Here is a 55,847-nt window from a genome sequence, read left to right as displayed (position 1 = left end):
GTGTCTGGCACGACTCGCGCTCGGTCGAGCCAGGCGACCTCTTTGTCGCGCTGCGGGGCGAGCGGCATGATGGTCACGATTTCATCCCCGATGCCGTGCGGCGGGGTGCCGCCGCTGTGCTTGTCGAGGCGCGGCGGGCGAATGAGTTTGCAAGTCTCGGTGTGCCGCTGATCGTCGTGGACGATTCCTTGGCTGCATTGCTCCGGCTAGCGAGCTACTGGCGTCGACTCTTTGCTGTCCCAGTGGTCGCGGTCACGGGGAGCGTCGGTAAGACGAGTACGAAAGAAGCCATCGCCTCAGTCCTCGCCCAGCGTTTTCAAGTAGTACGCAGCCGAGGGAGTTTTAACACCGATGTGGGGGTGGCCCTCGATCTTCTGGACATGAATCCCGATACCGATGTCGTCGTGCTCGAGTTTGGCGAAGCGTATCGGTTGGGCGAAGTGCGCGAACTGTGTGCCCTGGCAGAGCCGCGGATCGGTGTCGTGACCAATGTATCGCACGCACATTTGGCACGCATGGGAACGCTGGAGCGCATCGCGCAAAGTATCGCCGAACTCCCGGAATCATTGCCGGAGGATGGTGTTGCTTTCCTCAATGGGGACGATTTCCGCGTCCGGCTGATGGCTGAGCGGACGCGAGCGCGGGTCCTCTGGTACGGGCTCTCCCCAGATTGCCATGTGCGGGCGGAGGATATTGAAAGCCGTGGGCTCGAGGGAATCTTGTTCGATCTCGTCGCCTACGGAGAACGGAACCGGGTGCGCTTGCCGCTGCTCGGGCAACATAGCGTGCATCACGCCCTGGCTGCCATCGCCGTCGGCTACGAGTTTGGCTTGACGCTCGACGAGATGCTCTCCGGTTTCCGTGAGCCACGAGTGCAGGTACGGCTTCTAACCGTGCCGGGTGTCAACGGCGCGACGTTGCTGGATGACACCTACAACGCGAGTCCAGCGTCCTGCATGGCGGCGCTCTCGCTGTTGCAGGAAATTCCGGCCCAGCGCCGCATCGCAGTCTTTGGGGACATGTATGAGCTTGGTTGGTACGAGGAAGAAGGGCATCGGATGGTCGGGCGGCGGGCGGCCGCGGTTGTCGATCGTCTCTACACGCTGGGACCACGCGCGCGCTGGATCGCTGAGGAAGCGATTGCCTCAGGGCTTGCACCAGAACGGGTCTACGCAACGGAGGATCGTCGGGAGCTTGTCGCGGTGTTGCGTGAGACGTTACGGCCGGGGGATTTTGTGCTGGTCAAAGGAGCACGTGGGATGCGAATGGAAGACATTGTCGAGGCACTGCGAGTACCAAGCGAGGAGCGTGAACGGTGACGGAGCTCCTCGAGCTGATGCGTTCGCGGAGTGTGTTGCCGCGAGATCCGGGGGAAAACCTTGCGCTCTCGCTCGCACTCTCTGGTGTCGCCTTCGCCGTGACGGTCGTTGTCGGGAAACCGTATATTGCGTGGTTGCGACGACACAACATCGGCAAGCAGATCCGCATGGAGGGACCGGAGGGGCACCGGACAAAACTCGGGACGCCAACAATGGGTGGCTTCCTGGTCACCGTCCCAGTCGTCGTTCTGACGGTAATCTTCAACCTCGCTGGGCGACTCTCCATGCTCTTGCCCCTGGGGGTACTGATTGGGACGGCGATCCTCGGTGCGATTGACGACCGGTTGAGTCTGGTGACGACGCAACGGGGTGGAGTGACGGCGCGCTTTAAGATGGCGTGGCTCCTGCTGTTCTCACTGCTCGCTGCGCTCGTCCTCCACTTCCCACTCGGTTTGCGCAGCATCTACGTGCCGTTTTTCGGCAAGTTCGATATCGGACTGTGGTACATCCCCATCGCCGTCCTTGCGATCGCTGGAACGGCCAATGCCGTGAACTTGACGGATGGGCTGGATACCCTTGCGGGTGGGACGGCCGCAGTGGCGTTCACGGCCTACGGGATCATCGCGTTCCTCCAGGGTCAGATTCAGGTGGTGACCTTCTGCTTTACGATGGTCGGAGCGATTCTTGGGTTTCTCTGGTACAACGCCCATCCGGCGCAGGTCTTTATGGGAGACACCGGGTCACTCGCGCTCGGTGCGGCGCTGGCCACGGCTGCCTTCATGACTGGGCAATGGTTGCTCTTGCCACTGATTGGAATCGTCTTCGTGGCCGAAGCGGTATCGGTCATGCTGCAGGTTGCCTACTTCAAGCTGACCGGTGGCAAGCGTCTCTTCCGGATGGCTCCGTTACACCACCACTTCGAACTCCTTGGCTGGTCGGAGACGCAAATCACGATGCGCTTTTGGCTGGTGAGTATGATGGCAGGCTTGCTGGGAATCGCCCTGGCACTCGTCTAGGCTTGGGGTCGGGAGCACAGGCATGACCGGTGAGCAGCGGCTCGATCTCCGTGGCAAGCGCGTCCTGGTGATGGGACTTGGGACGCGTTCTGGCGGTCTGGGCGTCACACGCTGGCTCGTCGAGCAGGGCGCGCAGGTGACAGTGACAGACCTGCGCTCTGCCGAAGAGCTCCAACCCAGCCTTGAGGCTTTACGCGATCTCCCGGTGCGCTTTGTCCTCGGTGAGCATCGTCGTGAGGACTTCGAAGAGGCCGAGATTGTGGTGCGAAATCCCGCTGTTCCTCGAGAGTCCCCCTGGCTTGCGCTCGCGCGCGCTGCTGGCGCACGGATCGAGATGGAGATGACCCTCTTCTTCCGCGTTTGCCCTGCACCGATCATTGGCGTGACCGGTACCAAGGGGAAGACGACCACTGCGACACTCTGCGCGACGATCTTGCGTCAGTGGAAGCCCGAGACCGTTCTAGCCGGTAATCTCGGGCGCTCGGCATTCGAAGTGCTTCCAGCAATCGGCCGGGATACGCCGGTGGTCCTCGAGTTGTCCAGTTGGCAACTGGAAGGACTCGATGAGCAGAGAATGAGCCCGCACATTGCAGTGCTGACGACCATTTCGCCTGACCATCTCGACCGCTATCCGTCATTTGAGGCCTATGTGGATGCGAAGCGCGCCATTGCCCGCCACCAGCGTCCCGGCGACTGGTTCGTTGTCAATCGTGACGACCCAGTGGTCTGGTCGTGCCGGGATACTGGCGTAGGCCGCGTGATCGCCTTTGGACAGGATGATGGAGTAAGCGAGGGGGCTTTCCGAAGGGGTGATCGTCTGGTCTGGCGGTTTGCTGGCCATGAGGAGGAACTCCTGCATCGTCGGGAGATACCCCTGGCCGGTGACCATGCCGTTTCTGATGCTTTGGCCGCGATGGCCGCAGCACTTCTCCGCGGTGCAACGCTCGAGCATGCCAGAGCGGGATTACGGGGGGCCCAGCCAGTACCGCACCGGCTTGAGCTTGTGGCCCATATCGATGGTGTCGAGTTCGTGAACGACACTGCAGCCACGGCACCGGTCGCGGTGCTCGCTGCACTTGAAACGTTCCGCGGGCGGCCGATCGTCCTCATTGGGGGTGGTGCAGCCAAGGGGGTCTCCCTGAGAGAGCTCGCTCAGGCTGTCGCAGGACGCGTACGGGCGGTCGTACTCCTTGATGGGACAGCCACCCCCGAGTACCACGCCGCGCTCGAGCAGGTAGGCGTGCGTGTCTTTGGCCCGTACCGGTCGATGGAGGAGGCGGTTCACCAGGCGGCGTGTTTGGCTGAGCCAGGTGGGATTGTGTTGCTCTCGCCTGGCTGTGCAAGTTTTGGGCTCTTCCGGGACGAGTTCCATCGCGGCGAGGCGTTCCGCGCTGCGGTCAGGCACTTGGCTAGCCGCCGAGGAGCGGAGCGATGAGGCGTCTGGTCCGTGCGTTTGCTCGACTCCTGACTCCTCCGGGGGAGCGGCGTGTCCTCCACGAACCAGACCTCGCACTGTTACTTACGATTCTTGCGCTCAATACATTCGGGTTGGTCATGGTGTTCAGCGCCAGTGTCGGGAGTGACAGCAGCTACGCGGTGCGCCACGCCGTCTGGTTAGGATTGGGATCGCTCGCGGCCGTGGTGACCACAGCCTTTGACTACCGGATCTGGCGGCGTCTGGCGGTACCAGCCCTGGTGGCCACGATTGCCCTCTTGACAATTGTTCTGCTCCCCGGGATCGGTGAGACGCGACTGGGAGCCCAGCGGTGGATCGATCTCGGCCCGCTCTCCTTCCAGCCATCGGAGCTGGCAAAGTTGGCGCTTGTCCTGTACCTTGCAAGCTGGCTTGCTGGGAAAGGTGATCGCATTCGCCAATTTGGCCATGGTGTGGTGCCGTTTGTCGTGCTGCTCGGAGCGCTCGTCGGCCTTACGATGCTCCAGCCGGATCTCGGTACATCAATGGTGCTTGTCCTGATCGGGTTCGCGATGTTCTTCACTGCTGGCGCAGCGCTCTCGCATTTTGCCGTGCTGGGTGCAAGCGGATTGGCCGCTGCCCTGGTCATGGCACTTGGTGCCTCGTACCGACGCGAGCGTATTCAAGTCTTATTGAGCTCCGACCAAGAACTCTTCGACCCGAACGGGCTCTTGCGCACGCTTGGCTGGCAAATCGCACAGGCACGCTTGGCCTTTGGTGGGGGCGGATGGTTCGGAGTCGGCCTTGGTGCAGGGCGGCAAAAGTTCCAGTGGCTCCCCCACGCACACAATGACGCGATTTTTGCGGTCATCGGCGAGGAGCTCGGTGCTGTCGGCTGTGCCGTGATGCTTCTCCTCTTCCTTGTCTTCGCGTGGCGTGGACTGAGTATCGCCCGGCGTGCTCCCGATCGCTTCGGTGGTTTCCTTGCGGTCGGGATTACCAGCTGGATCGTCGGCCAAGCGTTGATCAACGTCGGCGGAATTACCTCGACGCTTCCGTTTACTGGCATCCCCTTGCCGTTCATTAGTTATGGCGGATCGGCGCTAGTCACTTCGCTGGCAGCGACGGGTATCTTGCTGAGTATCTCGCGGGCAACAGTGCCCCGTGGTGCTGAGCCAGTGGTCTCAAGGTCGGTACCGGAACACCGGGCACGGCATCTGGCACTTGCGCCGATGCTGCGCAGCTTCGGCCGGAATGCTCGACGTCGAGCCGCTCCGCGAGGAGGACGCACGCGATGAGGTGGCCGCGTCACCTCGACTGGCTGACCGCTGGGGCTCGGGTGCACTTTCTTGGTATCGGAGGCAGCGGCATGAGCGGACTCGCCGAGCTCTTGGCCGCGGAAGGCTACCGTGTCTCCGGATGTGATGCAGTTTCGAGCCCGGTCTTGGAACACCTCGCTCAGCGCGGTATCGCGGTCACCATTGGGCATAACCCCGAGCACGCGGAAGACACGGACCTTCTGGTTGTAACGAGCGCAGTCCGGGTCGCTCACCCGGAAGTCACTGCCTTCGCGATCCGGCATCGACCGATCGTCAAACGGGCAGCGCTGCTGGGTTGGCTCACCGCTGACTACCTGACGATCGCAGTCGCAGGAACGCACGGCAAAAGTACGACCAGTGGGATGATTGCGCTCGCGCTCGAGGTCGCGGGACTCAGGCCGGGATTCGCGATCGGGGCAACGGTTCGTGATCTCGGGGGTACGAGTGCTCAGCCGAGTCGAGGACAGTTCTTCGTCGTTGAAGCAGACGAGTACGATTACAGCTTCCTTGCCTTCGAGCCATACATCGCTGTTGTGCTGAACGTCGATCACGACCACCCTGATCTCTTCCCGAGTCACGGTAGTGTTGTGCGTGCCTTCCGACGTTTCCTGGAGCGACTGCGTCCGGATGGGGTGGCGGTGCTTTCAGCAGACGACCCGGTGACGAGGGTATTCGCCAGTGAACTCTCGGCTGCTGGCCGGCGGGTTTTCACGTTTGGCACGGCTGCTGATGCGCAGTACCGCGTGCTGCCGGACGGATCACTGCGGAGTCCGGATGGGACCAACCAACCGCTCGCTCTCGCGGTGCCAGGCTGGCACAATCGGATCAATGCTGCAGCCGCCGTCGCCGCAGGGGCCGCGGCTGGTGTGCCGGTGCTGGTGGTGCTCCAGGCGCTTCGCTGCTTCAGCGGAGTCGGCCGGCGCTTCGAGGAATGCGGTGTGGTTGAGGGGGTACCGGTGATCCTTGATTACGCCCATCACCCGCGAGAGGTAGCGGCAACGATCGCCGCAGCACGGGAACGGTACCCTGAGGCGCGACTCTGGGTCGTCTTTCAACCGCACACCTATAGTCGGACACAACTCTTCCTTGACCAGTTCGCGCACGCGCTCGAACAAGCCGATATCGTCGTGGTGACCGACGTCTACCCCGCGCGCGAGCTCCCACTTCCTGGTGTGAACGGGGTTGCACTGGCACAGCGGATCCAGCGTGTCCCGGCAATTGCGGTGCCTAATCCGGATGCTGCAGCGGCGACGGTGCGTGCGGCGATGCAGGATGGCGATGTCGTGCTTGTGCTCGGCGCGGGAGACATTTGGAAGGCCGCGGTCGCGTTGCGGGAGGGTGAGCGCGATGCCAGCGCGCGTTGAGCGGGCGACCGTGGTGACGGTTGAGGGCCGACCGTTGCGTGTGCTCGAATCTGAGCCGCTGGGGCGATACACCACGTTCCGGATCGGCGGTCCAGCGGACTTCCTCGTGCGAGCGAGTGATCGGGAGACGCTCGAGCTAGCGCTCGCTTGGGGGGAGCGTGAAGGGTTACCGGTTACGGTGATCGGTGGCGGGAGCAATCTCCTCGTGTGCGACGGCGGGATCCGAGGGCTTGTCGTCGCCTTCCGGACGGGGGGTGGAGAGCAGCAGGATGTATTGCCGTTTGAGTGCGAGGACGGAGCGATTCTCATGGCATTCCCCGCCACGGCTCCCCTCTCCTGGATTGGGCACCGGACCAGCGAGCTCGGCCTTGCCGGGATGGAATGGGCAGCAGGCCTGCCAGGCGTTCTCGGTGGAGCCGTTGTGAACAATGCCGGTGCGCACGGTGGAGATGTTGGGAGCGCCCTGGTGGATGTTGAACTCTATGATCTGCGCAGACGCACCCTTGTCCGCTGGACGCGGGAGCAGCTCGCTCCACAGTATCGGCTGACAAGCCTCAAGGCGCTCCCGCAACCGCGAGGGTACGTCGTGCTCCAGGCCCGATTGCGCCTGCAACCAGGCGATCCGGCCAAACTCCGGGCTATTGCGGAGGCAAATGCCCGCTGGCGCCGGGAACATCAACCGACCGGGCCGTGTGCTGGGTCCGTTTTCAAGAATCCTCCCGGTACCTTCGCCGGGTATCTCATCGAGCAGGCAGGACTGAAAGGATTCCAGGTCGGGCGAATGCGTGTCTCAGAGCGGCACGCGAACTTCTTCCTGAACCTTGGTGGGGCAACGGCCGAGGAGGCGTTAACGCTTCTCGAAGAGGTGCGGCGGCGCGTGGCGGAGCGGTTTGGCATCGTGCTGGAGCCGGAGATCGAAGTCATCGGGGAGCCCAAAGGATGACGGGGAAAATCCGGGTCGCAGTCGTCTTCGGCGGGCAATCGGGTGAGCACGACGTCTCGCTTCGTTCGGCCCAAGCAATCTTGCGGCACATCGATCGTGAGCGGTTCGCTGCCATCCCGATCGGCATAACACGGGACGGCCACTGGCTCATTGGTGGAGATCCACTGAAAGAATTGGCTGCCCGGAGTCGGCTCCCACTGGAACCAGAGCTGACCGAAGCGGCAGCGGATCTCAAGCAGGGGGCTCCACAGCGGCTTCTGATTCCCGAGCCGATTTTGGCGGGAAGCGTCGATGTGGTCTTTCCCGTGTTGCACGGGCCGTATGGCGAAGATGGGACGATTCAGGGGTTGCTGGAGCTTGCCGGAGTGCCGTACGTTGGTTGTGGTGTCCTTGCCTCGGCGGTCGCCATGGATAAGCCGACCGCCAAGCGACTGTTCGCGAGTGTTGGCCTCGATCAGGCGCGCTGGCTTGCTTTCACACACCACGAGTGGCACTGTCGGCAAGATGACCTGATCGGCCAGATCGAGCGTGAACTCGGCTATCCCTGCTTCGTCAAGCCGGCGAACCTTGGTTCTAGCGTCGGGGTGAGCAAAGCGCGTGGGCGTGCGGAGTTGGTGAAGGCGGTGGAACTCGCTGCGCGGTACGACCGACGCATTGTGGTTGAGGAGGCGATCGATGCTCGAGAACTCGAGGTGAGCGTTCTGGGAAACGACGAGCCGGTTGCATCCATCGTTGGAGAGATTGTGCCGAGTCGGGAATTCTACGACTACGAAGCGAAGTACATCGACTCGAACTCACAGCTACTAATTCCGGCACCGATCAGCGAAGAGCAGGCCGAGACGGTGCGCCGCATGGCGATCGAAGCGTTTCGGGTCATCGACGGCGCAGGTATGGCACGGGTCGACTTCTTTCTCGAGCGGTCAACTGGTCGGATCCTCGTCAACGAGGTGAACACCATCCCCGGATTCACCGCGATCTCGATGTATCCCAAGCTTTGGGAGGCCTCTGGGTTGTGCTTTCGCGATCTGATCACGCGTCTGATCGAACTCGCGCTGGAGCGCCACCAGGAGCAACGGCGACGGCGATCGAGGTGACGAAAACTCCTCCAGCTTCAGGGCGGCGCCGCCGTGTGCGGCGTGCGCTCGTCGGCGGCGTCCTGACAGGGAGACTTCTTGCACTGCTGCTCTTGGTCGGCGGTTTAGTGCTGCTTGTTGGGTTCCTCGAGGGCGAACAGTATCGCGTGCGCACCGTGATCGTGCAGGGAAATCGGCTCGCCTTCGCCGACGCGGTGGTGCGGGAGAGCGGTGTCCTGGGGCAGTCGGTCTTTCGTATCGATACCCAGGAGGTCGCGGAGCGGTTGGTCATGCACCCAGCGATTGCTGCGGCCACAGTTCGCTCTATCTACCCGGACACTGTGGTGATTGAAGTAGTGGAAAGGCAACCGACGAGCGTCTGGATGACCGAGCAAGGGAACTGGCTGATTGACAGTGAAGGGCGGGTTATCGGAAACGGAGAGGCCACTGATTTACCACACGTGCGCGTGAGCGGTGGTCTCACACTGCAGCCAGGCGGGCGCGTTCCGGGCACGGTGGCTCGGGCAGTGCCCGAGCTGGTCAAGCGGTACGCTGATCGGCTGGCGGGACTCGAGTATCGACCGGCCGAGGGACTCATCCTCGTCTTCGCTGGTGGAGAGCGAATCATTCTTGGCGATGCCGAGCGGCTGGCCGACCAGCTTGCCGTCCTCAATGCCTTGGAGGCACAGGGAACGTCCTGGCTCCATCTTGATCTTCGAGACCCGGATCGTCCGGTGCTCTGGCGGGTGGGGTCGTGAAGCATAAGGGTGGGTATGCTACACTCGACTCTCGACGACGGGTACAGCGAGCGAGCCTCCTGCTGCCCGCTGCGGCGGGCGGGGGGCGGGTGCATTCGACCCACGCTGCGAGAGCGAACCGGACGGAGGGGCAACGCGGGACTGCAGGAGGGTGAGGGCGATGACAATGTTCGACAACCATGAGGACGAGTTGATTCACTCCTTCGCACGCATCAAGGTGATCGGCGTTGGTGGCGGCGGTGGTAATGCGGTCAACCGGATGATCGAGGCTGGTGTCCAAGGAGTCGAATTCATCGCGGTCAACACTGACGCACAGGCGTTGCTCAAGTCGCTCGCTCCGGTCACGGTTCGGATTGGTGACAAGTTGACCAAGGGGCTGGGCGCTGGAGGGCGTCCGGAAATTGGCGAGCGTGCTGCTGAAGAAAGCGCCGATATGCTCGCCGAACTTGTCCGCGGGGCGGATATGGTCTTTATCGCCGCGGGGATGGGAGGTGGCACTGGGACCGGCGCGTCTCCGGTGATCGCACGTTTGGCGCGCGAAGCAGGCGCCCTGACCGTTGGCGTTGTAACACGGCCTTTTGACTTTGAGGGAGCAAAACGGCGCCGCATCGCGGACGAGGGAATCGCCGTGCTTAAGGAGCATGTCGATGCGTTGATCACGATTCCCAACCAGCGACTTGTTGCAATGGTCGATCCCAAAACGCCGTTTTCTGAGGCGTTCCGGATCGCAGACGACGTCTTGCGGCAGGGGATTCAAGGGATCTCCGACCTAATCACCCGGCCAGGGTTGATCAACTTGGACTTTGCCGATGTGAAGACGATCCTGCGGGATGCTGGCTCGGCTCTGATGGCGATCGGCCGCGGGACCGGCGAGAATCGCTGCGTCGATGCAGCCCGTGCTGCTGTCGAAAGTCCCTTGCTCGAAATGAGTATCGAGGGTGCAACGCGCGTCCTCTACAACATCGCTGGTGGACCTGACCTGTCGATGGCCGAGGTCAACGAGGCAGCCGAACTCATTCGCTCGATGGTCGACGAAGAGGCCGAGATTATCTTTGGAACAACCGAGCCCGACGAGGCGATGGGGCGGGACGTAACCATCACACTCATCGCAGCTGGGTTCACCGGTGCCGGTGCCCAGCGGCGACCGCGCGCACCAGAACGGCGTTTCCGCCCGGAACCGACGACGCGCACGAGCGCTCCGCCGCGGACGCCGATCTTGCCAGACGATGAGTGGGCGGAGCCGTCCATCCTCCGCTTCCTGCGTGAGCGCTGAAGGTGAAGGCCGAGCGACCGTGAAGTGCCCGTATTGTGGAGCTCGCGATGCGCGAGTCATCGACTCGCGTGAACTCAATGGTGGCGAGAGTATTCGGCGGCGTCGCGAATGTGTTGCTTGCGGTCGACGTTTCACGACATATGAACGCGTGGAGCCGCTCTGGTTGATGGTGGTCAAGCGGGACGGACGCCGTGAGCCGTTCGATGTGGCGAAGCTCCGAGAGGGACTGCGCCTGGCACTGAAGAAGCGACCGGTCTCGCCGGACGAGATCGATCGTATTGTGGCGACCGTTGAGCGGGAGCTGCACAGCCTCGGCACGAGCGAGGTGCCGAGCACCCTGATCGGCGAGATCGTGCTCCGGGAGCTCAAGCAACTCGACGAGGTCGCATACATCCGCTTCGCGTCGGTCTACCGTCGGTTCGCCGATCTAGAAGACCTTCGCCGGGAGATGGAAGCGCTTGGATGGCGTCCCCAGCCGGTCACGGTCAACGAGCAGACGAGCTGAGTATTGAGCTCTTCACAGCGGATGATCAGCCGCTGGTTCGCCTGCGGTATACCAACGAAGCGGGAGGCGGATTTCGCTGGATTCCGGATCGCTTCGTCGTCCGCCTGCGTCCGCAGTCAGACGTGATTGCCGAAGACAGGCTGGAACTTCGTCTCCCGCCTGGTTGGCGGGTGCTACCCCTCACTGAACCGACTGCCTGGTTGGTGTTCCCTGCTGGCCTGCCGGAATTTCCGGTTCACCTCCAGCTTGTCACCCGAGGCCAGGATCGAAGGTGCCCGCTCCTCACTCGGGATCTTCCTGTCGACTTTTGTGGCCGGAACCGCTTTGATCCGCATCGAGATCGCCTGCCCTGGGCAAACCGCATCGATGACCTCGGTGAGGTGGAGCCAGACCCAGTCCATTTTCGGAAGACCTTCCGATTTGCACTCGGCTCGCAGAGGTTCTTCCGAGGACTGTACCGGGAAGTCGTCGGACTGCGACGGTTGCCGGACGGGCGAATACAGGGCGGACTCTGTACCGGTCTCTCCAGGACCGCGCTCGCCCGGGCGCTGGGTTGGCTCGGTAGGGAGGTCTCGCTGCGTGAGGTCGTTCTTGTCCTGCATGGCCGCCAACTGAGTGATCGTGCTCTCTTGGCTGGACTCCCCTGGTTTTTGCTCCCGAGTCCGCGGAGAGCGTACCACGCGTTTGTCCGCGACCTTCTGACGTATGGTTGGAGTGATCGCTGCTTTGATCTCAATGTCCCGCGTCCCTGGCGTCGGGACGTCCTCCAAGCACTCCTCGGTCAAGGGCACACCGTCGTTCCTTATGCCTTCTGCCAGCGTGATGCTGAGCGTGCGCAGGTTTGGGTGTATGACCCGAACCTACCTGATCGGGCCGCGGAGACCGTCGTCACCATCGACTTGGTTCGTGACTGCTACGAGTATCCGCCGCTGGCCGTCGATGGGCGCCGGACAACAATCGTTGCCGTTCCGCTCGCTCCGTACGTGCATGGCCGAACGGCAATCCTGGCAAGTATCGCAAGCCCGTTTCTCCAGGCGCCACGACGGCTGCTGGGTGTGGTGGTAGTTTCAGTATTTGGCCTTGCGCTCTTCGCTTTTCGGCACTGGAACAGAAAACGATAGAGCGACCGGAGGAGACCGGCCGCTCGCGCTCAGGCAGAAGGCATGCTGCTCACAGATGCTTTTCAATCTGCTGCAGCAGGCGCTGCTTGGGCATCGCGCCGATGATCCGCTCGACCGGCTTGCCGTCCTTATAGAGAATCAGCGTGGGAATGCTGCTGATACCCAGCTGCATTGCCACCTGCATGTTCTCGTCGACGTTCACCTTGGCAACCTTGAGCTTCCCCGCCTTCTCTTCAGCAATCTCCTCGAGAATGGGGGCGATCATGCGGCAGGGGCCGCACCACGGTGCCCAGAAGTCGACGAGGACAGGAACCGGCGACTGGACGACTTCGCGATCGAATGTCGCATCACTCACGGTTACAGGCTTGGCCATCCTCTCGCTCCCTCTCGCTCCGTTCCCCCACGTCACGTGGGCTCTCGCACCACTATACGAGAGCGACAAGCGGCGCGGCAACTGATCAAGGGCTCCGCAGTGGAGCCGGGATCCCTCGTTATACTCTCCGATCGAGGGGGGATGGTGGCGGCGCGCGTGTTGACGGTTCTGCTGGACGGTGCATTCGTGACGCAGCCGCACACGGGGAGCGGGCAATACACCCTGGCGCTCTGGCGCGAGTTCACCGCCGGTGAATTCGGCGAGGTGCACCTGGCCATGCCTGTTTCGCCGCCGGTCTTTCTCGCGGCACCAGAACACGTCGTCGTGCGTCAGCCCAACTTGCTCGTACGCGGGAAGCTGGCCAAGCTCTGGTGGGAACAGGTCGGGCTTCCACGCTTGGCGGCCGAGCTCCGTCCCACACTCGTGCACATACCATACTTTGCCGCGCCGCTCCGCATCAGCACACCATTCGTCGTCACGGTGCACGACGTGATTCCGCTCGTGTTGCCGGAGTATCGTGCGTCGCTTGCATTCCGACTGTACACCGAGCTTGTGCGACGGACCGTGCGGCGGGCAGTGCTCGTCCTTACAGACTCACAGTGGTCGCGAGATGATATCGTGCGCGTGTTGCGGTATCCGGCAGAACAGATTCGTGTGATCCCACTGGGCGTCGAGTCGCGCTTTCGACCTCCGGAAGAGATGGACGCGGTGCGGGCGTTGGCGCAGCGCTGGGGCATAAGCGGTCCGGTCGTCCTGAATCTTGGGGGCTTCGACGTACGGAAAAACTTGCCATTGCTCGTTCGCGCTTTCGCGCGGGCACTCCCGGAGCTTCCCGGGGGAACGATGCTCGTTATTCCCGGCCGCGCACATAGCGAGAACCCGCGACTGTACCCACCGCTTGAGCCGCTCATTCGTCGGCTCGGTCTCCAGCAGCGCGTCCTTCTGCCTGGCCCGGTCACTGAAGATGAAAAAGTTCTCTGGTACCAGCTCGCGACGGTCTACGCGTACCCTTCGCGCTATGAGGGATTTGGTCTCTCACCCCTGGAGGCGATGGCTTGTGGGACGCCGGTGATTGCCGCTCGGTGTACGAGCCTTCCAGAAGTTGTTGGGGATGCGGGGATCCTCGTCGAGCTGGACGAGGAGGCCTTTGCTGCAGCGCTCGTCCGCCTGCTGAATGATTCGGCCCTCCAAGAAGAACTGTGGGCGCGTGGACTCGCACGAGCGAGGATGTTCACCTGGCGGCGGACAGCACGTGAAACAGTTGCGGCGTACCATGAGGCGGTGAACATCGCTGCTGTCGGCAGCGCGGCGATAGGTTGAGGTCCGATGCGCATCCTTATCGTCTCCAAGGCGCTCGTGAACGGTGTCTACCAGCGGAAGCTCGAGGAACTCGCGCGCTTGCCGGACGTGGAGCTCCTGGCTGTGGTGCCGCCCTTCTGGCACGAGAATCGTGTCGGTGTCCTGCAACTCGAGCGGCGCTATGTGGAGGGATATCAGCTTGTTGTGGAGCCCATGTGGTTCAACGGCCATCACCACGTGCACTTCTATCCGGGGCTTGGGAAGCACATCGCACGTTTCCGACCTGATATCCTCCACATCGACGAGGAGCCGTATAACCTGGTGACTGCCCACGCTGCGTTGCTCGGGCGCCGCTATCGGGCTCGTATTCTCTTTTTCACCTGGCAGAACCTTTACCGACGCTATCCGCCACCATTCTCGTGGTTCGAACAGCTTAACTATCGGCTGGCTTCTGCGGCGGTTGCGGGGAACCACGAGGCGGCCGATGTCCTAAGACGGAAAGGCTTTCGCGGACCGTTAGCGGTCATCCCACAGTTCGGGGTCGATCCGGAGCTGTTCCGCCCAATGACAGTGGCACGGGCAGCCGTTCCCACGATCGGTTTCGTCGGACGGCTCGTGCCAGAGAAGGGGGCGGATTTGCTCATCCGCGCGCTGGCACAGCTGCCTGGACGCGTTCAGCTTGAGATTGTTGGAGACGGGATCGAGCGTACACGTCTCGAGTTGCTTGCCACGGAGCTGGGGGTTCGCGACCGCGTTCTGTTCCGCGGTGGCGTGCCACCGGCGCTCATGCCGGAAGCGCTGAACCGGTTCGACGTCCTTGTCGTCCCTTCACGGACGCGCCGCAACTGGAAGGAGCAGTTCGGGCGCGTCATTATCGAAGCGATGAGTTGCGGCGTGCCGGTGGTTGGTTCGTCGTCGGGCGAGATCCCGCATGTGATCGGCGATCCGTCACTGGTTTTCCCGGAGGACGACGTCGATGCGCTGGTACGTCTGCTGAGAAACCTGCTCGCCGATCCGGAGCGCCGACGCCAGTTGGGCGAGGCCGGTCGGCGACGGGTGCTGGCGCACTATACCCAACGCCGGATCGCCGAACAGTACTACGCGGTCTACCAAGCGATGCTGGCGGCTCGGCGCTTCGAGTCGCAGGTGACCGAGGAGGGCTGAGTGGCGATGGGGCGCAAGGAACCACGCGAACCACGACTTGCAGCGCGCCTGCTCGAACCCGGTCCTGTGGTGCTTGTGACGACTCAATACCGAGCGCACCCGAACGTCATGACTGCTGCCTGGGTTATGCCGCTCAGTCTCGAGCCGACGCGCATTGGGCTGGCCGTTCACCCGAGCCGCTTGACGCACGAACTTCTGTCGAAGGGCGAGTACTTCGCGCTGAATATCCTGACCCTTGAACATCTGCTCGCGATCCACCTCTGTGGGACTCTTTCTGGTCGCGACGTGGATAAGTTCACGCGAGCCCAGCTCCATCCGGTGGATGCGCTGGAAGTTGATGTGCCAGTACTTGAGGAAGCGGTTGCGCACATTGAGTGCGGTGTCATCGCGCGACTGAGCCTCGGCGATCATGACCTGTTCGTTGGGGAGGTGATCGCCGCCGCCGCGGACACCGAGCTTTTTGGCGAGCGGTGGCTCCAGCTCGAAGAAGAGCCGCTCGTACACCATGTTGGTGCCGAGTGGTACGCAGCACTGGCACGAGTTTCTCGTGCTCGCCTTCCCGGCGAGGAGGAAGAAGAGGCTCAGGAAGAGAGTGAGCGATAGTTCTCCGGTCCAGGTACCCGGAGGCCGCTCCCACTTCGCCGCACGAGTTCCGCGATCGCCCGCTGGAGTTTTGGTGTCAGCACGTCGACCGACTCGCTCAGGTAGGCGTGGAGGCGCCCAGCGTCGAGCGCGTGGGCGGCGGCGCGTTCACTCGCGATCTCTGCTGCCCGGGTCCGAAGCTCCTCTGAGAGGCGGCGGAGTAGTACAGCGAATTGGCTGCGCGTCTCTGCAGGAAGTTCCGAGGGGACAACGAGGAGGTGACTGACGAATGCATGCCCGGTCAGGATGAACCAGATGCGACCGAGGTCGTGGTGCCGTTCATCGAGAGGCACAAGTGCGGCCTCATCTTCCGTGACCCGGAGTTCGGAAAGAGCGCTTGCCGCTTCCGCATGCCGCCAATCTCGAACGCGCAAACCGAAGAACGGCTCGATTGTCGCTCGTGCGAGCGCTTCGCTTGCGGGGCGACAGTCATCGAGCGAGACGATCGCATCAGTGATGCGATCGGGGCGATCGGGGGTAACGAGTCCCACTGCACTGTTGTATTGGGAGGCGACGACCAAATCCGTCGCAATTGACCAGGCTGGGACAAGTTCCAGCGCCTCAAGCGTATCGAGCAAGGCGAACCCTGGCTCGGTGCGGACGGTCGTGGCGCGAAGGCGAGCTGCTTGACGTACATCCCAACCAGTGGGAGCAATCACCGATCCAAGAAGGTCGGCGAGTACCCTGCCGATCAGGCTCTGGTCGAGCCAGAAGACGGAACGGCTCATGGTCGAAAACCCTCCATTAACTGACGTCAGCGACGCTGCGCGTCCAGCGCGCACGCACAAGCTCGGCGAGTGCGGCATGCTCAGGGGCAGCCAGGGTCGGATCATCCTGGAGGAGCTCTTCAGCCGCACGGCGCGCGGCTTGGAGTGTTGGCATGTCGGCAAGTGTGGCGAAACGCAGGTTAGGGAGGCCGCTCTGGCGGGTACCAAGGAACTCGCCTGGCCCGCGGAGTTGGAGGTCGATCTCGGCGAGGCGGAAGCCGTCAGTCGTTGTTGCCACGGCCTCGAGGCGTTGCCGGGCTGCCTCAGTGTCGGTGTCCGACACGAGGAGGCAGTAGGAAGGAGCAGTTCCCCGGCCGACCCGACCGCGGAACTGGTGGAGTTGGGCCAGCCCAAAGCGTTCCGCGCCTTCGATGAGGATGACGGTCGCATTCGGGACGTCAATTCCCACTTCAACGACGGCCGTGGAGACAAGAATGTCCAACTCACCGTCGCGAAAACGCGTCATCACTTCGTCCTTCTCCCGTGAACTCATTCGTCCGTGCAAAAGACCAAGGCGGAGGTCAGGGAAGACGTCCCGTTGGAGCCGCTCGTATTCGGCCGTCGCCGCGCGCGCTTCGATCGTCTCTGACTCCTCGACAAGCGGGCAGATGACGAACGCCTGGTGACCCTGCTCAATCTCGCGTCGGACGAACTTGTAGGCCTCTGCACGCTTCCGTCCGGGGACGACATAGGTTTTGACCGGCTGGCGGCCGGGTGGAAGTTCGTCGATGATCGAGAGGTCAAGATCGCCGTGGAGCACGAGGGCCAAGCTGCGGGGGATTGGGGTCGCGGTCATCACGAGGACATGCGGGTTCTTCCCCTTGCTCCGCAGCGTATGACGCTGCAGAACACCAAAACGGTGTTGTTCATCGATCACCGCGAAGGTGAGGTGGTGAAATTGAACGCGTTCTTCCAAAAGGGCGTGTGTGCCGACCACGATGCCAATTGCACCGCTGGCGAGGCCGGCGAGAATCGGCCCGCGGTCGCGCTCTGGCGTGCTGCCGGTGAGAAGCGCGACCAGTGGCCGATCGGCGCCGCTGAGTCCGCTGTACAAGCGTGTGAGTGTCCGGAAGTGCTGTTCAGCGAGGATTTCCGTTGGGGCGAGGATGGCCGATTGGAAACCGGCGCGGTGGACGAGTAAGGCTGCGGCTGCAGCGACAACCGTCTTACCGGAACCAACGTCCCCCTGGAGAAGGCGGCTCATCGGGTGCGGCTGAGCCAGATCGGCAAGGATCTCCTCCAACGCTCGCCGCTGCGCGCTTGTGAGCTGGAACGGCAAGGAGGCGAGGAAGCGCTCCAGGAGTTCCCGATCAATCGGAACAGGGGTGCCAGGTTGCGCGTGCCAGCTGAGCCGGCGCTGCACGAGGCCAAGCTGTAGGACAAGGAACTCGTCGAATGCCAGTCGCCGGCGTGCCCGCTCGGCCGCAGCGAGCGACTCCGGATAATGCAGTTGAGCCAGCGCCCAGGTCAGCGAGGGGAGTTCGTAGCGCTGGCGGAGCGCTGTGGGCAGGGGATCGTTCAGGCGTGGCAATGCGAGTTCGAGCGCCGTGCGTGTGAGTTGGCGAAGCTGACGCTGATACAGTCCGTGGGTCAGCGGATAGATCGGCACAATCCGACCAGTGTTGAGAAGGTCCGCTTCGGCCGGCTCCCACTCTGGGTTCCGGAAACGAACGTACGGACCGCTTCCTTCCAACTTGCCGCTCACTGCGATCCGCTGTCCCACCGCAAGCTGCCTCGCCACGTATGGGTTGAACCAGATGACAGGGATCTTCCCGGTGTCGTCGCGCAGCTCGACGGCGACGTAACGCCGTCCGTTGGTCGTTTCACGGACCTCCACCTGCGCGACCTCACCGATCACCGTACAAGTGACCTCCTCGCCGACGCGGACGAGTCGGCCGAGGCGTCCAATTGGGACAACCTGGGTATAGTCGGCGTAGCGGCGCGGCACAAGATAAAGCAGGTCACGCACAGTTGAGATGCCGAGCGTCTCCAACTGCCGTGCCCGTTGTGCGCCGACGCCAGGAAGTGCTGTGACCGATTCATCCGGATCGACCGATTTCACGAGCTGTGCCTTCGCAGACGCAGTACGCTCCTCGGCAGCCTTGGATGCGCGCACCCTGTGTGGCCGTTCAGAGATCCGCTCCGTACCATCGAGAAGGGGCATGATTCGAGCCAGAAGTTCTGCGCGCTCCATGGGGGATTTGGTGCTGTAGCCGCGCACCAGTTTTGCGAGTTGCTGGAAGTGCGAGCGGAGCTCTGGATGCTGCGTCAGCCAGACGCCGAGATTCCGCTCAAAGAGACGCTCGATTCCGCCAACTGCTGCACTGTCTTGGTAGCCCTTGCGTCGCTCGAGATCGAAAACGCGACGCAAGAATGCGATGGGATGGTGGCCGGCTTCGCTGGATGTCATGGATGCGGGCCGATCCTCCGTCAAAGCATCACCGATCCTCAAGTCAACCGAGCGGGTGCAACAGCGTCAAGACCAACCATCTTCGCTGTGAATTTCCCGTTCACTCGCGTCGTAGTCCTGTGCCTTCAGGGTATCTTCATCTCCTCACCAGAGGAGGCAGAGTCAAGCCCGACCGCAGGATCGAGCCGGCCACGCCAACCGGGTCGTGAGCTCAGCGGACGTGTTCCCACGTATCTCGTTGAGAAGAGCTGTGCCGCACGCGTTGCGCGGTACGCGTGCCCAGTGCTAGGCTTACCCTTCAGGTGAGTGTGGCTTGCTGCGCGACGAAACCGAGTGAAAACGGAGCGACAACAATGGCAATGTGCGAACTCTGTGGCAAGAAACCGATGTTCGGGCACAACGTGAGCCACTCAAACAAGAAGACCAACCGCAAGTTTAAGCCAAACGTGCAGCGTGTAACAATCGTCCTGAATGGTGTCCCGAAGCGTATGCGCATCTGTACCCGTTGTCTCCGCACACTCTATAAAGAGGCGCGGACGAGCTGACGCAGCGAGAAAACGCTGTCAGTCAACCGGGCTGGCTTGTCAGCTGGCCCGGTCCTTTTCTGGTAGTTCGATCGTCAAGTAGCGTGCCAGGCCGGCGAGATCCGGCTCGATGGCTATGTGTGCCGTTGGGAAGACAAGGCGGGCAGTCTTCATCGCTCGTTCGGCTTGGTCTGGATCAATCTCCACGATGCACGCACCTCCGGGTCGTAAGAGCGTTGCCGCTTGTGGCAAGAGACGCGCATAGAGGCCAAAGCCGTCGTCCGGCGCGAATAAGGCTTCTGGGGGCTCAAAAGCGATTCCTGGGTGCCACTGCTCCCAGCGGAGATACGGGAGGTTGGCAACGACGAGGTCAAGCGGCCCCCGACACCAGCTGAGGAGATCCCCACAGACAAGATGCACATCCGTCGCTGCAAGCCGATCCCGATTTGTGCGGGCTACCCGCAACGCGGCCAGCGAGCGGTCACTTCCAACCAGGTGGGCAGAGGTCTCAGTTCGGAGCGTCACCGCAAGCGCGATGACAATCGCTCCACAACCGGTGCCCACGTCGACGCAGCGTGGCCGATCACGACGCAGACGGAGGCGCTCCGCTGCCCAGGTGACCAGGTATTCGGTTTCGGGGCGGGGAATGAGCGTCGCTGGAGTGACGAGGAAGTCAAGGCCATAAAACTCGCGATGGCCAGTGAGGTAGGCGACCGGTTCCCCTCGTGCTCGTCGTTCGACGAGTTCCCAGAAGCGATCGAGCGGGGTGGCAAGGGGCAGCGGAAGTCGGCGATACAGCTCGGTGCGATCGATACCGAGGACGTGACAAAGCAGGACTTCCGCATCGAGACGCGGTGAGTCCGAATGGCTGGCTCGGAGACGTTCGGTCGCAGCGCGAATGATGTCACGATAGGTTGGCACGACGCCATTCGCTCAGCTAATGCCGGCGGCACGCAACCGTTCAGCGGTTTCGAGCGCCTGGAGTTCCTGGACAAAGACAGCGATTTCGCCGTCAAGCACAGCGGCGAGGTTATTCACGGTCAACTTCAGCCGATGGTCGGTTACGCGGTCCTGAGGGAAGTTGTAGGTGCGGATCTTTTCCGCGCGTTCTCCCGTACCGACCTGGGCGCGACGAATACCAGTACGCTCTTCTTCTTGCTTGCGACGCTGGAGCTCGTAGAGCCGGGCACGCAGAACTGCCATCGCCTTGAGCCGATTCTTCAGCTGTGAGCGCTCATCCTGACAACTCACGACAATACCGGTTGGCAGGTGCGTGATGCGCACAGCCGAGTCCGTCGTGTTGACGCTCTGCCCGCCATGTCCGCTGGAGCGGAAGACTTCGATCCGGAGATCATTCTCGTCGATCTGTACCTCGACCTCGTCGGCCTCGGGAAGGACGGCAACAGTGGCGGTCGAGGTGTGGATCCGCCCGGATGATTCAGTGACCGGTACACGCTGGACACGATGAACGCCGCTCTCGTGCTTGAAGTGGCTGTATGCACCCCGCCCGCGTACCTCGAAGATGACCTCTTTGAAGCCGCCAAGTTCCGTCGGGCTACTGGAGAGCACTTCAACCTTCCAACCCTGGCGTTCAGCGTAGCGGGTGTACATTCGGTAGAGGTCGGCGGCGAAGAGTGCAGCTTCCTCTCCGCCCGTTCCAGCGCGAATCTCGACGATAACGTCCTTCTCGTCGTTCGGGTCTTTCGGAACGAGGCGGCGACGGAGATCCTGGTAGATTGCCTCGCGTTCCTCACGGAGCCGCTCCAACTCGTCTGCAGCCAGTTCGGCGAGGTCTGGATCCTCTCCTTCGAGGAGTTCCTCGGCCTGCGCGAGCTGGCGGTCGATCTCCTTCAGTTGGCGATAAACTGTGACGATCTCCTCCAGCTCAGCCCGCTCGCGTCCAAGTTGTGCCAGCCGCTGCGGATCGGTTGCCACCGTAGGATCAGCGAGCAATTGCTCAAGCTCCTCGAACCGCTGCTCCAGTTCGGCCAGTTTGTCGAGAACCGTGATCGTCTGCGTTGTCACGTTCAGCTACCTCCCTCAGTTGGGGTGTGCCATGCGGAGGAGTTCAAGTGCCCGACGAGCCGCTTCGTCAGGCGTCGTTGCCTCCTCGACGCGAGCTCTGGCTCGTTCAAGGAGTGCTGGGTCGAGTGGCCAGGAGTGCAGGGTGATGACGGGACGGCCAAGCTTGAGCGCAAGGGCAATTTCCGAGAGTGTCCCCAACCCGCCACCGATCGCAATGACGACCTGACCGGATGCCACAACGACCGCGTTCCGTGCCTCGCCAAGTCCAGTGCAAATCGGATAGTCGACCCACTCGTTCGCCTCATGGGAATTAGTCCCGGGCAGGATACCGATCGTCGCACCACCGCCTCGCTTCGCGCCGCGGCAGACTGCTGCCATAACCCCTCCGCGACCACCGCACACGATCGTGACACCGGCGCGAGCGAGGAGCTCGCCCAGTCGCTCAGCCGCCATTGACTCTTCCACTGTCGCCTCGTTTGGCCCGCACACCGCGACCAGCATTGCTGCACCTCACCCAAGCATGAACTCCTCGACGACGGTATAGCGCGGGCCCGAGCGGAACAGTTCGCTGCGGTAGAGCGTCAGGTGCTCGACTGAAAACGGAATGGGTGGCAGTTTGGCGAGACGCTCTAACTCGCGTGGCAAACCCCGCAGTGTGGGGAGATCTTCCGGCCGCACGCGTGCGAGGGTGATATGCGGATGATACGGCCGTGTCTCGGTTGCCTCGGCGAAGTGACCCGCAGTGCGTTCAACTCGAGCCACCAATTGGGTGAGTTCGCGCACCGCGCCGTTGATACCGAGCCAGAGGACACGCGGTCGCTCGAGGTGGGGAAACGCACCAGCACCGTTGACGCGGAGCTCAAACGGCACGGAGCCAAGAACGCTCGCACGCAGGGCGGCAATCAGTTCCGGCACAGCCGATACCGGCACCGAGCCAAAGAACTTAATGGTCAGGTGACTAGCGTCGGGATCGACCCATTTTGCCCGGTAGCCGCGTGCCTGCAGCTGAGCGATTGCCGCTGCAACGCGCTCGCGCACTTCGTCTGGTAGGGACAAGGCGGCAAAAAGCCGCCACTCTTCACGCATGGCGGCACGACCTCATGACCTCGCATTTCATTCCAAGTATAGCTGATAGGAGCGCCAGTATGCCGGATCCGCAAGGTCAGAATCTTTCTCGCTCCCCCGAGCCCGAATTCTACTGCTGCGGTGAGACTGCGTCAGCTTATCACGTTGCGTGGCTCAGTCACTGTGCCGTACGCGAGAGTCGTCATACCGTCGAGACGATGAATCTTTGCCGGCGCGAGTGATGGCGCCACAACAGATGAGCGCGTGTCCCGAGGATCCAGTTGACCGGCGGAACGTGGTGCAGCGTTGCTGCATCGCAAGCGGAAGCGGTGGTCTGGTGTCAGCGTGAGCAGCAGCATCTTAGCTTGGCTAAGGTGGTGACAGTTCGCCGTTCCGGCGCTTGGATAGTGCCTGGTTCTCAGAAGCTGGAGGCTGCTGGTTCTAACCGTGGCTGCGCTCATGCCTCGAAGAGGCGCCGGAGGCGCCACCTGGGCCAGAACAAGAGCCTCCGTCTGTCATGGAACTCGACCGGCCTTTGGGCAACTCCAGTACCTGGTCTCTGCCGTGTCTTCTGCTGCGGAGGGAGTGCTGAGTTCCCCAAGAGGAGGCCTGTCGGCCTTACGGTTTGGTGATCGTCGTGGCACCGCAGGTGCAGGCGAGCGTCGCAGAGGAGTGAGCGAGTTTACGTGGCTAGGCTCCCCTGACATCCTTGGACGGGTACTTGGCGGTCTTCACAACACGGGACGAGATAGCGATGCAGACACAGGCGTCGTACGATGGAACAGGTGGCGATGGAGGAGCCGTGGAGCGGCAACGTGACGCTGGACGTACAGATGACCTCGATCTTCCATTCCCGCTCGAGCGACTGCGGGGGGTCATCGTTCAGTGTTCAGTCTGCGGTGCACCGATCGCAGTATTCCGGCGGCGCCGCTTCTACGCGTTGCGGGCGGACGTCAAAGAGACACCGGAGGGCGGTGTTCTCGTCTGCCGTGTGTGTGGGGCACGCCAGCCGGTACGTGAACTCTTAACGGTGAATCGTCGTGTGCGTCGAAGTTGAGGAGCGGTATGCTCTCGACCAGAATGCTGCCGGGGAGGAATGGTGGTGCGACTCGCGTATCTTGGACCACCGGGGACATTCACAGAAGAGGCGGCGTTGCGCTACGCCGAGCGTGAGCAGGCGGAGCTCATTCCTTTCAGCTCGATGCCGGCGTTGGTGTCGGCTGTGGAGACGGGGCTGGCTGACCGAGCGATTTTACCGATCGAAAACTCGTTGGAGGGGACGGTTAGTACAACGGTTGACCTGCTGATCCACGAGACAGACCTCAAGATCTGCGCTGAGTTGATCCTGCCGGTGCGGCACTTTCTCCTCGCTCATCCCGGGACGCGACTGGACGAAATTCGGGTTGTCCTGTCTCATCCGCAGGCGCTGGCGCAGTGTCGGAGGTTTCTGGAACGGTGCCTGCCGCAAGCCGAGCAGGTTGCAGCGCTGAGCACGGCTGCGGCGGTGGCTGAGGTGATGCGGGGTGAGGACCGGTCAAGGGCGGCGATTGGGACGCTGCGTGCGGCGGAGCTCTACGGTGCGGCCGTGCTCGCGCGGGATATCCAGGATCAGAAGAGCAATGCCACGCGGTTCGTTGTGCTGGCGCATGAGGATGCCGAACCGACAGGGGTCGATCGGACGTCACTCTGCTTTACGGTCAAGCGCAATGTTCCCGGTGCGCTCGTTGAAGTGCTGAACGAACTGGCAGTTGCACAGATTCAGATGACCAAAGTCGAGAGTCGCCCGATGAAGTCGGTGCTCGGTGAGTACGTTTTTCTCGTCGACATTGAGGGACATCGAAAGGATCCCCAGATCGCGGCGGCGCTGCAACGAATGGCGGAGAAAGCCGCTGACCTCAAAATCTTTGGTTCCTACCCGCGCGACGAGGATGGCCTCAACGGCTCACGCGAGCAGCGGCGGTGAGGGGACAGCACCATGCGGGTGATCGGTGGGAGCGCTCGGGGGCGACGACTCAAGGCACCGCGCGGGTTACGGACGCGACCGATGGCGGACAAGATCCGCGAGGCGCTCTTCGCAATGCTGGATTCGCTCGGCATTCGTCCGCGCCGAGTTCTTGACCTTTATGCAGGGAGTGGTGCAGTCGGCATCGAAGCAGTTTCGCGCGGTGCTGAGTGGGTTGACTTCGTGGAGCGAAGCGCGGCGGCTTGTGCGGTGATCCGCGATAACTTAGTCACGACGGGCTTTGCGGACCGGGCCGCGGTGCACTGTACCACCGTGCAGGCGTTTCTGCGGCGGCCACCGCGCGAGCCGTATGATTTCGTGATCATGGACCCGCCATATGCCGATCCGACGATCCACGAGACGATGCTCGCGGTCGCCCATTCCCCGCATGTCCGAGACGGGACAGTGCTGGTCGTTGGTCATTCGCCGCGGGTGCCGATGCCGGAGCGGATGGATGGCTTGGAGCAGCTGCGCGATCGTTGCCATGGCGACAGCTGTGTCGCTATTTATGTCATACGGCGCAGCGGACCGGACGGAAGTGAGGCTGACTCGTGAAGCACATCGCCTTTTATCCTGGGACGTTCGATCCGATCACCAATGGGCATGTCGACGTAGCGCAGCGAGCAGCGCGTCTGTTCGATTTCCTCATTGTAGGGATCTATGCGGGGCACGAAGGACGAACCAAGCAGCCGCTGTTCAGTGCCGAGGAGCGGCGCGAACTGGCCGAGGAGGCCTTGCGCGGGCTGCCGAATGTGCGCGTTGACGTCTTCAATGGACTCGCGGTAGACTACGCGCGTGCCGTGGGGGCACAGGCGATCGTTCGGGGGCTGCGAGCAGTCTCCGACTTTGAGTACGAGTTCTCGCTGGCGCACATGAACCGTCACCTGGCGCCGGACGTGGATGTCGTGTGCCTGATGACGAGTTCACAGTATTCCTTTATCAGCTCAAGCATGATAAAGGAGGTTGCACAGCTTGGCGGGGATTTGACTGGCCTGGTCCCCGAGCATGTGGTGGAGGCGCTGATCCGGAAGTTCCGAGCGCTCGTGCGGGAGTGAGGGCAATGGCGGCTGCAGACGAACTTCGTGGGTATCCTGTTGCCGAGCCGACCCCCGATCTCTACCAGTTGCTAGAACGGCTGGAAGAGCTGGTGGAACGGAGTTCCCGTGTTCCGTTTAGTAACAAGGTGATGGTTGACGAGCATGAGCTGTTGGCGTTAGTCGAAGGGTTGCGTCAGGCGTTCCCGCGCGAGCTCCGGCAAGCGCGGCGTGTCTTGCAGGAGCGGCAGAAGATCATCACTGAGGCGCAGCTTGAAGCGCAGCGGATCCTGGCGACGGCGCAGGAGCGTGCACACTATCTCATGAGCGAACAAGGGATCATGAATGAAACACGCGCGCGTTGCGAGGAGATGCTTCGGCATGCCAAGGAACAGAAACAACGCGCCATTGTTGAGGCAAACCGTTACGCGCTGGACGTTTTGGAGAAGGTGGAGGCCGCAGTACTCAATGCGGCAAGCCACATCCAACGCGTAAAAGCGGAGCTCACGGCCTCTGGGAGTGAGTCACGCGCTGTCCGGTGAGATACGCCGGCGTTACCGGATTCCCGCGCGAAGCACCCTCGTGTTGCTCTGCTCACCGGGCTAGGCGTAGAACCGTCACTCCATATGGCGGGAGTTCCAGCGGCTGCGCGACGCGCTCACCAGTGGTGAGGTGGAGGAGCTCCGTCCCAGCAGCAATTTCGAGTGTCACCACCGCCGTGGTCTCCCGCTCGCTGACGATCCAGAGGAACGTGGTGCCGTCGTCGCGCACAAGTCGGTCACACCAAATGTCAGGTGCACGGATGCTGACCGGTGGTGCAGCGCGCGTCTCCCGGGCGAGGGCGCTGTAGAGGGCGATCATGCCTTCGTCCGGGTTTGCGTGAGGGCGAGTCGCTGCAAAGTACTCAAGCGGATAGGTCATCCAGAGGAGCTGGCCGGAGCCGACATGCCTGGCGAGCAGTGCAGGGCGTCCATGCTGATCACGGGCGATCACGGTGGCTTCTACCGGCTCGACCGGGAGGAAGGCGCGACCGTGCTCATTGCCAGCGACTCGCATGCGGAGTGTAGTCCCGACGGGGAGATTCCCGAAAGGTTGCTCGAACGTCAAGACGATCTCATCATCCTCCACAGGGGCGACGAGGCCGTACCGGAGGTGGTGGCGCACGCCAAAGCGTTGGTCGAGATTTGGCCACCACGGGCCTCGTTGAGTGGCGGTTGAGCCGGCGAAAAAGGACACATAGACAGTGCCTCCCGCTGCGGCGAAGTCTTCAAGACGCTGCCAGGTTGGGGCGGTCAAGGCCTTGGTAGACGGGCAAAGCAGGAGACGGACGGAAGGCCACAAATCCAATTCCCGAATGACCAACGACGGAAGGTCGGCGAGTCGTGCAGTGCAGTAGGCCTGGAGCAAGATCTGGCGCATGACAGGCCGCTCATCGGGGTGTGTGAATGGATAGGCGGTGTCGAAGTACGAGGGGATGAGCAGACCGATGTCTGTGGGAGCACGTTCGCGGCGGGTGAACTGGATCTGATCGAGTATCTGTCGAAACGAGCGGAGTCGAGCGGTTGTGGTGAGGCGATGCTACTGAGATGACCTGCCGCACTCGCAGGGCATCGATGTGTGCTGTGGTTTCCCGAGAGGTTGCCAAGTTCTTGAGGAGCCGTTGGAGTGACTGGCTTATGCCGCCAGCCTACGCATCCGTAATCCCTCAGTTTGAGGTGAGTGTGACTTGACAGAGGTGAGTTGCTCCGCTAGACTCTCTGGACAAGACAACACAATACGGTGAACGACGACGAACGGAGCGAGTACGTCCGGTACGAGGCTCAGCGAGCCGGCGGGTGGTGCGAGGTCGGTGCTTACGGCCGGACGGAATGGATCCGGGAGTTGCGCCCCGAACGCATGGTGCAAGTAGGCGGCGCCGGATGCTCCACCGTTATCTGGAGCACGGTATCGGATCGCCTCCAGCGAATCGTCGCGGTCGGTGATCCCGTACCGGTCGAGGTGGGATGTTCGCCTATGCGGCATCCAACCAGGGTGGCACCGCGGAGTGAAAACCTCCGTCCCTGCTGGGACGGAGGTTTTTGATTTGGCTCATTCACCGGAGGCGCGCATGGTCGAGACGACGATGCTCATCCGTTCATCTCCAGGTCGTTATCGCCCCTCGCTTGAGGAAGTGACGGTTTTGGCCCAGCAGGCGACAGTTGTCCCGATCTACCGGGAGCTGGACGCAGATCTGGAAACACCCGTCTCGGCGTTCCTCAAAGTCGCCCAAGGACCATACGCGTTCCTTCTCGAGAGTGTCGAAGGTGGCGAGCGACTGGCTCGGTACTCGTTTATCGGCACCGACCCGTTTCTCGTTGTGGAACTCGACCGGGGGCGCGCTCGCGTGCGCAGCACCGGAACGCGTGCCACGCTTGCGGCATCGGCTCTCGCTTCTTTCGGTGGTGCGGACTATTACGGGCATCCGGTCGATGAGCAGGTTGTGGCTTTCGACGATCCGCTTCGTTTCCTGGAACGGTTGCTCCAGCGCTACCGAACGATCCATTTGCCGGGGATGCCTCGGTTTCTTGGAGGCGCGGTCGGATATTTGGGCTATGAGACCATTCGCTATTTTGAACCTCGTGTACCGGTTGCCGCCCGTGACACACTCGGTCTGCCAGAGGCGATCTTTCTCTTTGTCGACTCGATGCTTGTCTTTGACCACCTTGAGCGAACGATTGCCGTCGTCAGTCATGTCCATCTTGAGGACGGCACAACGGTAGAACTTGCCTATCACGAAGCGGTCGAGCGGATTGAGCGGCTGGTCGACCGCCTGCGTCAACCAGCGGTTGTCCCGCTGGGGAGCGGACCGGTCAATCCGGCGACGGTCGAGCAGCGACTTCACCCGCACCTGGATCGCGCGACCTATGTCGCAATGGTCGAACGAGCCAAGGAGTACATCGCCGCTGGCGATATCATCCAGGTCGTGCTCTCGCAGCGGCAGGAACTGGAGACCGGAGCGCATCCTTTCACCATCTACCGGGCGCTCCGACGCATTAACCCTTCCCCCTACATGTATTTCCTCCGCCTCGGTGAGGACGCGCTCGTCGGTGCCTCGCCGGAGATGCTGGTGCGAGTCGATGATCGACAACTTTTCACCCACCCGATCGCGGGAACACGCCGACGCGGCCGTACACCGGAGGAGGATGCCGCACTTGCTGAGGAGCTTGTGGGGGACGAGAAGGAGCGTGCTGAGCATATCATGCTTGTCGATCTGGCACGCAACGACATTGGCCGCGTCTCCCGACCTGGCACGGTGCGTGTACCGCGCCTGATGGCGGTTGAACGGTTCAGCCATGTCATGCACCTGGTCAGCGAAGTCACCGGGAGCCTCCGGGATGATCTCAGTGCGCTCGATGCGCTCCGCAGCTGTTTCCCGGCCGGAACGGTGAGTGGGGCGCCGAAGATTCGAGCGATGGAAATCATCGCCGAACTTGAGTCGGAGCAACGTGGTCCCTATGCCGGAGCGGTCGGCTATGTGGACTTCAGTGGCAATCTCGATACCGCAATCACACTGCGGACTATCGTCATGCGGGGGCGCCACGCCTCCTTGCAAGCCGGTGCGGGGATCGTCGCCGACAGTATTCCCGAGCGGGAACACCAGGAGTGCCACCACAAGATGCGCGCGCTCGTCCGCGCCGTTGAACACGCGGAGCAGTTAGAGCGCGAGCTGCGAGGAGGCGAGCGATGATTGTGGTCATCGACAACTATGACTCGTTCACCTTCAACCTGGTCCAATATCTGGCCGAGTTGGGTGCGGAACTGAGGGTGCTCCGGAACGATGCGGTCACGGTCGAGGAACTCGAGAAGCTCGCCCCAGATGGGCTGGTGATCTCACCTGGTCCGTGTACCCCGCGGGAGGCAGGTGTCTCGGTGCCGGCGATCGAGCGCTTCGCAGGGCGAATCCCGATCCTTGGAGTCTGCCTCGGGCACCAGGCGATCGCCGCGGCCTATGGTGGCCGGATCATCCGAGCACCGCGCCTGATGCATGGGAAGACGAGCGAGATCGTCCATGACGGCCAGGGCGTCTTCGCTGGATTGCCCAACCCGTTCGTGGCGACTCGCTACCACTCATTGATGGTTGACGAGTCGGCGCTTCCGGCAGGGCTAATCGTCACCGCGCGGAGCGAAGATGGCGTCATCATGGGCCTCCGTGACCGTACTGGATTGGTCGAGGGGGTGCAGTTCCATCCGGAGTCGATCTTGACCACGGTCGGGAAGGACCTACTCCAGAACTTCCTCAGGCAGGTCGAAATGCATCGGCGCGAACCGGCGAGCCTCAGGGGAGGTGCGTTGTGATCAGCACAGCACTGCAGAAGATCGTCGCGGGTGAGGTTCTTGACGTCGAGGAAGCCGCACAGGCGATGAGCGCGGTGATGACCGGCGAGGCCACGCCGGCCCAGATTGCAGCGCTCGTGACGGCCTTGCGGATGCGGGGCGAGCGGGAAACGGAAATTGCCGGATTCGTCCAGGCGCTTCGCCAGCACATGATTCCAGTAGACCTGGTGACCGAGCGACCAGCAGTTGATGTGGTCGGAACAGGGGGAGACGGTAACCGGACGTTCAACATCTCAACTACCGCGGCGTTCGTTGTGGCCGGCGCAGGGGTCCCGGTTGCCAAGCATGGGAACCGTGCCATGTCCAGCCGGGCAGGGGCAGCGGACACACTGGAGGCGCTCGGAGTGCGGATTGACCTGGGACCGGAGGCGGTTGCGCGGTGTGTCCAGGAAGTCGGAATCGGCTTCATGTTCGCTCAACGCTATCACCCAGCACTGCGGCACGCGGCTCCGGTGCGCCGCGAGCTTGGGTTCCGGACGGTTTTCAACGTGCTTGGTCCACTCGCCAATCCAGCACGCGTCCAGCACCAGCTGGTCGGCGTGGCCATGCCGGAGTTGGTTGAAACGGTCGCACGTGTCCTCGCACTGCTGGGAATTGAGCACGCGCTGGTGGTGCATGCTGCGGACGGTCTCGACGAGCTCAGTCTGGCTGCGCCGACCACCGTCTATGAGGTGCGGCGGAATGGGTCGATCCAGGTACGGCGGATGACCATCGAGCCAGAAGCGCTCGGGCTCCAACGGGTGCCGACTGAAGTGCTCCGCGGTGGATCGGCGGAGGAGAACGCACGGATCGTGCGCGCGGTGCTGGAGGGTGCCGCTGGACCAGCGCGCGAGGTAACGCTCCTCAATGCGGCAGCGGCGCTTGTCGCGGCAGACGCGGCGGAATCGTTTGCCGAAGGACTCGAACTCGCTCGGCGATCGCTTGAGAGTGGGGCTGCGCTCGACTGTTTGGAGCGGTTCATTGCACTCTCGCAGGCGCTGGCCACGGCGGAGGTGTCGTCGTGACACGGACCGGGACGATTCTCGACCGCATCTTGGAGCGGACGCGGGGTGATCTCGTAGAGAGGCGCCGCGTCGTCTCGGAGGCGGTGCTGCGCGAGCAGGCATTGGCTCGTCCGGAGCCCGTTGCGTTCGCTGCCACGCTACGCGGTGAGCGAGTCCGCATCATCGCTGAAGTGAAGCGTGCCTCACCTTCACGAGGGGTTTTTGCTGCGGGTGTTGATGCAGTGACGGTTGCCGAGGACTATTTGGCTGGCGGTGCCGCAGCGCTCTCGGTGCTCACAGATGGGCCGTTCTTCCACGGGAGCTTAGAGGATCTTGAGCGGGTCGCGATGCGAGCTCATGCCGGCCAGCCGCCAGTCCCGGTGTTGCGCAAGGACTTCATCTTCGATCCCTATCAGGTCCTGGAGGCCCGAGCCGCAGGTGCTGATGCGCTGCTCCTCATTGTGGCAGCACTCGATCGTCTGCAGCTTGCAGAACTTCTCGCTGCGACGTGGGAACTCGGTATGGAGGCACTTGTCGAAGTGCACGACGAGGCGGAGCTGGAGACGGCGCTCGAGACCGGCGCACGAGTTGTGGGGATCAACAACCGGGACTTACGCACGTTCACGGTCGATCTCAGTGTCAGTGAGCGCCTGGCGCCACGCGTTCCAGGTGACCGGATCGTTGTGGCTGAGAGTGGCATTCACCGGACGTCTGATGTCGAGCGACTCGCGGCGGCTGGAGTCGACGCGCTCCTGGTGGGTGAGGCGTTGATGACGGCACCGAATCGTCAGGCCGCGGTGGCTGAACTCGCCGGGGTGGAGGCTGTGCGATGCCGGGCCTTGTGAAGCTCTGCGGCATGCGCACGCCGGACGACGCTCTGGCAGCAGCCGAGGCAGGAGCTGATTTTCTCGGGCTGGTTTTCGCCCCTAGCCCGCGGCGCGTCACGCTCGAGGAAGCGGCCGAGCTCTGCAGAGTGGTGCGGCAGAGGCAGAATGCGCCGCGGTTGGTCGGTCTGTTTGTCGACGCCCCGCTCGAAGAGATCGTGGTGACGGCGGGGGTGCTCGCGCTGGATGTCGTACAGCTTCATGGAAACGAGTCCCCAGAGTTCGTGCAGGCGCTCGGTTGGCCGGTGATCAAGGCTGTACGTGTGCGTGCCGGGGAGACGGTGGATGCAGTGCGGGCACGGATTGCCCCCTACTTCGCGCGTGAACCGGTGCCGCTTGCGGTGCTGCTCGATGCCTACCATCCGAAGCTGCCTGGGGGAACAGGGCAGACACTGGACTGGACCCTCGCCGCGGCACTGGCACGGGAGTTTCCGCTTCTCCTGGCTGGTGGGCTCCGTCCAGAGACTGTGGCAGAGGCAATCGAAGTGGTACGACCGCTCGGTGTGGACGTCTCAAGCGGGATCGAGAGGGGAGGAAGAAAGGATCCAGCGGCGATGCGCGCGTTCGTGGCGGCGGCGCGAGCGGCTTTTGCGCGCGTCGCCGTGAGCAATGATGCCAGAAGTGGAGGGGAACCATGACGGCGACTGTCCAACGAGCACGGAATCTTCCGGACGAGCGGGGACGATTTGGAGAATTTGGAGGGATCTACGCGCCGGTTACGTTGCTGCCGGCAATTGAGGAACTCATTGCCGCCTACGAGGACGCGCGACGTGATCCAGCCTTCCAGGCGGAGTTTGAACGACTCTTGCGTGAGTTTGTCGGTCGACCCACACCGCTGTACTACGCAGCAAGTCTGACCGAGAAGGTTGGCGGGGCGCGGATCTTCCTCAAGCGCGAGGACCTCGCACATACCGGTGCACACAAGATCAACAACGCAGTGGGCCAGGGACTGCTCGCCAAACGGATGGGCAAGCCACGGGTGATCGCTGAAACCGGCGCGGGGCAACACGGCGTGGCGACCGCCACAGTCTGTGCGATGCTCGGTCTGGAGTGTGTGATTTATATGGGCGAACTCGATGTGCAACGGCAGTCCCTGAACGTCTTCCGGATGAAATTGTTGGGAGCGGAAGTTCGCCCAGTGGGCTCCGGCAGTCGAACCCTCAAAGATGCGATGAACGAAGCGATCCGCGACTGGGTGACGAACGTCCAAACGACGTACTACCTTGTCGGCTCGGTGGCAGGAATGCATCCGTATCCGATGATCGTGCGTGACTTCCAGGCGGTGATTGGGCGGGAGACACGAGAGCAGATTCTTGCTGCGACCGGACGTCTCCCGGACGCTGTGGTCGCCTGCGTGGGTGGGGGCTCGAACGCGATGGGGATTTTCTCCGGGTTCCTGGACGACGAGACGGTGGAACTTCATGGCGCGGAGGCGGCCGGTGAGGGCCTGGAGACCGGCCGACATGCGGCGAGTCTCACGGCTGGACGTGTGGGAGTGCTGCATGGCTCGCGCTCGTTCGTGCTCCAGGATGAAGACGGGCAAATCCTGGAGGCACATAGCATCGCTGCCGGATTGGACTACCCCGGCGTGGGACCGGAACATGCGTACCTGAAGACGACCGGTCGTGCTCAGTACCATGCGATCACGGATGCAGAGGCACTCGAGGCGTTCCAGCTCCTATGCCGGACAGAGGGGATCATCCCAGCATTAGAGTCGGCACATGCCATCGCGCTGGCCGTTCGGCTTGCGCGCCAGCGACCGCGTGACCAGATCATCGTCGTCAATCTTTCCGGTCGCGGCGATAAAGACATGCACACGGTGGCCAGTGCACTGGGGGTGACACTGTGACGAGTCGGCCGAGTAGAATCAACGAAACATTCGTGCGCTTGCGCACTCGCCGTGAGCTCGGCTTCATCCCTTATCTCACGATCGGGTACCCAGAGCGGGAGAGTGCGCTCGAGCTGGTTCCGGCTCTGGTCCGTGGGGGAGCCTGTGCAGTGGAGCTCGGGATTCCGTTCTCCGATCCGCTTGCCGATGGAGCCACGATCCAACGTGCGAGCCAGGTAGCCTTGCAGAACGGGGTGACTGTCCGCTACTGCCTGGAGACCGCAGCCCGCCTACGGGAACAGGGTGTTGACGTTCCGCTTGTCTTCATGGGATACTTCAACCCACTGCTCCAGTATGGTCTGGAGCATTTTGTGCGTGCCTGCGTCGAGGTCGACGTTGACGGCGTGATCGTGCCCGATCTACCACCGAACGAAAGCGATGAGCTGCACGCGCTCTGCCGCGCGGCTGGGCGTGACTTAATCTTCATGGTCGCGCCAACGAGCACAGAACGTCATCTCCGCGAGGTGGCCGCGCGCGCGAGCGGATTCATCTATTGTGTGTCGCTCACCGGCGTCACCGGGGCACGCGATCGGCTGCCTGCGGATCTTCCGGCATTCTTGCAGCGCGTTCGTGCAGTGACCGAACTCCCGCTGGCGCTCGGGTTCGGAATCTCACGCCCAGAACACGTCGCTCAGGTGCGCGACCTGGTCGATGCGGTGGTTGTGGGGAGCGCCTTGCTCGATCGTCTGGTATCAGTGGCACCAGCAGAACGGGCTTCAACTGCGGAGGAGTTCATCGCCTGGTTGCGGAGCGGAGCGGAAACCGCGGCAACGGTTGGGGAGGGGTCATAGGGGACAATGCTCCTGTGTCGTGGGATTCGCGGGGCCACAACAGTTGACGGCAATACCGCTGAGGCGATCGTGAGCGCGACGCGCGAGTTGCTCCTCGCGCTGGTCGAGGCGAATCAGATCGATCCGGACCAGATCGCAAGCATCATCTTCACAACGACCCGCGATCTCAATGCGACATTTCCAGCGGTCGCTGCGCGGCAACTCGGCTGGGTACATGTACCGCTGCTCTGTGCGCACGAGATGGATGTTCCCGGTGCACCGCGCGGCGTTGTACGCGTCCTTATGCACGTCAATACTGAAAAATCCCCGCGCGAGATTCGACACGTCTACCTGCGCGGAGCACGCGTCCTTCGACCGGAGTTCGGCCAAGAGTCAGTCATGCTTGGTGAAGATCGCAAAGGAGTGGGAGGGACGGAGCGATGATCGTGGTTATGCAGCCGGGTGCGACGCAAGAGCAGATTCAGGCTGTTATCGATCGCGTTGCAGAGTTCGGGTTCCAGACCAAACTCGCACCCGGTGCGGAGCGGATGGTCATCGGTGTGGTGGGCTCGCCGCTGCCGGATACCCTCAAAGAGGCCCTCGAGCGGTTGCCTGGTGTCGAAGAGGTGATCCGTGTCAGCAAGCGCTACAAGTTGGTCAGCCGTGAGTTCTACCCACTCGATACGGTCATTCAAGTTCGTGACGTGACAATCGGCGGTAACGAGATTGTGGTTATTGCTGGGCCGTGCTCGGTCGAGAACGAGCGGCAGATCATTGAAACGGCGCAAGCGGTGAAGGCGGCCGGAGCGAGCATGCTCCGCGGCGGTGCGTTCAAACCGCGCACGTCGCCCTACGAGTTCCGCGGTCTGGGTGAGCAAGGCCTTAAGCTGCTCGCCAAGGCCCGCCAAGAGACAGGCCTTCCTGTTGTGACCGAAGTGCTGAGCCCACAGCACGTCGATCTAGTGGCGGAATACGCCGACGTGCTCCAGATTGGGGCGCGCAACTGCCAGAACTACCTCCTCCTTGAAGCGGTCGGCCGGGCGAAGAAGCCGGTGCTGCTCAAGCGCGGGATGTCGGTGCAGATTGAAGAGTGGCTCCTCGCGGCGGAGTATATCGTCGCGCAGGGGAATGAGCAGGTGATCCTCTGCGAGCGTGGCATCCGCACCTTTGAGACATTCACGCGCAACACGCTCGATTTGAACGCCGTGCCAGCCGTCAAGCATTTGAGCCACCTGCCGATCATCGTCGATCCGAGCCACGGAACAGGACGCTGGTTCCTTGTTCCGCCCATGATGCTTGCTGCCATCGCTGCCGGGGCCGACGGGCTGATCGTCGAAGTGCACCCGAATCCCGATCACGCGCTCTCCGACGGTGCGCAATCACTCACGCCGGAGAACTTCGCTGCAGTGATGCCGAAACTCGCAGCAGTCGCTCGCGCGGTTGGGCGCAGCCTGCGCGGCGTCACAGCAGCCGAACCCAGCCTGTCGCCAGCAGACTAAGGGAGCAAACGATGACCGAAACAGCGATTGAGCGCGTGTTGGCTGCTCTTCGTTTTGGGTCGGATGGCCTGGTGCCGCTAATTGTCCAAGACGTCTCGACAGGTCAGATACGGATGATCGGTTACGCGAACGACGAGGCCGTTCGGCGCACGCTCGAGACAGGGCGCGTGCATTTCTGGAGTCGGAGCCGACAACGCCTCTGGATGAAAGGGGAGACCTCCGGAAACGTGCTGGAGCTCGTGGAACTGCGTGCGGACTGTGATGGCGACGCACTGCTGGCACGTGTGCGACCGCACGGCCCGACCTGCCATACTGGGCGTCTCAGCTGCTTCGATACACCACCACTCGCCCAGACGGAGAATATCCCTGTGACGGCGGCGATCCTCGACGAGTTGGCCAGCGTTATCGCGGCACGGGCGTCACGGCCGCAACCTGGATCCTATACGACAGCGCTCCTGAGTGCCGGTGTCGACCGGATCGCGCGCAAAATCGGAGAAGAAACCGCCGAGGTGATTGTGGCCGCCAAGAACGGCGAACCAGAACCGCTCGCTCGGGAGGCCGCCGATCTCCTCTACCATCTGCTGGTCTTACTTCAGGGGTGTGGAGTGTCGGCCGAGGCCGTGTGGCGTGTGCTTCGTGAGCGCCGTGGTCATTCCTCGTCGTAGTAGCGTGGTGGGCGAACAACCATGCGTTGGCGCTCGAGGTCTATCTCAAGGATGACCGAACGGATTGCAGGAAGCAGGAGTTCACTCCCATCGGGGCGCTGCACAACGTAAACGTCGTTCGCGCCGGTCTCGAGGATTTCTATGACGTTGCCCAGAGAGTGACCTTCCTCATCGACAACGTGCAGCCCGAGGATTTCAAAGTGGTAATACTCGTCCTCCGCAAGCGGCGCTGCCTGACTGCGGTCAATCCGCACGATGACGCCGCGCAACGCCTCCGCATCGTTGCGTGTTCCGATCCCTTCGAGCTGGAGGAGGGCGATGTCGCCCTGGAGCTGAGCCCGAAGGAGACGACGTGGGGTCGGATCGTCGTCGAGATACACATGAGTGAGCGTGGGAATCCGCTCAGGGAAATGAGTCCAGACACGCATCTTGATGGCCCCACGCAGACCATGGGCACCAACAATGCGACCGATCGACAAGCGGTGCGGCGGCTCAATGCGCTCGGACGCTTGAGGACGGTTGTGGTTCGACTTGGTCATCGATCGTGAGACTGGCGTGTACACCCTGCCGAACTGCTGCGATGCTGAGCATGGTGCGGATAGCGCGAGCGATCCGACCTTCTCGTCCAATCACCTTTCCGAGTTGTTCGTGTGGCACCGACAGACGCAGGATGACCGTGCGGCCGCGGCGCCTCGTACGAATCTGAATGGCGTCCGGATCCTCAACGAGCTGCCCGGCAATGTAGCGGACCAGCGTCGCCAAGCGCTGCATCGCCAGCTCAGGATCGATCGCCGATCGATCCCGGCGATGTGGCCGTTGTGGTGGTCGAGAGGCGTCGCGGCGTTGCACGCGTCACACTCCTCAGGCGTCAGGCTGCTGCGCAGCTGCTTCGGGCTTCTGCCCCTCGCCACGCTGGCGCGGTGGAAGCACACCAGCGCGTACGAGGAGTGCGCGGACGGTGTCGGTCGGTTGGGCACCGTGCTCGAGCCACCAACGAGCCCGCTCGACATTTACCTCAAGGGTGTAGGGGTCGGTCCGGGGATTGTAGTACCCAATGACTTCGATGAATCGACCGTCGCGCGGCCAGCGCGCTTCAGCAGCCACGATGCGGTAATGCGGTTGCTTCTTCTTCCCCATCCGGCGTAAACGCAGCTTAATCATCGTCGAATCGCTCCACCCTCCATTGCCCCAGACTCGATCTTCGAGCGAACAGACAGGATCGGCGAGACAGCCGATCCCTCTCTGGCAACTCTAGCAGCTTTTGCAGAACGGCGTCAACGCGTTCCCAAGGTATCAGGCGATGAATGTACTGCACCTTGTGCGAGCATCCGTGGGTCTTGCCTAGCGTCGTCCTCACGCCGCGGGTTTTCCCGAGCTCAAGGCCTCGGAGCAAGGAGTAGCGCACTCAGAGCCACCGTCGCCTGGGTGGTAACGGTGGCGTTTACGATGGCGTCTGTTGTCTCTGGCTCCCAATCAAGACGAATCTGACTGAGGGCGTGGTATAAACCGGTTGTCCTCACCCATCTGGGCCGCTTGCCGACGGTCGGTCGGGCTGGCACACTGACGCCGTCCGAAAGGGAGTCAGCGCTCCTTGCGGTGCACTGGTGAGTGGGTGGCGATCACAGAGCGGAGTGCAGCGCATGGCGAGTGTGAGCCGTGCCGATGTGTATGCGTCTCGTTATCCGCTCCTGATCCTGCAGAGTGCGGTGCTGTTCCCGGGGAATGCTGTCACCCTCGCCATCGGGCGAGCAGAAGCCTTCCGTGCGGTGGAACTCGCGCGCCAACAGCAGGCTGCCCTCGTCGTGGTTGTCTTTGCCGATGGACGGAGTGGTGATCAGCTTGTGCATCAAGTTGGGACGCTTGCCCGCGTTGCCGAGGCCCAACCCCAAGCTGGCCAACGGCTGCAGGTTCGTTTGGAGGGGCTCCGGCGTGTCCGATTGCTCGCCGTCGACATGGCAGGTGCTGCTCCGCAGGCTCGGGTGGAGCAGCTGCTCCCGAATGTGACGCCAGCTGCGTTTGCCGCAGTCGAGCGCGTGCGTGCGCTTGCTGGCGAGCTCCAGCGACAGCTTGGTCTGCCAGACGGCGAGACGCTCCGCGTACTCGAGACCACTGATGACCCTGATCGCTTTGCAGATCTCCTGGCCACGCAACTTGTCCGTGACCTCCCGTATCGACAACGTCTTCTCGAGCTCGTCGATCCGCTCGAACGGCTCGAACAACTTGCCGGACTGATCGAGCGGGAGTTGGCACGCTGGCGGCCTGTCGTTGAGCCACCGACCGCTGCAGGGCCAGTACCAAGCCGTCCGAGCGCCGAGCCTGCGGCCCTGCTCGACGAAGCCAATGAGGCGCGTGAGGAGGCTGAACGGCTGCGTCGTCGGCTGGCTGAGTGCGGTGCTCCTCCAGCGGTGGTCGAGCGAATCGAACAGGAGATCGACCGTTTGGCACGCATGCCGCAGTCTGCAGCGGAGGCGACCGTCGCGCGCACCTACATTGAGACCGTCCTCAGCATTCCTTGGGCGGTCGAGACGCCGGAAACGGTAGAACTCGCCCGGGCGCGCGCGATTCTCGAGCGTGACCACTTTGGCCTCGAGCAAGTAAAGGAGCGGCTACTGGACTATCTTGCCGTGCGTGCTTTGACGGGTGAACAGAGCGGGAGTGGTACGGTTCTCTGTTTGGTCGGACCGCCGGGTGTCGGCAAAACAAGTTTGGCACGCTCGATTGCTGAGGCGCTGGGGCGACGGTTCGTAACGGTGAGTCTCGGTGGCATACGGGATGAGGCGGAGATTCGCGGCCATCGCCGCACCTATCTTGGCTCCTATCCGGGGCGGATTGTTGAGGCGCTGCGGCGCGCCGGGACACGCAATCCGGTGATCTTGCTCGACGAGCTCGACAAACTCGCTACGGACTATCGCGGTGATCCTGCGGCTGCGTTGCTTGAGGTTCTCGATCCGGAGCAGAATCGGCATTTCGTCGATCATTATCTTGATGTGCCGCTCGACCTCTCGCGGGTGCTGTTCATCGCGACGGCCAACTCCTTGGCGCCGTTGCCACGCCCACTCCGGGATCGGCTGGAAGCGATTGTCATCGAGGGGTACACGGAAGACGAAAAGCGAGAAATCGGACGTCGTCATCTTCTGCCACGGCAACTTGCGCTGCATGGGCTTCCCGAGCGCGCGTTGGAATTGACCGATACGGCTTGGCACGAGCTTATCCGCGGCTACACGCGCGAGGCAGGTGTCCGCGAGTTGGAACGACAGCTCGCAGCACTCTGTCGAAAGGTGGCGCGGGAGATGGTCGAGCGTGGCCTGAACGCGAATGAGGGCCTGCCACGTCGGCGGGTGACACCGGCAGTTATGCGTCGTTATCTGGGTCCGGCGCCTTATCAAGAGTTGGGGGTCTTTCCGGAGCCGCAGGTCGGGGTCGCCTATGGACTTGGCGCGACGCTACTTGGTGGAACGCTCGTGCCGGTCGAGGTACTGGCCATGCCGGGACGTGGTCACCTTGAGGTGACGGGTCAAGCTGGCGAGGTGCTGCAAGAGTCGGCTCGGGCGGCGTTGAGTTGGGTGCGGGCACATGCGGGCCACTTCGGGCTTGCACCGGATTTTGCGGAACGGATGGATCTCCACGTCCACCTGCCCGAGGGGGCGTTGCCGAAAGATGGACCATCCGCTGGCCTTGCACTGGTCGTCGCGCTCGTGTCGGCGTTGACAGGGCGTCCAGTGCGGAGCGATCTTGCCGTCACCGGAGAGATTACACTGCGCGGTCGCGTGTTGCCGGTTGGTGGACTACGACAGAAGGTGCTCGCAGCACAGCGAGCCGGCCTTCGAGGGCTCCTTGCACCGGCGAGAAACCAAGCCGAGGTAGCAAGCCTCCCCGCCACTGTCACACGAAGGTTCACTGTGCATTGGGTCGAGACGGTGGAGCAGGCACTCGAGCTTCTGCTTTTGGCGCCTCCCGAGCAATCGTCTTCGGGGCTGTTGTCGCCCTCCAGTGAGGGAGGAGTGAAAGCAGGCAAGCGCTCGCGTTCGACTGAGGCGAGCAGGGATGCGAATTCTCAGAGATGACGGATACGTGAAGGAGCGCGCCTTACTCGGGAGGTGCTTGCCTCTCCCAGAGTGGATCTTGTCCAGGCGTGTCATATGCAGAGTCGTGCCGAGCGGATGAGTTGGTACCGTCCTACACTCCCCAGGCAATGAACCAGAGAGGAGCGGTCATGCGCATCGGGCTCGTTTTCCCCCAGACGGAAATCGGAAGTGATCCGAGCGTGATTCGCGAGTACGCGCAAGCTGCTGAGGAACTCGGTTATACCCATATTCTCACCTACGAGCATGTGGTCGGCGTTGATCTCGCCCAGTATCCGGGATGGAGAGGGCCTTACCATGTTGGGCACCAGTTCCACGAGCCGTTCGTGCTGTTCGGTTACCTTGCGGCGGTAACACAGTGGCTCGAACTCGTGACAGGCGTTGTTATCCTGCCACAACGGCAGACTGTTCTGGTGGCCAAGCAGGCGGCAGAGGTCGATGTTCTCTCTGGTGGTCGCTTACGGCTGGGTGTTGGGGTCGGTTGGAACGAGGCAGAGTACATTGCCCTTGGTATGGATTTCCACACGCGCGGCCGTCGCGAGGAAGAGCAAATCGAGGTTTTGCGTCTGCTCTGGACGCAACCGATTGTACGTTACGAGGGACGCTGGCACCACCTTCCGGCCGTTGGACTCAATCCGCTTCCTGTCCAGCGCCCAATCCCGATTTGGCTTGGTGGCATGTCGGAGGCCGCGCGGCGGCGCGCAGCCCGACTGGCGGATGGTTGGATGCCGCAGTGGAGACCGACCCCCGAACTCCGTGCGATGGTTGACGAACTCCGGGAGTGGGTGCGCGCAAACGGACGCGACCCAGCGGCCTTTGGGATCGAGGGGAGGCTGACACTCGCACAGGTACCGCGTGGCGAGTGGCTGCAGGATGTCGAGGCGTGGCGCGAACTCGGGGCGACGCATCTCTGCATCAATACGATGGGACTCGGCCTTCCTTCGCCGCGTGCACATATCGCGCTGATCCAGGAATTGGCAAGCATGCTTGGTCTGTCTGGGACGCCACGTTCCGGTTGAGTCACCAGCACGGAGGAACAGCGAAATGCGCTCGTTGCCGAGTACACTCGCCGACAGCCGTACTGGTGCGGATCGATCCTTGGTATGAGGGTGTCGGTAACCTTCGGAACTGTCGTAATCATTCTCCTCGTCCTGCTGACTGCGTGTGCTGGTAGGGCAGCGTCATCGCTCCACGATGGGACGGCCCCAACGGGCGTTCCCCAGGCTACGGTGGAAGGGCAGAGTGGCACGATCATCCTGGCAACCACGACAGTGTGCAAGACAGTGGTCTACTCGATGCGCTGCTGCCGCGTTTCCAGGAAGAGACGGGGTATGTGGTGAAGGTGATCGCAGTCGGAACGGGACAAGTGCTCGAACTGGGGCGGCGTGGTGAAGCAGATGTGCTGCTTGTGCATGCTCCCGGGGCTGAGGAGCAGTTCATGGCTGAGGGGTATGGGCAATTGCGGTTTCTCGTTGCGACAAATGATTTCGTGATTGTCGGACCTGCGGACGATCCAGCGCATGTGCGTGAGGCGAGTTCCGCGTTCGATGCGCTGCGTCGCATCGCGGCGACTGGTGCGACCTGGGTCAGTCGGGACGACTGATCGGAGACAGACCCTTTGGAGAAGCGGCTCTGGCGAGAGGCAGGTATCGATCCCCGTGACCGGTCGTGGTAGATCCTCTCTGGACAGGGCATGGGTATGACGCTCGTGCTCGCCGACCAGAAGCGTGCCTACACGTTGAGTGACCGTGCGACGTTTCTCGCGTTCCGGAGCAGTATCAGTCTCGTGATTCTCGCAGCTGGTGATCCAGCGCTGATCACTCCCTACCATGTCATCACGGTGAATCCAACGCGGTTTGCTCGTGTCAATGCACGCGGCGCAGAGGCGTTCGCTCGCTTCCTTGTGTCCCAGGTGGCTCAGCAGGTGATCGCCTCGTTCGGCGTTGACCGCCATGGTGAGTCACTCTTCCGCCCGGCTCGCGTGCCTACGGTGACGCCGCAGCCCGAAACAGGTGTGTCTTGTGGAGTTGTTCTGGCAGGGGTTCACCGGCGCGTTTCGTCTCATCCTGTCCGCTGACCCCGCATTCGTGGAGATCGTGGAGCGGACGCTGTTCGTCTCTGGCCTCGCGACAGGGCTTGCGGTACTGACGGGGTTCCTCTTGGAGTCGGGTTGGCCATTGGTCGGTTCCCCGGCGGGCGTGTGCTCAGCGTGCTGGTGAACACAGGATAACGGCTTCCACCAGTCGTGGTCGGGCTCGTTGTCACGCTCCTGTTGTGGCGGAGCGGTCCGCTTGGGGCGGTAGCGTTGCTGTATACCCCGCTTGCCATGGTGATCGTCCAGTGGATCGTCGCTTTCCGGGTCGCAGCGGGAATCACGCGCGGTGCAATCCAGTTGCTCGACCCGGAGCTCCTCGATGCGTTACGTGTCTTTGGAGTTGGTCCCGTGCGATGCGGGTGGGAGCTTGGGCGAGCGACCTTGCCGCACGTCGGTTTCGCCACGGCAGCAGCGTTTGGACGAGCCATTACTGAAGTGGGCGCATCGCTGATGGTGGGCGGGAACATCCGCGGCCAGACGCGGATTCTCACGACCGCGATCGTCCTGGAGACAAGTCGTGGCGACTTTGCGATGGCCTTGGCGTAGGGGATCGTCCTACTCATTTTGGCTCTTCTTGTCAACGTCGGCATTCATGCGATCAGTCCAGTTCCGCGGTGAAATGGATTGTTCTCTGCTGTGTTCCCACGTGGTATCGTTCGCAAGAGCGTCCAGGCTCGCTCTCGACGACCGGCAGCGCACCGTAAGCGCTGGAAGGGGGAAGTCGTGACGAGGAGGCTGGAACCGCATCCCGATGTCATTGTCATTGGTGGCGGCATCATCGGTGCAACAATCGCCTACGTGCTGGCCCGTCGTGGCCAGCGAGTGACAGTGATTGAACGCGAGACGATCGGCGATGGAGCCTCGGCAGCATCGGCCGGAATTGTGAGCCCCCTCGATCAGCGTCAGTATCCAATAGAGCTCCAACAACTACTCTGGCGGAGCCTGCGGTCCTACCCTTGGCTTGCTGGGACGTTACAGGAAGAGACGGGGCTCTCGGTTGGGTTTCAGCAATGGGGTACGCTGCTGCTCGCTGAGACTGAAGCGGAAGTCACTGTACTCCAGGAACTTGGCCAGTGGCTCGAAGAGCGGGGATTCACCGCTGAATGGCTGGATGGTCCGGCGACCCGCGAAGCGGAGCCATTGGCACCTGTCCACGTCCAGGGAGGACTCCTGCTTGAGGACGGGGCGAGTGTTCTGGTTCCGCAGTTGGTCCGGGCCGCCCTTGCTGGGGCACAGCACCACGGGGCGACGGTCCTCGAGCATACTGCTGCTGTTCATCTTGAGGTTGCTGGCGAACGGGTAGTAGCGGTGGAGACAGCGCGCGAGCGCTTGCCGACCGATACTGTCGTGCTCGCGGCAGGTGCGTGGTCTGGGCAACTCGTGGCGCCGTTGGGTGTACCGTTGCCGACGGTTCCCGTGAAAGGACAAATGGCATTAATCGACGGAAGCACTCGCCGACCTCGACACATCGTCGGTGCGCCGGGTGTGACAGGCTATGTGGTTCCGCGGGCAGACGGACTAGTCTGGGTGGGGACGACGGTTGAACGAGGACGCTGGGGGACCCGTCCGACGGCTCAGGGACTCTGGCAGTGCATCGATACTGCCCGGCGACTTGCTCCAGCGCTTCTCCAAGAAGAAATCCACGCGGTGGGGGCGGGCCTGCGGCCAGGAACTGCTGATGATCTGCCGATACTCGGGCGAGTACCCGGCTGGCGAAACCTGTGGGTTGCAGCCGGACACTTCCGCCTCGGCGTGATGTTAGCGCCGGTTACCGCGGATGTCCTCGCGGAGGCGGTAGAAAAGGAGAGCGAAGACGAGATCCCCGCCCGCTTTTCACCGCGGCGATTCCTCGATCCCCCGGCGGAATCTTGAAAACGCTCGGGGCTGTCCAGGGGGCGGTGGGTTCACAAGCGAATGCGGGCTCGGCATGCCGAGCCCGCGACGGTACTTCGTCGGCTATTGACGCGAAGGGCAGGCGCGTCTCCACCGATTCAGTCGTCTGCCGTCAATTGCTCCACGTCGATCTGGGCACGCTGCAACCGGCCGCTGTAGTCGATAAAGATCGACTGCCATTCGGTGAAGACGTCGAGCGCCGCTTGGCCAGCCTCACGGTGTCCGTTGCCGGTCGCTTTCGTACCGCCGAACGGCAAATGGATCTCTGCACCGATCGTCCCTGCATTGACGTAGAAGATGCCGGTATGGACGTCCTCGATGGCCCGAAATGCCTTGTTGATGTCCCGCGTGTAGATCGAAGCTGAGAGACCGTACCGGACACCGTTGCAAACCGCGATTGCTTCTTCCAAGCTGCGGACGCGGATCAGCGCAGTCACCGGACCAAAGATCTCTTCTTGTGCGATGCGCATCTCCGGGCGCACGTCGACAAAAACCGTCGGCTGGTGGAAGTGCCCGAGTGCCAGTTCCCCCTCGCGGGCGATCTGTCCTCCGGTCAGGACCTGCGCACCCTCCTCAATGCCGATCTGCACGTAGTGGTGAACCCGCTCGAGCTGTGATTGGCTGACGAGTGGTCCAACGTCGGTTGTCGGATCCAGGCCGTTGCCAAGCTTCAACCGGCTGACGCGTGCGTCGAGTTGGTCAGCGAGTTCGCGGAAGACTGCTTCTTGGACAATGACACGGCTGGCTGCCGTGCAGCGCTGGCCTGAGGTGCCGAAGGCGCTCCACACAATCCCGTCCAGTGCCAAGCGCAGATCGGCATCCTCCATGACGATGATCGCGTTCTTCCCGCCCATCTCGAGTGAGACACGCTTGCCCAGTCGTGCGCACTCGACTGCGACCTGCTGGCCGATCTCGTTTGAGCCGGTGAAGGAGATCAGCGCAACGTCGGGATGCTGGACGAGCGCCGTCCCCACGGTGTCACCTGTACCGAGGACGAGGTTGAGCACGCCAGGTGGCAAACCTGCTTCTTCAAAGAGCTGAACAAGGCGAACAGCGGAGCGCGGGGTGTAACTGGCTGGCTTGAAGACAACGGTGTTACCAGAGATCAGGGCGGGCATGATCTTCCAAGCCGGAATGGCCATCGGGAAGTTCCAGGGTGTGATCAAGCCGACCACGCCGATTGGCCGCCGTTGCGTCATATTCCACTTGTTGGGGAGCTCGGAAGGTGTGGTCTGACCCCACAGGCGGCGACCCTCACCAGCCATATAGAACGTCATGTCGATCGCTTCTTGCACATCGCCTCGTGCCTCGGTGAGGACTTTGCCCATCTCTTCAGTCATCTCGTGAGCCAACTGCTCCTTGCGTTCGACAAGAAGTTGGCCGACTCGGAAGAGGATCTCGCCGCGTTTGGGGGCCGGTACTTTGCGCCAGCGGTCAAAGGCTGCCTTGGCCGCTTCCACGGCGGCGGCGACATCTTCTGGACCACTCTTCGCGAAGGTGCCGATCAGTTCGCCGGTCGCGGGGTTCCGCCGCTCGAAGGTTGCTCCGCTCTTGGCGTCCACCCACCGGCCGCCGATGTAGTTCTTGAACTCTGCCATCGGTGCGCTCCTTCCGTTCGGCCACGGGAACGTGCTCCGTTCGTCACGAGTCTACCGCAGGCTGCGCTATACTGCGCTGCGTGGACAAGAATGCTGGCCGAGTGGTCGAGCGAGTGCTGGAGTGGTGGAGTGGTTGATCAAGAGCTCTCGGCGCGACTGCGGCAGCGCTCGCGTCAATCGGGGATTTGGCTGGGACTGGCGATGGGATTGGCGATCTTCATTGCGCTTGCCGGATTCATCTGGCTCTATGGACGTCTTGCGCCAGTCTTTAGCGATTTTGTCTCTCGCCTGCCTGAGGCGACGCCGACGTCCGTCGTGACCCCCGAGGCGTCACCAGCAGCTGCGGTGAGGTCCGCCTCGAGCCCCACGCCGGTCGTGACGCCTCAACCAAGCCCCACCCCAGCCTGGCAGGCAACACACCGGGTGGCACAGGGCTCCCAGGTGAACTTCCGCAGCGGACCAGGAACACAGTATCAGGTCGTTGCGGTGCTGGAGCCGGGTACGGAGCTCCGTTTTCTCGGGGAGCAGGAACAGGTTGGAAATGCCACATGGCTGCACCTGGAACTGCCTGACGGGCGGGACGGATGGATCCGGACTGTCGATCTGGAGCTGATCCGCCGCTAGTGGCTGGTGTGGTAGGATCGACAGAACAAAGCGGCCGGAGGAACACATGCAACAAGTAACCATTGTTGGTTTGGGACTCATTGGGGCATCGATAGGGCTCGGTCTTCGTCGCTGGGCAACGGATAACGGGCAACGTCCCAGCCCATTCCGCATTGTCGGGTTTGATATCGAGCTCCTTCATCAGAACGAGGCAAAGCGGATAAAGGCGGTCGATCGGACCACTTGGACCCTTACGGAGGCGCTGGAGGGGGCTGATCTCATCGTTGTTGCAACACCGCCCAGTGCAGTCCCCGACGTGTTCACAACGATTGCTGAGCATGCACCTGATGGGGCAGTGGTGACCGATACGTGCAGTACGAAAGCGGCGGTGATGCGGTGGGCCAGCGAGCTCTTGCCCGCTCGCCTGCACTTTGTCGGCGGTCATCCGATGGCAGGGAAGACGCAGAGCATCGAGGGAGCCGATGCCGACCTGTTCCGCGGTGCGGTGTGGGTGATTACGCCCGCGCTCACCGCAAGCCAGCAGGCTATCGAAACGGTGCTCGGCATGGTTCAGGCACTGGGGGCAGAGCCGCGCTTCCTTGATCCGGAGGAACATGACTCGTTCGTCGCAGCTATCAGCCATCTGCCATTCCTGTTGTCCGTGACGCTGATGCAGGTGACGAGCAGCGATGCGGCGTGGCGCGAGATGCGCCAGCTCGCAGCGGGCGGATTTCGCGATACCACGCGGCTCGCCATGGGCAGTCCGCAGATGTATCAGGATATTTGCGCGACGAACGCTTCCGCAATCGTCCGTTGGCTCGATAGAGTGATCGGGGAACTCCAGCAACTGCGTGACCTGATCGCTGACGGATCGGAGCAGGCGCTGGCGGAGCTTCGAGAGACCTTCGAGCGGGCGCGCGAGGCGCGAATTGAGTGGGCCGTCCTCGAGCAGCGGTCCGGGGAGTCCCCACACGAGCCAGCCAGCGAGCTCTCGCAACTGTCGGTGGGGCAGCACCTCCAGCAATTGTTTCTCGGTGGACTCATCACTCGGCGTCGTCCGGACAAGGGGCAGGCTGGGCGAAAATCGACTCGTCAGCATTAGGGGAGAATGCGCCAATCGTCGGGTAAGCGGTACGCGTACAAGAAACGCGTCGGTTCGCCACCTCGCCGGATGCGTCCACGATCCTGGCGCAGGAGTTCTCCGTAACGGTTGACAAGCTGGACAATCCGTCGCGCTTCAAGGTTATAGAGCACGAGCCCAACGCCGACTGGCTGGAGGCTGAGTGTCCGCGTCAGCTCGTCGATGACGCGGAAGGGTGGAAGGCGCTCTGGGCTGAGCATCGTAGCGACCGAGTGAAACGCACTCGAATTCTCCGGTGTGTTGTGCTCGTCAAAGATCGCAAGTCCCGTGCGAACAGTTTCGACGAAATCGCTATCGTACGGTGCTGCATAGTCCAGAAGTTCGTTCACGGTGGTTGGATTGCGACTGCAGGCCGCAGTGAGCATTTTGATGACGTGCCCAGGACCAAGGAAACTCACAGTTCCGTGGCGATCGACGACGGTTAAACGAACCGTGCTCACCTCTGCTCCCTCATGTCAAGCATACGCGTCGGGTCGCACCCCTTAACCCTTAAAGCGAGGTTCCGATCCGCCGTAGTGATTCAGCGAAGGAACCGAGTCAAGACACGTTTTGCAACGGCGCTTGGGGCGCGCCGGTTGGGAACTGTACCATATGTGTGGAGAGTGGAGACCACGCCATGACCAGCGAGGAATCAGTTGAGCGATACCACCGGCAGGTTCTCCTCCCGGTTATTGGAACATCCGGACAACAACGGTTACGTCGTGGACGAGTCTGCGTCTTAGGCGTGGGGGCACTCGGCACTCACGTGGCGATGCTCCTTGCCAGGGCTGGGGTCGGGTTCTTGCGACTGGTCGATCGGGATGTTCTTGAGTGGACAAACCTTCAGCGACAGGTGCTTTATGAGGAAGCCGATGTCGAGGCGGCATTGCCGAAGGCAGTGGCAGCGGCTCGTGCTCTTGAGCGGGTGAACCGGGATGTGTCGATTGAGTCCGTTGTCATCGATGTTGATGCGACCTCGATCGTGCCGCTCATTGCTGATGTGGATGCAGTCGTCGACGGAAGCGACAACTTCGAGCTACGGTACCTTCTGAATGATGCGGCGCTGGAACTCAACAAGCCGTGGATCTACGGAGGCGCAATCGGCACGCTCGGAACAACCCTGACGGTAATTCCTGGTGAGACGGCATGTCTGCGCTGCCTTTTCCCTGAGCCACCATCCGCCGGGAGTGTGCCGACATGTGACACGGCAGGAGTGCTCGGTCCAGCGGCTGCGCTCGTCGGTGCCTTGCAGGCTTCAGAGGCAATCAAGCTCCTCGTCGGTGCCTGGTCGGCATGTAACCGCACACTGATGACAGTTGATCTCTGGACGCTCGAAATTGCGCGCATCACGGCGCGGCGCCGTCCTGACTGCCCGGCCTGTGCACTCGGTGAGCGACGGTTCCTGTATGAACGTGCTCCCAGCCGAACGGTTGCACTCTGCGGCCGCGATGCGGTGCAAGTCGTCGTCCATCCGCGTGTAGCGATCGACCTCGCTCGGCTCGCGCAGCAGCTAGCACCATTGGGGGAAGTGCACTATAACCCATACCTGATACGATTCCGCGTAGACGGTTATGAATTGACCGTCTTCAGTGACGGGCGAGCGATCGTCCGTGGAACGACCGATCCCGCGGTAGCTCGAGCGCTCTACGCGCGCTATATCGGGATGTGATGGCTGTGCTGACTTATTTGGACAACGCGACCACAAGCTGGCCGAAGCCTGAAGTGGTGATCCGAACGCTTGGGACATTCCTGGAACGAGCGAGCGGGGTGCCACTCCGTCCGGGTAACCGGCTGGCGACCGAGACATGGGAGGCGATCGAACGGGTCCGCGAACGCCTCGCGGCGTTCTTCGGGGTTCCCGATCCGCGACGTGTCCTTTTCACTGCCAGTGGAACCGATGCGCTCAATTTGGCGATCAAGGGCCTTTTGGGCCCGGGTGACCATGTTGTTACCACCGCAATCGAACACGATGCGGTGCGACGACCGCTGCGCACACTCGAGCTGTTTGGTGTCACGACGACACGAGTCGGGGTCGGCCCAGATGGTCTGGTCGATCCCGTGGATATGCAGCGAGCACTCCGACCGAACACTCGGCTCGTCATCATTGGCCATGCATCGAATGTGACCGGCGCACTGCAACCAGTCGTGGAGATCGCGAATCGGGCACATGTGCAGGGCACGTTAGTCTTGGTGAATGCTGCCCAGACCGCAGGCGTCATTCCCTTCACGCTGGATGATCTTGGCGCTGATCTCCTCGCCCTCAGTGGCCACAAGTGGCTGCTTGGTCCACCGGGCACTGGTGTACTTGTCCTTGGTCCGCGCGTCGATCCGTCAGAGCTCGCACCGCTCCGCGAGGGAGCGACGGCGCGTGACCTACCGGACATCACCCAACTCTGGTCACTTCCTGAACGATACGAAGCGGGAACCCCGAATGCAGTCGGTATTGTTGCGCTTGGTGCCGCGTTGGAATGGCTTGTCCAAGAGGGGTTCACGACGCTAAGCGCGCGCTTGCGTCGATTGGCCGACCGGCTCGTGGCCGGGTTGGAGACGATCCCAGGCGTACGGCTGCTGTCACCCTCGGATCCCCCGCGACGCGTGGCTGTGATTTCCTGCCTGGTGAGTGGATGGCGACCGGTCGATCTGGCAAGCGTTTTAGAGAAGACCTACAGGATCGTCGTCGGGGCTGGATTACACGGTGCGTCCGAGGCGTGTCGGACTCTTGGTGCGTATCCGCACGGGACTGTCCGCCTGTCGCCAGGGTGGTGCACAACTGAGGAAGACATTGACCGCGTCATCCTCGCGGTGGCGGAACTGGCGCGGACACCAAGCCGAGCGGACTGAGGAGGCCAGCCATGCCGCAGGAGCGCCGTTCGTCGCGTCTCGAAGAACAGATACTTGAGATTCTCGAGAAGGCGGAGCGGGAACCACGCTGGCGCCGCTGGCTGCGGCGCTTGCGACGTCCCCGATTCCTCGTACCGCATCGTGGGTTGCATGCATGGCGTTTCTCGTTTCCCGAGAGCACTGCACTGTTGGCCGGAGCGTTTCTTCTCGCCTTACTTGCCGTTCTCGTCCGCGACTGGTCGAGAACGCTCGCCATGCTGTTGGCGATTGCGAGTCTTGTGTCCTTCTTTGCGCCGGTAGTCCGGCAGCTCGCTCGTGGTCCGAGTTGGACGCCGGATCAACCGCGGCGCTGGCGCGGACGTGACATCGTCCTGCCACCGGCGCGGCGCGGGATCATTGGTTGGTTCCGTTACCAGTGGTGGCGTCTGCGCCGCCGCTGGTGAGTGTTCTCGCCTGCCGCCAAGATGCTATCCTGACTGCATTGAGCATGGGACGAGTCGTGTCGGCCGTGCGGGAGGGATTCGGGAAACGATGCCGCGAGTGGTGAGCGATCTGGTGGATGTCTATGTGTTCCGCCGGCTCCCGCAACGACCGCCACATGAGGTGCAGTTTTTGCTGTTACGTCGCCGTGCAGATGGGCCCCTGGGTGGGACCTGGCATGCGGTGCACGGACGGATCCTGCCGCAGGAGCGAGCAGTCGAGGCGGCTGCCCGGGAGCTCCTCGAGCAGACAGGACTCGTACCCCAGCGCCTCTACTCTGCCGATTACATCGCGCAATTTTACGACCACACCAATGATGCGATTGTGCTGGCACCGACCTTCGCCGCGCTGGTCGAACCACGGGCAACGGTGCGACTCTCCGCGGCGCATGATGATTACGCCTGGTGCGATCTCGACGAGGCAGTTGCACGCCTCCTCTGGACGAGTCAGCGCTGGGCGGTCCGCCATATCCATGCGGTGATTGCCTGTGGGGGCGAGGAAGCAGAGTACTACGCACTGACTTAAATTTCTTCGAGGCTGTCCCGGATCACGTCGAAATACTCAAGTGCCAGCCCCGTGCCGATGGCCACACAGCTTAAAGGATCGTCGGCGACAAAGCAAGGGACGCCTGTCACCTCCGTGAGCAGGCGATCCAGATTGCGGAGCAATGCGCCACCCCCGGTCAACACCATCCCCTTGTCAATGATGTCGGAGGCAAGTTCGGGTGGCGTCTCTTCCAACACCGCGCGAACAGTAGAGAGGATCGCCTCGAGCGGTTCGGCGATCGCCTCCACGACCTCGTTCGCATGGAGTTGGATCGTTCGTGGCAGGCCAGTCACCTCGTCCCGGCCACGAACCTCCATAACCATATCTTCTTCGACCGGGAGCGCTGAACCGATAGCTATCTTAATTTCTTCCGCTGTCCGCTCACCGATGCGCAAGTTGTGCTTCCGTTTAACGTACGCAGCAATCGCGTCGTCCAGGTGGTTCCCACCGATTCGTACTGACTTGGCGACGACAATGCCGTTCAGGGAAATGACTGCGACTTCTGTGGTCCCGCCACCGATGTCGATGACCATGTTGCCACTCGGGTCAGCGATCGGAATCCGCGCGCCGATTGCGGCTGCGAGTGGCTCAGCGATGAGATATGCGCGGCGAGCTCCCGCGTTGAGCGCCGCATCACGCACCGCGCGGCGCTCAACGCTCGTCACGCCAGCAGGGACAGAGATCATGACCTCGGGTCGGATGAGCGAGAAGCGGCCGACCGCCTTGTTGATGAAGTAGCGCAGCATCTCTTGCGTCACCACGTAATCGGCGATGACGCCGTTTCGCATTGGACGAATGACCTCAATGGTATCGCGAGGTTCGCGCCCGAGCATGTTCCGCGCTTCAATACCAACGGCCTTCACCCGACCGTCCTTGGCCGAGATGGCGACCACGGATGGCTCGTTGATCACAATGCCACGCCCGCGGACGTAGACAAGGACGTTTGCTGTTCCAAGATCGATTCCGAGCTGCTTCGCCACGACCCGTCACCCCACTCCGCTGTCGCTCTCCGTGTCCACGGACCGTCTGCTCGATCTCGAGAGGAATTCTAGCATCACGACAGTTAATGGGCGTTCGGCTTCCTGGCGGGATCTTTGTACTCTCACAAGATCATAGCGTCGAATCCTTGATGCACCGCCTCACCCCAGAAGGCGGAGCGGTTACGCACGGGAGGTCCGCGAATGGGAAATCGGTCACGCAGGGAGCAGCCGTGGCACGATCCGGACCGCAACGAGGAGCCCGAGGAGTTCGACCAGGGTCTGGGTGACGATCACCAGCGCCGCGAGGGAGTGTTCCCGCGGCAGTGCCAGCGCAAGTGGAAGAACGACCAACGAGTTGCGTGTCAGTGCGCTGAAGACCAGTGCTCGGCCGCGTGGCGGGTCAAGTTTAAATGCTCGTGCAATTGGTGACCCCAGAAGTCCGATCATCACTTGATATGCAAGATAGAGCGGTACGATGCCAGCGAGATCGAGGAATGCACTCCTCACCCGGGCAATCTGGGATCCGACGATCACCAGGAGCGTCAGGGCCAACATCGGAACCGGTAGCCATCGTGCGACGTCAGTCATGCGGTCGAGGCCTGGATAGCGCAATGACAAGTACTGGAGCGCGAGTGCGATACCGAGTGGGAGAGCGATGAGGAACACAAATGCCTCCAGGAACGGCTTCAGATCGATGATGTTTCGGGCTGATTCGGTGAGGAATAACCACAGATAGCCTGGCAGGAGCAGGACCTGTGCCACGAGGAGAACGGGTGTTGACGCGAGGACGACCCGCTCGTTCCCACCACCGAGCCGGGAGAACATGGAAACGTAGTCGATGCAAGGCGCAAGAAGGACCAGATAAAGCCCGAGCAGCACTGCAGGCTGCTGCGGTGCCAGATGGGCAAGAAGCCAGACCACCACTGGTACAACAGCGAAGTTTGTTGTGAGAGTGGCCACGAGGTAGCGACGATCGGTAAAGGCCTGTCGCAACATGCCAAACGGGATTTGCAAAAACAGGGAGGTAAGCAGAAGTGCCAGGGCCGGGTAAATGAGCTGTTCAAAGGCAGTGTGGCTTCCAGGGAGGAAGAGCCCCGCCGAACCGCCGACGACCAGTCCAGCAAAGGCGATCCAGACCTGATGACGTTCAAGCGTGTCAAGTTCCAGTCGCTTCATGCCCTAAGTGAACTCTTGCAATGCCGATCGATGTCTCGCAAAGCTGCCTGTCGGGATCTCAGGTGGTTCCTGCTCCATCGAGCTTACCAGTGCCGGGAGACGGGTAGCACGAGCCTTCTTCGACGACAAACGAGTGGTTACTGCGGAGCTGCTGAGAATCGAGGTCTTTGGCGAGGTCGAAGAGCGGAGGGGCTAGTTGTGGCCCCTGCGGGGATTACGGCTCGTTGCGTTTCTCTGCGATTCGTTCTGTCATACAGGCTGCTCAGACCCTGATCTGCCAGGAAGCCCAGAGGTGACGCGAGGCCAGCCACAGTCACATCGTTCGGCTGCCTAGGTATCGCCGGAGCAGGTCGGACGACTTGACGGCAGTGCGTAGCCCTGTTTCCATGGCAGAGAGGAGGAGACGGTGATGCGCACGACTGCCGAGGTGGTGATTGTTGGTGCAGGGATCGTCGGGGCGAGTACCGCGTACTGGCTAACAGAATCAGGCCTGCGCGACGTTGTCATCGTAGAGCAACGGGTACCGGCGGCGGGTGCGACCGGCAAATCTGGTGCACTGGTGCGGCTTCATTACCCGAACCCCCATGAGACGCGTCTCGCGTTCGAAAGCCTGCGTTTCTTTCAGGAATGGGAAGCGCGCCTCGGAACACGCTCACCGTTCGTTCGCACCGGCTTTCTCCAGATCGTTGCACCTAGCGACGAGGAGAAGCTTCAGGCCAACGTCACCATGCAACAGGCGGTTGGCGCTCCGGTCGAGCTGCTGACGGCTGAGCAGGTTGCCGAGCTCGAACCCTGGTGCGATGTGAGGGGGATCACGGTTGCTGCCTACGAACCAGAGAGCGGCTATGCCGATCCGGTCGCCGCAACTCTTGGGTTGCTCGAGCGGGCACGGCAAAACGGCGCGGAGCTTCGCATCGGGGAACGGGCCACCGGAGTGGAGATCAGGAATGGACGCGTCGCTGGCGTCCAGACAAGCTCCGGACGGATCGCTGCGCCGTTTGTGGTGTTGACGCCGGGGCCATGGGCGAACAGCTTGCTTGCTGCGCTGGGCCTCGATTACGGCCTTATACCGCGACGCGTGCAAGTGATTGTTTTCCGTTGGCCGATCGAGCCGGCACCACGGCACTGTTGTGGCATCGATACCGCTCTGGGCATGTGGTTCCGCCCGGAGGGTGAGACAGCGACGCTCGTCGGACTGGAGTGGGGATTTCGCCAGGTGGATCCGGATCGGTCTGCTGAGACCACAGATGCTGATTTTGTCGCTCCAGCCCGGACGGCAATCGCCCAGCGATATCCACTGCTGATGCAGGGTATCGTGCGTGGTGGATGGGCCGGAGTTGTCATGCAGAGCCCAGATGGGCGACCGCTCTTCGGTCCGATACCGGAGTATTCTGGACTCTTCGCGTTTTTGGGGGATTCCGGAACGTCGTTCAAAACGGCTCCTGCAATCGGGCGGGCTCTTGCCGAGTGGATCGTTGAGGGAATGCCACGCCAGGACGTCCAGGCGTTTCGGGTCACGCGGCTCGCTGAGGGGCGACCCTGGATTGATCCGACCGACTATTGTCGGCCAGATCGCACCGTCTCGCGGTGACGGTGGTTCCACCAGGTGTAGAGTGCCCGTTTTGTGAGTTCGACCAGTATGAGGTAGCTTGCGACAGCGCCTGCGAGGAACGCCAGATATACCGGTGGCAGTGGAACGAAGCCAAGGAACGCGGCGAGTGGGCTGTACGGAAGCCACAGGCCGATGAGGACGATTACGAGCACGTTCAGCGCTAGCGCTGGGCTTGGTAACCAGTGCCAAGGAGCTCGGGCTGTCCGGATGACGAAGACGACAAGACACTGCGTGACCAAGGACTCAACAAACCAACCAGAGTGGAAGAGCATCTCATCCGCACGGAAGAGGAAAAGGAGGACGGCGAAGGTCAGGAAATCGAAGAGCGAGCTGACCGGTCCGAGGACA

General features: G+C 62.2%; 58 protein-coding genes, 1 pseudogene and 1 other annotated feature (2 of these 60 cut by a window edge). Of the genes and pseudogenes, 42 read left to right on the top strand and 17 right to left on the bottom strand.

All coding sequences use genetic code 11. The annotated features are described in order from the left end of the window. The 11 genes from NET03_RS02335 to NET03_RS02285 all read left to right on the top strand — a co-directional run. On the top strand, positions 1-1,319 hold the 3' portion of the coding sequence (locus NET03_RS02335) for a UDP-N-acetylmuramoyl-tripeptide--D-alanyl-D-alanine ligase (RefSeq protein ID WP_252127279.1). It extends 79 nt beyond the left edge of the window; the window shows 1,319 of its 1,398 coding nt (coding positions 80-1,398); its start codon lies beyond the left edge, outside the window; the stop codon is at positions 1,317-1,319. Then, positions 1,316-2,335, top strand: a complete 1,020-nt coding sequence (gene mraY / locus NET03_RS02330) for a phospho-N-acetylmuramoyl-pentapeptide-transferase (RefSeq protein WP_252127278.1) — start codon at positions 1,316-1,318, stop codon at positions 2,333-2,335. The genes NET03_RS02335 and mraY overlap by 4 nt, the downstream gene beginning before the upstream one ends. Before the next feature lie 22 nt (positions 2,336-2,357). Further along, the gene (murD, locus tag NET03_RS02325; protein WP_252127277.1) at positions 2,358-3,770 is read left to right on the top strand and encodes a UDP-N-acetylmuramoyl-L-alanine--D-glutamate ligase; all 1,413 of its coding nucleotides are present in this window, start codon (positions 2,358-2,360) and stop codon (positions 3,768-3,770) included. Then, a complete protein-coding gene (ftsW, locus tag NET03_RS02320; RefSeq protein WP_252127276.1) occupies positions 3,767-5,047 on the top strand; it encodes a putative lipid II flippase FtsW in 1,281 nt (426 codons plus the stop codon). The genes murD and ftsW overlap by 4 nt, the downstream gene beginning before the upstream one ends. Beyond that, a complete protein-coding gene (murC, locus tag NET03_RS02315; RefSeq protein WP_252127275.1) occupies positions 5,044-6,432 on the top strand; it encodes a UDP-N-acetylmuramate--L-alanine ligase in 1,389 nt (462 codons plus the stop codon). Before ftsW ends, murC begins: the two co-directional genes overlap by 4 nt. After that, the gene (murB, locus tag NET03_RS02310; RefSeq protein WP_252127274.1) at positions 6,416-7,375 is read left to right on the top strand and encodes a UDP-N-acetylmuramate dehydrogenase; all 960 of its coding nucleotides are present in this window, start codon (positions 6,416-6,418) and stop codon (positions 7,373-7,375) included. The genes murC and murB overlap by 17 nt, the downstream gene beginning before the upstream one ends. After that, positions 7,372-8,469 (top strand): D-alanine--D-alanine ligase, encoded by a 1,098-nt coding sequence (locus NET03_RS02305; RefSeq protein ID WP_252127273.1) that lies wholly within the window; start codon positions 7,372-7,374, stop codon positions 8,467-8,469. Before murB ends, NET03_RS02305 begins: the two co-directional genes overlap by 4 nt. Positions 8,470-8,504: 35 nt before the next feature. Beyond that, positions 8,505-9,206, top strand: coding sequence for a cell division protein FtsQ/DivIB (locus tag NET03_RS02300; RefSeq protein ID WP_252127272.1), 702 nt, complete (start codon positions 8,505-8,507; stop codon positions 9,204-9,206). A gap of 166 nt (positions 9,207-9,372) precedes the next feature. Further along, entirely contained in the window at positions 9,373-10,479 is a 1,107-nt protein-coding gene (gene ftsZ, locus NET03_RS02295; protein ID WP_353655768.1) for a cell division protein FtsZ, read from the top strand. Between the two features lie 19 nt (positions 10,480-10,498). Beyond that, positions 10,499-10,984, top strand: coding sequence for a transcriptional regulator NrdR (gene nrdR, locus NET03_RS02290; RefSeq protein ID WP_353655746.1), 486 nt, complete (start codon positions 10,499-10,501; stop codon positions 10,982-10,984). Further along, positions 10,942-12,105, top strand: a complete 1,164-nt coding sequence (locus tag NET03_RS02285) for a hypothetical protein (protein WP_252127269.1) — start codon at positions 10,942-10,944, stop codon at positions 12,103-12,105. The genes nrdR and NET03_RS02285 overlap by 43 nt, the downstream gene beginning before the upstream one ends. Here NET03_RS02285 and NET03_RS13705 read toward each other — a convergent pair. Together NET03_RS13705 and trxA are read right to left on the bottom strand one after the other, a co-directional pair. Continuing rightward, the gene (locus NET03_RS13705; RefSeq protein WP_353655745.1) at positions 12,052-12,171 is read right to left on the bottom strand and encodes a hypothetical protein; all 120 of its coding nucleotides are present in this window, start codon (positions 12,169-12,171) and stop codon (positions 12,052-12,054) included. The genes NET03_RS02285 and NET03_RS13705 overlap by 54 nt on opposite strands. Beyond that, positions 12,155-12,478 carry a thioredoxin gene (gene trxA, locus NET03_RS02280; protein ID WP_252127268.1) on the bottom strand — a complete coding sequence of 108 codons (324 nt, stop codon included), beginning with the start codon at positions 12,476-12,478 and terminating at the stop codon, positions 12,155-12,157. Before trxA ends, NET03_RS13705 begins: the two co-directional genes overlap by 17 nt. Before the next feature lie 144 nt (positions 12,479-12,622). On the opposite strand from trxA, the gene NET03_RS02275 reads away from it, so the two are divergent. The 3 genes from NET03_RS02275 to NET03_RS02265 are packed head-to-tail and all read left to right on the top strand — an operon-like array spanning position 12,623 to position 15,544. Beyond that, entirely contained in the window at positions 12,623-13,798 is a 1,176-nt protein-coding gene (locus NET03_RS02275) for a glycosyltransferase family 4 protein (RefSeq protein ID WP_252127267.1), read from the top strand. Positions 13,799-13,804: 6 nt separating this feature from the next. Continuing rightward, positions 13,805-14,941 (top strand): glycosyltransferase family 4 protein, encoded by a 1,137-nt coding sequence (locus tag NET03_RS02270; RefSeq protein ID WP_252127266.1) that lies wholly within the window; start codon positions 13,805-13,807, stop codon positions 14,939-14,941. A 6-nt stretch (positions 14,942-14,947) separates the two neighbouring features. Then, on the top strand, positions 14,948-15,544 hold the full coding sequence (locus NET03_RS02265; protein WP_252127479.1) for a flavin reductase family protein: 597 nt from the start codon (positions 14,948-14,950) through the stop codon (positions 15,542-15,544). On the opposite strand, the gene NET03_RS02260 is transcribed toward NET03_RS02265, so the two are convergent. Further along, positions 15,523-16,311 carry a type 2 periplasmic-binding domain-containing protein gene (locus NET03_RS02260; RefSeq protein WP_252127265.1) on the bottom strand — a complete coding sequence of 263 codons (789 nt, stop codon included), beginning with the start codon at positions 16,309-16,311 and terminating at the stop codon, positions 15,523-15,525. The genes NET03_RS02265 and NET03_RS02260 overlap by 22 nt on opposite strands. A gap of 16 nt (positions 16,312-16,327) precedes the next feature. After that, entirely contained in the window at positions 16,328-18,760 is a 2,433-nt protein-coding gene (gene recG / locus NET03_RS02255) for an ATP-dependent DNA helicase RecG (protein ID WP_252127264.1), read from the bottom strand. A gap of 353 nt (positions 18,761-19,113) precedes the next feature. Between recG and rpmB the strand changes: the two genes are divergently transcribed. After that, the gene (rpmB, locus tag NET03_RS02250) at positions 19,114-19,305 is read left to right on the top strand and encodes a 50S ribosomal protein L28 (RefSeq protein ID WP_252127263.1); all 192 of its coding nucleotides are present in this window, start codon (positions 19,114-19,116) and stop codon (positions 19,303-19,305) included. 39 nt (positions 19,306-19,344) lie between these two features. Here rpmB and prmC read toward each other — a convergent pair whose 3' ends face one another. From prmC to thpR, 4 genes are read right to left on the bottom strand one after another with little or no spacing between them, the layout of a single operon-like run. After that, positions 19,345-20,205 (bottom strand): peptide chain release factor N(5)-glutamine methyltransferase, encoded by an 861-nt coding sequence (prmC, locus tag NET03_RS02245; protein ID WP_252127262.1) that lies wholly within the window; start codon positions 20,203-20,205, stop codon positions 19,345-19,347. Positions 20,206-20,217: 12 nt separating this feature from the next. Continuing rightward, complete coding sequence (prfA, locus tag NET03_RS02240; RefSeq protein WP_252127261.1) at positions 20,218-21,309, bottom strand: peptide chain release factor 1; 1,092 nt, start codon at positions 21,307-21,309, stop codon at positions 20,218-20,220. A gap of 15 nt (positions 21,310-21,324) precedes the next feature. Then, complete coding sequence (locus NET03_RS02235) at positions 21,325-21,810, bottom strand: TIGR00725 family protein (RefSeq protein WP_252127260.1); 486 nt, start codon at positions 21,808-21,810, stop codon at positions 21,325-21,327. Positions 21,811-21,819: 9 nt separating this feature from the next. After that, entirely contained in the window at positions 21,820-22,395 is a 576-nt protein-coding gene (gene thpR / locus NET03_RS02230; RefSeq protein ID WP_252127259.1) for an RNA 2',3'-cyclic phosphodiesterase, read from the bottom strand. A 733-nt stretch (positions 22,396-23,128) separates the two neighbouring features. Here thpR and NET03_RS02225 point away from each other — a divergent pair. Genes NET03_RS02225 through NET03_RS02205 form a run of 5 tightly spaced genes read left to right on the top strand, consistent with a single transcriptional unit; the run spans position 23,129 to position 25,952 of the window. Then, positions 23,129-23,431 (top strand): eukaryotic translation initiation factor eIF-2-beta/eIF-5 family protein, encoded by a 303-nt coding sequence (locus NET03_RS02225; RefSeq protein WP_252127258.1) that lies wholly within the window; start codon positions 23,129-23,131, stop codon positions 23,429-23,431. A gap of 45 nt (positions 23,432-23,476) precedes the next feature. Next, positions 23,477-24,337, top strand: coding sequence for a prephenate dehydratase (pheA, locus tag NET03_RS02220; protein ID WP_252127257.1), 861 nt, complete (start codon positions 23,477-23,479; stop codon positions 24,335-24,337). A 12-nt stretch (positions 24,338-24,349) separates the two neighbouring features. Further along, positions 24,350-24,931, top strand: a complete 582-nt coding sequence (gene rsmD, locus NET03_RS02215) for a 16S rRNA (guanine(966)-N(2))-methyltransferase RsmD (RefSeq protein ID WP_252127256.1) — start codon at positions 24,350-24,352, stop codon at positions 24,929-24,931. Then, complete coding sequence (coaD, locus tag NET03_RS02210; protein ID WP_252127255.1) at positions 24,928-25,431, top strand: pantetheine-phosphate adenylyltransferase; 504 nt, start codon at positions 24,928-24,930, stop codon at positions 25,429-25,431. The genes rsmD and coaD overlap by 4 nt, the downstream gene beginning before the upstream one ends. Before the next feature lie 5 nt (positions 25,432-25,436). Beyond that, positions 25,437-25,952, top strand: a complete 516-nt coding sequence (locus tag NET03_RS02205) for an ATP synthase subunit B family protein (protein ID WP_252127254.1) — start codon at positions 25,437-25,439, stop codon at positions 25,950-25,952. Positions 25,953-26,004: 52 nt separating this feature from the next. Here NET03_RS02205 and NET03_RS02200 read toward each other — a convergent pair whose 3' ends face one another. Then, on the bottom strand, positions 26,005-26,829 hold the full coding sequence (locus NET03_RS02200; RefSeq protein WP_252127253.1) for a type 1 glutamine amidotransferase family protein: 825 nt from the start codon (positions 26,827-26,829) through the stop codon (positions 26,005-26,007). A 361-nt stretch (positions 26,830-27,190) separates the two neighbouring features. Then, positions 27,191-27,475 (top strand) — a binding site (T-box leader). 42 nt (positions 27,476-27,517) lie between these two features. Here NET03_RS02200 and trpE point away from each other — a divergent pair. Genes trpE through hisIE form a run of 10 tightly spaced genes read left to right on the top strand, consistent with a single transcriptional unit; the run spans position 27,518 to position 36,473 of the window. Continuing rightward, the gene (gene trpE / locus NET03_RS02195) at positions 27,518-29,137 is read left to right on the top strand and encodes an anthranilate synthase component I (RefSeq protein WP_252127252.1); all 1,620 of its coding nucleotides are present in this window, start codon (positions 27,518-27,520) and stop codon (positions 29,135-29,137) included. Beyond that, positions 29,134-29,745, top strand: a complete 612-nt coding sequence (locus tag NET03_RS02190) for an anthranilate synthase component II (protein ID WP_252127251.1) — start codon at positions 29,134-29,136, stop codon at positions 29,743-29,745. Before trpE ends, NET03_RS02190 begins: the two co-directional genes overlap by 4 nt. Continuing rightward, complete coding sequence (trpD, locus tag NET03_RS02185) at positions 29,742-30,788, top strand: anthranilate phosphoribosyltransferase (protein WP_252127250.1); 1,047 nt, start codon at positions 29,742-29,744, stop codon at positions 30,786-30,788. Before NET03_RS02190 ends, trpD begins: the two co-directional genes overlap by 4 nt. Continuing rightward, on the top strand, positions 30,785-31,612 hold the full coding sequence (gene trpC, locus NET03_RS02180) for an indole-3-glycerol phosphate synthase TrpC (RefSeq protein WP_252127249.1): 828 nt from the start codon (positions 30,785-30,787) through the stop codon (positions 31,610-31,612). The genes trpD and trpC overlap by 4 nt, the downstream gene beginning before the upstream one ends. Continuing rightward, positions 31,597-32,289: a phosphoribosylanthranilate isomerase gene (locus NET03_RS02175; RefSeq protein WP_252127248.1), complete on the top strand. Its 693-nt coding sequence runs from the start codon at positions 31,597-31,599 to the stop codon at positions 32,287-32,289. The genes trpC and NET03_RS02175 overlap by 16 nt, the downstream gene beginning before the upstream one ends. Further along, complete coding sequence (gene trpB, locus NET03_RS02170) at positions 32,286-33,500, top strand: tryptophan synthase subunit beta (protein WP_252127247.1); 1,215 nt, start codon at positions 32,286-32,288, stop codon at positions 33,498-33,500. Before NET03_RS02175 ends, trpB begins: the two co-directional genes overlap by 4 nt. Continuing rightward, positions 33,497-34,330, top strand: coding sequence for a tryptophan synthase subunit alpha (gene trpA / locus NET03_RS02165; protein ID WP_503007978.1), 834 nt, complete (start codon positions 33,497-33,499; stop codon positions 34,328-34,330). The genes trpB and trpA overlap by 4 nt, the downstream gene beginning before the upstream one ends. Positions 34,331-34,336: 6 nt before the next feature. Further along, complete coding sequence (aroH, locus tag NET03_RS02160; RefSeq protein WP_252127245.1) at positions 34,337-34,753, top strand: chorismate mutase; 417 nt, start codon at positions 34,337-34,339, stop codon at positions 34,751-34,753. After that, positions 34,750-35,808 carry a 3-deoxy-7-phosphoheptulonate synthase gene (gene aroF, locus NET03_RS02155; protein ID WP_252127244.1) on the top strand — a complete coding sequence of 353 codons (1,059 nt, stop codon included), beginning with the start codon at positions 34,750-34,752 and terminating at the stop codon, positions 35,806-35,808. The genes aroH and aroF overlap by 4 nt, the downstream gene beginning before the upstream one ends. A gap of 11 nt (positions 35,809-35,819) precedes the next feature. After that, positions 35,820-36,473: a bifunctional phosphoribosyl-AMP cyclohydrolase/phosphoribosyl-ATP diphosphatase HisIE gene (gene hisIE, locus NET03_RS02150; RefSeq protein WP_252127243.1), complete on the top strand. Its 654-nt coding sequence runs from the start codon at positions 35,820-35,822 to the stop codon at positions 36,471-36,473. Here hisIE and rimM read toward each other — a convergent pair. The 3 genes from rimM to rpsP are packed head-to-tail and all read right to left on the bottom strand — an operon-like array spanning position 36,458 to position 37,634. Next, a complete protein-coding gene (rimM, locus tag NET03_RS02145; protein ID WP_286207027.1) occupies positions 36,458-37,012 on the bottom strand; it encodes a ribosome maturation factor RimM in 555 nt (184 codons plus the stop codon). The two genes, hisIE and rimM, sit on opposite strands and share 16 nt — an antisense overlap. Then, entirely contained in the window at positions 36,966-37,322 is a 357-nt protein-coding gene (locus NET03_RS02140) for a KH domain-containing protein (protein WP_252127241.1), read from the bottom strand. Before NET03_RS02140 ends, rimM begins: the two co-directional genes overlap by 47 nt. Before the next feature lie 12 nt (positions 37,323-37,334). After that, entirely contained in the window at positions 37,335-37,634 is a 300-nt protein-coding gene (gene rpsP / locus NET03_RS02135) for a 30S ribosomal protein S16 (protein WP_252127240.1), read from the bottom strand. 479 nt (positions 37,635-38,113) lie between these two features. Between rpsP and lon the strand changes: the two genes are divergently transcribed. From lon to thiO, 5 genes and pseudogenes are all read left to right on the top strand, one after another. Beyond that, positions 38,114-40,537, top strand: a complete 2,424-nt coding sequence (gene lon, locus NET03_RS02130) for an endopeptidase La (protein WP_252127239.1) — start codon at positions 38,114-38,116, stop codon at positions 40,535-40,537. Positions 40,538-40,686: 149 nt separating this feature from the next. Beyond that, complete coding sequence (locus tag NET03_RS02125; RefSeq protein ID WP_252127238.1) at positions 40,687-41,574, top strand: LLM class F420-dependent oxidoreductase; 888 nt, start codon at positions 40,687-40,689, stop codon at positions 41,572-41,574. Between the two features lie 254 nt (positions 41,575-41,828). Next, positions 41,829-42,632, top strand: a pseudogene (locus tag NET03_RS13700) (ABC transporter substrate-binding protein). Positions 42,633-42,800: 168 nt separating this feature from the next. Next, positions 42,801-43,196, top strand: coding sequence for an ABC transporter permease (locus tag NET03_RS02110; RefSeq protein WP_252127235.1), 396 nt, complete (start codon positions 42,801-42,803; stop codon positions 43,194-43,196). Between the two features lie 177 nt (positions 43,197-43,373). Further along, positions 43,374-44,522, top strand: a complete 1,149-nt coding sequence (gene thiO, locus NET03_RS02105; RefSeq protein WP_252127234.1) for a glycine oxidase ThiO — start codon at positions 43,374-43,376, stop codon at positions 44,520-44,522. Positions 44,523-44,641: 119 nt separating this feature from the next. Here the strand turns inward: thiO and NET03_RS02100 are convergent, their stop codons facing one another. Beyond that, on the bottom strand, positions 44,642-46,141 hold the full coding sequence (locus NET03_RS02100; protein WP_252127233.1) for an aldehyde dehydrogenase family protein: 1,500 nt from the start codon (positions 46,139-46,141) through the stop codon (positions 44,642-44,644). 129 nt (positions 46,142-46,270) lie between these two features. Between NET03_RS02100 and NET03_RS02095 the strand changes: the two genes are divergently transcribed. Both NET03_RS02095 and NET03_RS02090 read left to right on the top strand, forming a co-directional pair. After that, complete coding sequence (locus tag NET03_RS02095) at positions 46,271-46,765, top strand: SH3 domain-containing protein (RefSeq protein WP_252127232.1); 495 nt, start codon at positions 46,271-46,273, stop codon at positions 46,763-46,765. A gap of 46 nt (positions 46,766-46,811) precedes the next feature. After that, positions 46,812-47,846 (top strand): prephenate dehydrogenase, encoded by a 1,035-nt coding sequence (locus tag NET03_RS02090; RefSeq protein WP_252127231.1) that lies wholly within the window; start codon positions 46,812-46,814, stop codon positions 47,844-47,846. Here NET03_RS02090 and NET03_RS02085 read toward each other — a convergent pair. Next, complete coding sequence (locus NET03_RS02085; RefSeq protein ID WP_252127230.1) at positions 47,843-48,325, bottom strand: hypothetical protein; 483 nt, start codon at positions 48,323-48,325, stop codon at positions 47,843-47,845. The genes NET03_RS02090 and NET03_RS02085 overlap by 4 nt on opposite strands. Positions 48,326-48,501: 176 nt before the next feature. On the opposite strand from NET03_RS02085, the gene NET03_RS02080 reads away from it, so the two are divergent. The 4 genes from NET03_RS02080 (at position 48,502) to NET03_RS02065 (ending at position 51,710) form a co-directional block, all read left to right on the top strand. Further along, the gene (locus tag NET03_RS02080) at positions 48,502-49,533 is read left to right on the top strand and encodes a ThiF family adenylyltransferase (RefSeq protein ID WP_252127229.1); all 1,032 of its coding nucleotides are present in this window, start codon (positions 48,502-48,504) and stop codon (positions 49,531-49,533) included. Then, the gene (locus NET03_RS02075) at positions 49,533-50,705 is read left to right on the top strand and encodes an aminotransferase class V-fold PLP-dependent enzyme (protein WP_252127228.1); all 1,173 of its coding nucleotides are present in this window, start codon (positions 49,533-49,535) and stop codon (positions 50,703-50,705) included. Before NET03_RS02080 ends, NET03_RS02075 begins: the two co-directional genes overlap by 1 nt. An 11-nt stretch (positions 50,706-50,716) precedes the next feature. Next, entirely contained in the window at positions 50,717-51,148 is a 432-nt protein-coding gene (locus NET03_RS02070; protein ID WP_252127227.1) for a hypothetical protein, read from the top strand. An 88-nt stretch (positions 51,149-51,236) separates the two neighbouring features. After that, entirely contained in the window at positions 51,237-51,710 is a 474-nt protein-coding gene (locus NET03_RS02065) for an NUDIX hydrolase (RefSeq protein WP_252127226.1), read from the top strand. Here NET03_RS02065 and NET03_RS02060 read toward each other — a convergent pair. Then, the gene (locus NET03_RS02060) at positions 51,707-52,711 is read right to left on the bottom strand and encodes a rod shape-determining protein (RefSeq protein ID WP_252127225.1); all 1,005 of its coding nucleotides are present in this window, start codon (positions 52,709-52,711) and stop codon (positions 51,707-51,709) included. The genes NET03_RS02065 and NET03_RS02060 overlap by 4 nt on opposite strands. Positions 52,712-52,924: 213 nt before the next feature. After that, positions 52,925-53,887 carry an arsenic resistance protein gene (locus NET03_RS02055; protein ID WP_252127224.1) on the bottom strand — a complete coding sequence of 321 codons (963 nt, stop codon included), beginning with the start codon at positions 53,885-53,887 and terminating at the stop codon, positions 52,925-52,927. 409 nt (positions 53,888-54,296) lie between these two features. On the opposite strand from NET03_RS02055, the gene NET03_RS02050 reads away from it, so the two are divergent. Beyond that, positions 54,297-55,478, top strand: a complete 1,182-nt coding sequence (locus NET03_RS02050; RefSeq protein WP_252127478.1) for an NAD(P)/FAD-dependent oxidoreductase — start codon at positions 54,297-54,299, stop codon at positions 55,476-55,478. Here the strand turns inward: NET03_RS02050 and mgtA are convergent. Next, positions 55,445-55,847, bottom strand: partial view of a magnesium-translocating P-type ATPase gene (mgtA, locus tag NET03_RS02045; RefSeq protein ID WP_252127223.1) — the final stretch only. The gene runs 2,129 nt beyond the window's last position; 403 of the gene's 2,532 nt are visible here — the last part of the coding sequence; its start codon lies beyond the right edge, outside the window; the stop codon is at positions 55,445-55,447. The genes NET03_RS02050 and mgtA overlap by 34 nt on opposite strands.

This window comes from Thermomicrobium sp. CFH 73360, from assembly GCF_023806465.1.
GTDB lineage: Bacteria > Chloroflexota > Chloroflexia > Thermomicrobiales > Thermomicrobiaceae > Thermomicrobium.
Note: the sequence above shows the minus strand (reverse complement) of the source record. Positions and strands in the feature narration are given on the sequence as shown.

What these genes read in the sequence shown, in the direction of transcription:
- NET03_RS02125 (WP_252127238.1), top strand. Translation starts at nt 40,687, where the DNA reads ATGCGCATCGGGCTCGTTTTCCCCCAGACGGAAATCGGAAGTGATCCG.
- NET03_RS02265 (WP_252127479.1), top strand. Translation starts at nt 14,948, where the DNA reads ATGGGGCGCAAGGAACCACGCGAACCACGACTTGCAGCGCGCCTGCTC.
- lon (WP_252127239.1), top strand. Translation starts at nt 38,114, where the DNA reads ATGGCGAGTGTGAGCCGTGCCGATGTGTATGCGTCTCGTTATCCGCTC.
- rpmB (WP_252127263.1), top strand. Translation starts at nt 19,114, where the DNA reads ATGGCAATGTGCGAACTCTGTGGCAAGAAACCGATGTTCGGGCACAAC.
- NET03_RS02235 (WP_252127260.1), bottom strand. Translation starts at nt 21,810, where the DNA reads ATGCTGGTCGCGGTGTGCGGGCCAAACGAGGCGACAGTGGAAGAGTCA.
- trpE (WP_252127252.1), top strand. Translation starts at nt 27,518, where the DNA reads ATGGTCGAGACGACGATGCTCATCCGTTCATCTCCAGGTCGTTATCGC.
- aroH (WP_252127245.1), top strand. Translation starts at nt 34,337, where the DNA reads ATGCTCCTGTGTCGTGGGATTCGCGGGGCCACAACAGTTGACGGCAAT.
- NET03_RS02080 (WP_252127229.1), top strand. Translation starts at nt 48,502, where the DNA reads ATGACCAGCGAGGAATCAGTTGAGCGATACCACCGGCAGGTTCTCCTC.
- NET03_RS02260 (WP_252127265.1), bottom strand. Translation starts at nt 16,311, where the DNA reads ATGAGCCGTTCCGTCTTCTGGCTCGACCAGAGCCTGATCGGCAGGGTA.
- NET03_RS02175 (WP_252127248.1), top strand. Translation starts at nt 31,597, where the DNA reads ATGCCGGGCCTTGTGAAGCTCTGCGGCATGCGCACGCCGGACGACGCT.
- rpsP (WP_252127240.1), bottom strand. Translation starts at nt 37,634, where the DNA reads ATGATTAAGCTGCGTTTACGCCGGATGGGGAAGAAGAAGCAACCGCAT.
- NET03_RS02200 (WP_252127253.1), bottom strand. Translation starts at nt 26,829, where the DNA reads ATGCGCCAGATCTTGCTCCAGGCCTACTGCACTGCACGACTCGCCGAC.
- hisIE (WP_252127243.1), top strand. Translation starts at nt 35,820, where the DNA reads ATGACCGAAACAGCGATTGAGCGCGTGTTGGCTGCTCTTCGTTTTGGG.
- murC (WP_252127275.1), top strand. Translation starts at nt 5,044, where the DNA reads ATGAGGTGGCCGCGTCACCTCGACTGGCTGACCGCTGGGGCTCGGGTG.
- murD (WP_252127277.1), top strand. Translation starts at nt 2,358, where the DNA reads ATGACCGGTGAGCAGCGGCTCGATCTCCGTGGCAAGCGCGTCCTGGTG.
- trxA (WP_252127268.1), bottom strand. Translation starts at nt 12,478, where the DNA reads ATGGCCAAGCCTGTAACCGTGAGTGATGCGACATTCGATCGCGAAGTC.
- trpB (WP_252127247.1), top strand. Translation starts at nt 32,286, where the DNA reads ATGACGGCGACTGTCCAACGAGCACGGAATCTTCCGGACGAGCGGGGA.
- NET03_RS02070 (WP_252127227.1), top strand. Translation starts at nt 50,717, where the DNA reads ATGCCGCAGGAGCGCCGTTCGTCGCGTCTCGAAGAACAGATACTTGAG.
- NET03_RS02055 (WP_252127224.1), bottom strand. Translation starts at nt 53,887, where the DNA reads ATGAAGCGACTGGAACTTGACACGCTTGAACGTCATCAGGTCTGGATC.
- NET03_RS02270 (WP_252127266.1), top strand. Translation starts at nt 13,805, where the DNA reads ATGCGCATCCTTATCGTCTCCAAGGCGCTCGTGAACGGTGTCTACCAG.
- recG (WP_252127264.1), bottom strand. Translation starts at nt 18,760, where the DNA reads ATGACATCCAGCGAAGCCGGCCACCATCCCATCGCATTCTTGCGTCGC.
- murB (WP_252127274.1), top strand. Translation starts at nt 6,416, where the DNA reads ATGCCAGCGCGCGTTGAGCGGGCGACCGTGGTGACGGTTGAGGGCCGA.
- ftsW (WP_252127276.1), top strand. Translation starts at nt 3,767, where the DNA reads ATGAGGCGTCTGGTCCGTGCGTTTGCTCGACTCCTGACTCCTCCGGGG.
- aroF (WP_252127244.1), top strand. Translation starts at nt 34,750, where the DNA reads ATGATCGTGGTTATGCAGCCGGGTGCGACGCAAGAGCAGATTCAGGCT.
- NET03_RS02305 (WP_252127273.1), top strand. Translation starts at nt 7,372, where the DNA reads ATGACGGGGAAAATCCGGGTCGCAGTCGTCTTCGGCGGGCAATCGGGT.
- rimM (WP_286207027.1), bottom strand. Translation starts at nt 37,012, where the DNA reads ATGACCAAGTCGAACCACAACCGTCCTCAAGCGTCCGAGCGCATTGAG.
- NET03_RS02065 (WP_252127226.1), top strand. Translation starts at nt 51,237, where the DNA reads ATGCCGCGAGTGGTGAGCGATCTGGTGGATGTCTATGTGTTCCGCCGG.
- NET03_RS02100 (WP_252127233.1), bottom strand. Translation starts at nt 46,141, where the DNA reads ATGGCAGAGTTCAAGAACTACATCGGCGGCCGGTGGGTGGACGCCAAG.
- NET03_RS02225 (WP_252127258.1), top strand. Translation starts at nt 23,129, where the DNA reads ATGCAGACACAGGCGTCGTACGATGGAACAGGTGGCGATGGAGGAGCC.
- rsmD (WP_252127256.1), top strand. Translation starts at nt 24,350, where the DNA reads ATGCGGGTGATCGGTGGGAGCGCTCGGGGGCGACGACTCAAGGCACCG.
- ftsZ (WP_353655768.1), top strand. Translation starts at nt 9,373, where the DNA reads ATGTTCGACAACCATGAGGACGAGTTGATTCACTCCTTCGCACGCATC.
- NET03_RS02090 (WP_252127231.1), top strand. Translation starts at nt 46,812, where the DNA reads ATGCAACAAGTAACCATTGTTGGTTTGGGACTCATTGGGGCATCGATA.
- NET03_RS02075 (WP_252127228.1), top strand. Translation starts at nt 49,533, where the DNA reads ATGGCTGTGCTGACTTATTTGGACAACGCGACCACAAGCTGGCCGAAG.
- NET03_RS02190 (WP_252127251.1), top strand. Translation starts at nt 29,134, where the DNA reads ATGATTGTGGTCATCGACAACTATGACTCGTTCACCTTCAACCTGGTC.
- NET03_RS02205 (WP_252127254.1), top strand. Translation starts at nt 25,437, where the DNA reads ATGGCGGCTGCAGACGAACTTCGTGGGTATCCTGTTGCCGAGCCGACC.
- thpR (WP_252127259.1), bottom strand. Translation starts at nt 22,395, where the DNA reads ATGCGTGAAGAGTGGCGGCTTTTTGCCGCCTTGTCCCTACCAGACGAA.
- NET03_RS02050 (WP_252127478.1), top strand. Translation starts at nt 54,297, where the DNA reads ATGCGCACGACTGCCGAGGTGGTGATTGTTGGTGCAGGGATCGTCGGG.
- NET03_RS02285 (WP_252127269.1), top strand. Translation starts at nt 10,942, where the DNA reads ATGGCGTCCCCAGCCGGTCACGGTCAACGAGCAGACGAGCTGAGTATT.